This is a genomic window from Paenibacillus xinjiangensis (assembly GCF_059686975.1).
Genome location: NZ_JCAALS010000008.1, coordinates 1 through 57671, shown reverse-complemented (window position 1 = coordinate 57671; position 57671 = coordinate 1). Strand labels below are relative to the sequence as shown.

Annotated in this window: 58 protein-coding genes and 1 rRNA gene; 50 read left to right on the top strand and 9 right to left on the bottom strand. The window is 47.9% G+C overall.

Annotated features, from left to right (window positions below):
- Positions 1-148 precede the first annotated feature (148 nt).
- Both AC6ESP_RS10080 and AC6ESP_RS10075 read left to right on the top strand, forming a co-directional pair.
- Positions 149-1165: a LacI family DNA-binding transcriptional regulator gene (locus tag AC6ESP_RS10080; protein ID WP_497096588.1), complete on the top strand. Its 1017-nt coding sequence runs from the start codon at positions 149-151 to the stop codon at positions 1163-1165.
- A 23-nt stretch (positions 1166-1188) separates the two neighbouring features.
- Positions 1189-3378 (top strand): alpha-galactosidase, encoded by a 2190-nt coding sequence (locus AC6ESP_RS10075; RefSeq protein ID WP_497096587.1) that lies wholly within the window; start codon positions 1189-1191, stop codon positions 3376-3378.
- 69 nt (positions 3379-3447) lie between these two features.
- Here the strand turns inward: AC6ESP_RS10075 and AC6ESP_RS10070 are convergent, their stop codons facing one another.
- Both AC6ESP_RS10070 and AC6ESP_RS10065 read right to left on the bottom strand, forming a co-directional pair.
- Positions 3448-4425 (bottom strand): aldo/keto reductase, encoded by a 978-nt coding sequence (locus AC6ESP_RS10070; protein ID WP_497096586.1) that lies wholly within the window; start codon positions 4423-4425, stop codon positions 3448-3450.
- 120 nt (positions 4426-4545) lie between these two features.
- Entirely contained in the window at positions 4546-5325 is a 780-nt protein-coding gene (locus AC6ESP_RS10065) for an AraC family transcriptional regulator (protein ID WP_497096585.1), read from the bottom strand.
- 119 nt (positions 5326-5444) lie between these two features.
- Here AC6ESP_RS10065 and pyk point away from each other — a divergent pair, with 119 nt between their 5' ends.
- Entirely contained in the window at positions 5445-6866 is a 1422-nt protein-coding gene (pyk, locus tag AC6ESP_RS10060; RefSeq protein WP_497096584.1) for a pyruvate kinase, read from the top strand.
- A gap of 69 nt (positions 6867-6935) precedes the next feature.
- Entirely contained in the window at positions 6936-7478 is a 543-nt protein-coding gene (locus tag AC6ESP_RS10055) for a type 1 glutamine amidotransferase domain-containing protein (RefSeq protein WP_497096583.1), read from the top strand.
- A 209-nt stretch (positions 7479-7687) separates the two neighbouring features.
- Here AC6ESP_RS10055 and AC6ESP_RS10050 read toward each other — a convergent pair whose 3' ends face one another.
- Positions 7688-8518, bottom strand: coding sequence for an alpha/beta fold hydrolase (locus AC6ESP_RS10050; RefSeq protein WP_497096582.1), 831 nt, complete (start codon positions 8516-8518; stop codon positions 7688-7690).
- Between the two features lie 94 nt (positions 8519-8612).
- A complete protein-coding gene (locus AC6ESP_RS10045) occupies positions 8613-9251 on the bottom strand; it encodes a YqaA family protein (RefSeq protein ID WP_497096581.1) in 639 nt (212 codons plus the stop codon).
- Positions 9252-9531: 280 nt separating this feature from the next.
- Here AC6ESP_RS10045 and AC6ESP_RS10040 point away from each other — a divergent pair, with 280 nt between their 5' ends.
- The 10 genes from AC6ESP_RS10040 to abc-f all read left to right on the top strand — a co-directional run bounded on the left by AC6ESP_RS10040 (position 9532) and on the right by abc-f (position 21721).
- Complete coding sequence (locus AC6ESP_RS10040; RefSeq protein WP_497096718.1) at positions 9532-10017, top strand: cation:proton antiporter regulatory subunit; 486 nt, start codon at positions 9532-9534, stop codon at positions 10015-10017.
- Between the two features lie 173 nt (positions 10018-10190).
- On the top strand, positions 10191-10613 hold the full coding sequence (locus tag AC6ESP_RS10035) for a hypothetical protein (RefSeq protein ID WP_497096580.1): 423 nt from the start codon (positions 10191-10193) through the stop codon (positions 10611-10613).
- A gap of 25 nt (positions 10614-10638) precedes the next feature.
- Positions 10639-15576, top strand: coding sequence for a DUF4132 domain-containing protein (locus AC6ESP_RS10030; protein ID WP_497096579.1), 4938 nt, complete (start codon positions 10639-10641; stop codon positions 15574-15576).
- Between the two features lie 133 nt (positions 15577-15709).
- Positions 15710-16546: a PPK2 family polyphosphate kinase gene (locus tag AC6ESP_RS10025; RefSeq protein WP_497096578.1), complete on the top strand. Its 837-nt coding sequence runs from the start codon at positions 15710-15712 to the stop codon at positions 16544-16546.
- Positions 16547-16587: 41 nt separating this feature from the next.
- Positions 16588-17262 carry a M50 family metallopeptidase gene (locus AC6ESP_RS10020; protein WP_497096577.1) on the top strand — a complete coding sequence of 225 codons (675 nt, stop codon included), beginning with the start codon at positions 16588-16590 and terminating at the stop codon, positions 17260-17262.
- A gap of 167 nt (positions 17263-17429) precedes the next feature.
- Positions 17430-17813 carry a MarR family winged helix-turn-helix transcriptional regulator gene (locus tag AC6ESP_RS10015; protein WP_497096576.1) on the top strand — a complete coding sequence of 128 codons (384 nt, stop codon included), beginning with the start codon at positions 17430-17432 and terminating at the stop codon, positions 17811-17813.
- 36 nt (positions 17814-17849) lie between these two features.
- Positions 17850-18146 (top strand): putative quinol monooxygenase, encoded by a 297-nt coding sequence (locus tag AC6ESP_RS10010; RefSeq protein ID WP_497096575.1) that lies wholly within the window; start codon positions 17850-17852, stop codon positions 18144-18146.
- A gap of 130 nt (positions 18147-18276) precedes the next feature.
- Positions 18277-19434, top strand: a complete 1158-nt coding sequence (locus AC6ESP_RS10005; protein ID WP_497096574.1) for a glycerate kinase — start codon at positions 18277-18279, stop codon at positions 19432-19434.
- A 118-nt stretch (positions 19435-19552) separates the two neighbouring features.
- Positions 19553-19696: an RAxF-45 family protein gene (locus AC6ESP_RS10000; protein ID WP_497096573.1), complete on the top strand. Its 144-nt coding sequence runs from the start codon at positions 19553-19555 to the stop codon at positions 19694-19696.
- A gap of 123 nt (positions 19697-19819) precedes the next feature.
- Complete coding sequence (abc-f, locus tag AC6ESP_RS09995; protein WP_497096572.1) at positions 19820-21721, top strand: ribosomal protection-like ABC-F family protein; 1902 nt, start codon at positions 19820-19822, stop codon at positions 21719-21721.
- Positions 21722-21777: 56 nt separating this feature from the next.
- On the opposite strand, the gene AC6ESP_RS09990 is transcribed toward abc-f, so the two are convergent.
- Positions 21778-22983 carry an MFS transporter gene (locus AC6ESP_RS09990; protein ID WP_497096571.1) on the bottom strand — a complete coding sequence of 402 codons (1206 nt, stop codon included), beginning with the start codon at positions 22981-22983 and terminating at the stop codon, positions 21778-21780.
- A gap of 127 nt (positions 22984-23110) precedes the next feature.
- On the opposite strand from AC6ESP_RS09990, the gene AC6ESP_RS09985 reads away from it, so the two are divergent.
- Positions 23111-23908: a helix-turn-helix domain-containing protein gene (locus AC6ESP_RS09985; RefSeq protein ID WP_497096570.1), complete on the top strand. Its 798-nt coding sequence runs from the start codon at positions 23111-23113 to the stop codon at positions 23906-23908.
- A gap of 81 nt (positions 23909-23989) precedes the next feature.
- Here AC6ESP_RS09985 and AC6ESP_RS09980 read toward each other — a convergent pair whose 3' ends face one another.
- From AC6ESP_RS09980 to AC6ESP_RS09970, 3 genes are all read right to left on the bottom strand, one after another.
- On the bottom strand, positions 23990-24658 hold the full coding sequence (locus tag AC6ESP_RS09980) for a PspA/IM30 family protein (RefSeq protein ID WP_497096569.1): 669 nt from the start codon (positions 24656-24658) through the stop codon (positions 23990-23992).
- Between the two features lie 37 nt (positions 24659-24695).
- Positions 24696-24911: a PspC domain-containing protein gene (locus AC6ESP_RS09975; protein ID WP_497096568.1), complete on the bottom strand. Its 216-nt coding sequence runs from the start codon at positions 24909-24911 to the stop codon at positions 24696-24698.
- A gap of 212 nt (positions 24912-25123) precedes the next feature.
- On the bottom strand, positions 25124-26368 hold the full coding sequence (locus AC6ESP_RS09970; protein WP_497096567.1) for an MFS transporter: 1245 nt from the start codon (positions 26366-26368) through the stop codon (positions 25124-25126).
- A 475-nt stretch (positions 26369-26843) separates the two neighbouring features.
- Here AC6ESP_RS09970 and AC6ESP_RS09965 point away from each other — a divergent pair, with 475 nt between their 5' ends.
- The 33 genes from AC6ESP_RS09965 to AC6ESP_RS09805 all read left to right on the top strand — a co-directional run bounded on the left by AC6ESP_RS09965 (position 26844) and on the right by AC6ESP_RS09805 (position 55637).
- Positions 26844-27500, top strand: coding sequence for a TetR/AcrR family transcriptional regulator (locus AC6ESP_RS09965; protein ID WP_497096566.1), 657 nt, complete (start codon positions 26844-26846; stop codon positions 27498-27500).
- Entirely contained in the window at positions 27500-28006 is a 507-nt protein-coding gene (locus AC6ESP_RS09960; protein ID WP_497096565.1) for a DUF4188 domain-containing protein, read from the top strand. Before AC6ESP_RS09965 ends, AC6ESP_RS09960 begins: the two co-directional genes overlap by 1 nt.
- Before the next feature lie 159 nt (positions 28007-28165).
- A complete protein-coding gene (locus AC6ESP_RS09955) occupies positions 28166-28687 on the top strand; it encodes a GreA/GreB family elongation factor (protein ID WP_497096564.1) in 522 nt (173 codons plus the stop codon).
- Positions 28684-29829, top strand: a complete 1146-nt coding sequence (locus AC6ESP_RS09950) for a family 43 glycosylhydrolase (protein WP_497096563.1) — start codon at positions 28684-28686, stop codon at positions 29827-29829. The genes AC6ESP_RS09955 and AC6ESP_RS09950 overlap by 4 nt, the downstream gene beginning before the upstream one ends.
- A gap of 287 nt (positions 29830-30116) precedes the next feature.
- The gene (locus AC6ESP_RS09945) at positions 30117-31337 is read left to right on the top strand and encodes an outer membrane lipoprotein-sorting protein (RefSeq protein WP_497096562.1); all 1221 of its coding nucleotides are present in this window, start codon (positions 30117-30119) and stop codon (positions 31335-31337) included.
- A gap of 139 nt (positions 31338-31476) precedes the next feature.
- On the top strand, positions 31477-32661 hold the full coding sequence (alr, locus tag AC6ESP_RS09940; protein WP_497096561.1) for an alanine racemase: 1185 nt from the start codon (positions 31477-31479) through the stop codon (positions 32659-32661).
- Positions 32662-32886: 225 nt separating this feature from the next.
- Positions 32887-33168, top strand: a complete 282-nt coding sequence (locus AC6ESP_RS09935; RefSeq protein ID WP_497096560.1) for a CopG family ribbon-helix-helix protein — start codon at positions 32887-32889, stop codon at positions 33166-33168.
- 3 nt (positions 33169-33171) lie between these two features.
- Complete coding sequence (locus AC6ESP_RS09930) at positions 33172-33522, top strand: type II toxin-antitoxin system PemK/MazF family toxin (protein WP_028609438.1); 351 nt, start codon at positions 33172-33174, stop codon at positions 33520-33522.
- 278 nt (positions 33523-33800) lie between these two features.
- Positions 33801-34523 (top strand): SAF domain-containing protein, encoded by a 723-nt coding sequence (locus AC6ESP_RS09925; RefSeq protein WP_497096559.1) that lies wholly within the window; start codon positions 33801-33803, stop codon positions 34521-34523.
- Positions 34520-35368, top strand: a complete 849-nt coding sequence (locus AC6ESP_RS09920; protein WP_497096558.1) for a CpaE/TadZ family protein — start codon at positions 34520-34522, stop codon at positions 35366-35368. The genes AC6ESP_RS09925 and AC6ESP_RS09920 overlap by 4 nt, the downstream gene beginning before the upstream one ends.
- Positions 35368-36735: an ATPase, T2SS/T4P/T4SS family gene (locus AC6ESP_RS09915; protein ID WP_497096557.1), complete on the top strand. Its 1368-nt coding sequence runs from the start codon at positions 35368-35370 to the stop codon at positions 36733-36735. The genes AC6ESP_RS09920 and AC6ESP_RS09915 overlap by 1 nt, the downstream gene beginning before the upstream one ends.
- Positions 36728-37663 carry a type II secretion system F family protein gene (locus AC6ESP_RS09910; RefSeq protein WP_497096556.1) on the top strand — a complete coding sequence of 312 codons (936 nt, stop codon included), beginning with the start codon at positions 36728-36730 and terminating at the stop codon, positions 37661-37663. Before AC6ESP_RS09915 ends, AC6ESP_RS09910 begins: the two co-directional genes overlap by 8 nt.
- Before the next feature lie 33 nt (positions 37664-37696).
- On the top strand, positions 37697-38581 hold the full coding sequence (locus AC6ESP_RS09905) for a hypothetical protein (RefSeq protein WP_497096555.1): 885 nt from the start codon (positions 37697-37699) through the stop codon (positions 38579-38581).
- 29 nt (positions 38582-38610) lie between these two features.
- A complete protein-coding gene (locus tag AC6ESP_RS09900; RefSeq protein ID WP_497096554.1) occupies positions 38611-38763 on the top strand; it encodes a hypothetical protein in 153 nt (50 codons plus the stop codon).
- 17 nt (positions 38764-38780) lie between these two features.
- Positions 38781-38927, top strand: a complete 147-nt coding sequence (locus AC6ESP_RS09895) for a hypothetical protein (protein ID WP_497096553.1) — start codon at positions 38781-38783, stop codon at positions 38925-38927.
- A complete protein-coding gene (locus tag AC6ESP_RS09890) occupies positions 38924-39349 on the top strand; it encodes a hypothetical protein (protein WP_497096552.1) in 426 nt (141 codons plus the stop codon). Before AC6ESP_RS09895 ends, AC6ESP_RS09890 begins: the two co-directional genes overlap by 4 nt.
- A 36-nt stretch (positions 39350-39385) precedes the next feature.
- Positions 39386-39877 (top strand): hypothetical protein, encoded by a 492-nt coding sequence (locus AC6ESP_RS09885; protein ID WP_497096551.1) that lies wholly within the window; start codon positions 39386-39388, stop codon positions 39875-39877.
- A gap of 86 nt (positions 39878-39963) precedes the next feature.
- Positions 39964-41187: a M24 family metallopeptidase gene (locus AC6ESP_RS09880; protein WP_497096717.1), complete on the top strand. Its 1224-nt coding sequence runs from the start codon at positions 39964-39966 to the stop codon at positions 41185-41187.
- A gap of 12 nt (positions 41188-41199) precedes the next feature.
- Entirely contained in the window at positions 41200-41679 is a 480-nt protein-coding gene (locus AC6ESP_RS09875; protein WP_497096550.1) for a PH domain-containing protein, read from the top strand.
- On the top strand, positions 41672-43153 hold the full coding sequence (locus tag AC6ESP_RS09870) for a PH domain-containing protein (protein WP_497096549.1): 1482 nt from the start codon (positions 41672-41674) through the stop codon (positions 43151-43153). Before AC6ESP_RS09875 ends, AC6ESP_RS09870 begins: the two co-directional genes overlap by 8 nt.
- Positions 43154-43286: 133 nt before the next feature.
- Positions 43287-43676: a GntR family transcriptional regulator gene (locus AC6ESP_RS09865; protein WP_497096548.1), complete on the top strand. Its 390-nt coding sequence runs from the start codon at positions 43287-43289 to the stop codon at positions 43674-43676.
- A 14-nt stretch (positions 43677-43690) separates the two neighbouring features.
- Complete coding sequence (locus AC6ESP_RS09860) at positions 43691-44797, top strand: DUF1648 domain-containing protein (protein ID WP_497096547.1); 1107 nt, start codon at positions 43691-43693, stop codon at positions 44795-44797.
- 16 nt (positions 44798-44813) lie between these two features.
- The gene (locus AC6ESP_RS09855) at positions 44814-45011 is read left to right on the top strand and encodes a PLD nuclease N-terminal domain-containing protein (RefSeq protein WP_497096546.1); all 198 of its coding nucleotides are present in this window, start codon (positions 44814-44816) and stop codon (positions 45009-45011) included.
- A complete protein-coding gene (locus AC6ESP_RS09850; protein WP_497096545.1) occupies positions 45011-45928 on the top strand; it encodes an ABC transporter ATP-binding protein in 918 nt (305 codons plus the stop codon). The genes AC6ESP_RS09855 and AC6ESP_RS09850 overlap by 1 nt, the downstream gene beginning before the upstream one ends.
- Positions 45925-46698: an ABC transporter permease gene (locus AC6ESP_RS09845; RefSeq protein ID WP_497096544.1), complete on the top strand. Its 774-nt coding sequence runs from the start codon at positions 45925-45927 to the stop codon at positions 46696-46698. The genes AC6ESP_RS09850 and AC6ESP_RS09845 overlap by 4 nt, the downstream gene beginning before the upstream one ends.
- An 85-nt stretch (positions 46699-46783) precedes the next feature.
- The gene (locus AC6ESP_RS09840; protein WP_497096543.1) at positions 46784-47164 is read left to right on the top strand and encodes an ATPase; all 381 of its coding nucleotides are present in this window, start codon (positions 46784-46786) and stop codon (positions 47162-47164) included.
- A 133-nt stretch (positions 47165-47297) separates the two neighbouring features.
- The gene (gene gatC, locus AC6ESP_RS09835) at positions 47298-47585 is read left to right on the top strand and encodes an Asp-tRNA(Asn)/Glu-tRNA(Gln) amidotransferase subunit GatC (protein WP_497096542.1); all 288 of its coding nucleotides are present in this window, start codon (positions 47298-47300) and stop codon (positions 47583-47585) included.
- Between the two features lie 34 nt (positions 47586-47619).
- Positions 47620-49086: an Asp-tRNA(Asn)/Glu-tRNA(Gln) amidotransferase subunit GatA gene (gene gatA, locus AC6ESP_RS09830; protein ID WP_497096541.1), complete on the top strand. Its 1467-nt coding sequence runs from the start codon at positions 47620-47622 to the stop codon at positions 49084-49086.
- 3 nt (positions 49087-49089) lie between these two features.
- Positions 49090-50529, top strand: coding sequence for an Asp-tRNA(Asn)/Glu-tRNA(Gln) amidotransferase subunit GatB (gene gatB, locus AC6ESP_RS09825; protein WP_497096540.1), 1440 nt, complete (start codon positions 49090-49092; stop codon positions 50527-50529).
- A 149-nt stretch (positions 50530-50678) separates the two neighbouring features.
- Complete coding sequence (locus tag AC6ESP_RS09820) at positions 50679-51386, top strand: MgtC/SapB family protein (RefSeq protein ID WP_497096539.1); 708 nt, start codon at positions 50679-50681, stop codon at positions 51384-51386.
- Entirely contained in the window at positions 51368-53248 is a 1881-nt protein-coding gene (locus AC6ESP_RS09815) for a DUF4097 family beta strand repeat-containing protein (protein WP_497096538.1), read from the top strand. The genes AC6ESP_RS09820 and AC6ESP_RS09815 overlap by 19 nt, the downstream gene beginning before the upstream one ends.
- A gap of 79 nt (positions 53249-53327) precedes the next feature.
- A complete protein-coding gene (gene perR, locus AC6ESP_RS09810) occupies positions 53328-53777 on the top strand; it encodes a peroxide-responsive transcriptional repressor PerR (RefSeq protein ID WP_497096537.1) in 450 nt (149 codons plus the stop codon).
- Between the two features lie 135 nt (positions 53778-53912).
- The gene (locus AC6ESP_RS09805; RefSeq protein ID WP_497096716.1) at positions 53913-55637 is read left to right on the top strand and encodes a glycosyl hydrolase family 18 protein; all 1725 of its coding nucleotides are present in this window, start codon (positions 53913-53915) and stop codon (positions 55635-55637) included.
- 72 nt (positions 55638-55709) lie between these two features.
- Here the strand turns inward: AC6ESP_RS09805 and AC6ESP_RS09800 are convergent, their stop codons facing one another.
- Positions 55710-56051, bottom strand: a complete 342-nt coding sequence (locus AC6ESP_RS09800) for a YgzB family protein (RefSeq protein ID WP_497096715.1) — start codon at positions 56049-56051, stop codon at positions 55710-55712.
- Positions 56052-56256: 205 nt separating this feature from the next.
- On the opposite strand from AC6ESP_RS09800, the gene AC6ESP_RS09795 reads away from it, so the two are divergent.
- Both AC6ESP_RS09795 and AC6ESP_RS09790 read left to right on the top strand, forming a co-directional pair.
- A complete protein-coding gene (locus tag AC6ESP_RS09795) occupies positions 56257-56907 on the top strand; it encodes a nucleotidyltransferase-like protein (RefSeq protein WP_497096536.1) in 651 nt (216 codons plus the stop codon).
- A 448-nt stretch (positions 56908-57355) separates the two neighbouring features.
- Positions 57356-57671, top strand: a 16S ribosomal RNA gene (locus AC6ESP_RS09790); the annotation flags it as partial.

Below are 57671 nucleotides of genomic sequence, written 5' to 3'. Positions count from 1 at the left end.
AGATTCGAATAGAACGCTAGCAACAAGCTGACATTAAAGATGAGTACTGAGAACGGCATAAAAATACAGTTGTAAGAAACAGATTCATTTGATAAAATATTCATTGAATTTAGTAAATTTATTAACTAAAACTAATGTGGTGAATGAAATGGCAACGATTAAACAATTAGCGGAGAAGGCTGGTGTGTCTTCTGCAACCGTATCGAGAGTGCTGAATAATGATCCGGGCTTGTCCGTAAGCACAGAAACAAGAGACCGTATATTCGCGATAGCCGAGGAGCTGCAATACAAGCCAGCCCGATTGAAGCGAATGAAGAAAGAAAATCAGCTATCCAGTCTCGAAATCGGTCTGCTGCTATGTTCATCGCAGGAGCAAGAGAGTGAAGATCCTTATTTTGCATCCATCCGAAGAGGGGTCGAGCGTCGATGTGAGGAGCTTGGCATAGCGATTGGGAAGGTGTGGAGAGAGAACAGCGGAATGGATATGCAGCCCCTGTCTCATCTCAGCGGCGTTATCGTCGTTGGATCAATTAGAGAACAGCAGCTCGTGCACTTGCTAGGAGATAAGGCCAATATCGTGCTTGTAGACCACAGCACCAGATTCCGTCATTATGATTCGATTAATTTGAACTTCAAGCAGGCCGTTCAGGATGTAATGGATCATCTGATCTCGCTTGGGCATAGCCGGATTGGCTATATCGGAGGGATTGCTGAGGATGGGGTCAATGAGCAGAGGATGGCTTATTTCAAGCAAATAGCTGAGCATACTGGACTAACGTCCCCAGAGTGGATGCTGACTGGAGAATGGACGACCAACAATGGCTATGAGCTGATGAAGCGGATGCTCGAGCTGAGTGAATGGCCGTCTGCTTGCTTCGTTGGAAGTGATCCGATGGCGATAGGAGCGCTTCGCGCCTTGCATGAGAGAGGTGTCAGAGTGCCGGAAGATATGGCTGTAATCGGGTTCGATGATATTGAGGTTTCTGAATTCGTCAGTCCGCCGCTCACGTCAGTTAAAGTGTATTCGGAGCAGATGGGCAGAACAGCTGTGCAGCTGCTGCTTGAGCGAATTGAAGGCAGGGAAGTGCCCCTGCATGTCATTATTGACACAACCTTAATGATTCGGGAAAGCTGTGGCGGCCAAGCCAATGAAACAACAACATAGATAATTATATGGAGGTTATAACGATGGGAATTGCGTTCGATGGACAAGTATTTCACTTGCAATCACTGGATACAAGCTATGTTATTAAAATAGTAGAGGGTGGATATCCCGCTCACGTCTATTGGGGACGCAAGGTTCGTGGCAGTCAGCTGGATCGTTTGCTGCAATTGCAGGAGCGCTGCTCCTTCAGTCCTTCGACTGATTTGGATAATCGCAGCATATCACTGGACACGATGCCGCATGAATATCCAGCTTACGGCAACTCGGATTTCCGTACTCCTGCTTATCAAGCGCTTCTTCCGGATGGCACGACAGTGACTGATCTGCGTTATGAATCGCATGAAATTTGCCAGGGCAAGCCTGCGCTTGAAGGATTGCCTTCCGTATATACCGAGAGCGATAATGAGGCTTCTACTCTTGAACTGACGCTGAAGGACGCTTACTCCGGCCTTACAGTTGTTCTGACTTATACAGTGTTCGAGCAGCACAATGCAATCACTAGATCGGCAAGACTTATTAACAACGGAACTGGAACGCTTCAATTACTGCGTGCGCTCAGTATGAGTCTAGACTTCACTAATGATGACTATGACATGCTGCAGCTGTCAGGGTCTTGGACACGCGAGCGTCATATCCATAAGCGCCGTTTGGAGCCAGGCATGCAGTCAGTTGAGAGTCGTCGCGGCTCCAGCAGCCACGTGCAGAATCCATTCATCGCGCTCCTGGAAGATGGTGCGGATGAGGATCATGGCGAAGTATATGGAGTGAACCTTGTCTATAGCGGTAACTTTATCGCTGGGGTTGAGGTGGATCAATATCATTCCCCTAGACTTCAAATAGGGATTAACCCGTTTAACTTCAATTGGAAGTTGGATCCAGGCGAGCAATTCCAGACACCAGAAGCGGTGCTCGTTCACTCATCGCAGGGTCTTGGAGGCATGTCCCGCAGCTATCACGACCTGTATCGTACACGACTGATCCGTGGTGCATTCCGCGATCAGAGCAGACCGATCCTGATCAATAACTGGGAAGCGACTTATTTCAATTTCACAGCAGACAAGATTGAGTCCATTGCCAAAGTCGGTCAAGAGCTGGGCATCGAGCTCTTCGTTCTTGATGATGGCTGGTTCGGGAAGCGGGATAATGACAAAACCTCGCTTGGTGACTGGTTCGTTGATAGGAACAAGCTGCCTAACGGACTTGAGGATTTGGTAGACCGTGTTCGTAAGCTGGATATGAAGTTCGGACTATGGTTCGAGCCGGAGATGATCTCGCCGGAGAGCGATCTGTATCGTGCTCATCCTGATTGGTGTCTGCATGTGGAAGGCCGCAGACGTACAACGGCCCGTGATCAGCTTATTCTAGATATGTCACGTGCGGATGTTCAGGATTATATTGTACAGACTGTATCGGATATTCTGGCCAGCGCTCCGATTACGTACGTGAAATGGGATATGAACCGCAATATGACGGAGATTGGCTCTGCGCTGCTGCCTGCTGATCGTCAACGTGAGACAGCTCACCGCTACATGCTGGGCTTATACAACGTGATGGAGCGGATTACGTCTGCATTCCCAGAGGTTCTGTTCGAGAGCTGCTCAGGCGGCGGCGGACGATTCGACCCTGGTATGCTCTACTACATGCCGCAGACATGGACAAGCGATAATACAGATGCTGTATCCCGTCTGAAGATTCAATACGGTACGAGCATCGTGTACCCGATCAGCTCTATGGGTTCACATGTATCTGATGTGCCTAACCATCAAGTGGGACGTATCACACCGCTTGAGACTCGGGGGAACGTCGCTTTGTCCGGTAACTTTGGTTATGAGCTTGATCTGACCAAATTTACAGAGGAAGAGAAAGAAGAAGTGAAGGATCAGGTTGCACTGTACAAGGATGTTCGTAATCTCGTTCAATTCGGAGACTTCTATCGTCTTAAGAGTCCATTCGAAGGAAATGAAGCGTCGTGGATGTATGTGTCCAAGGATAAGACAGAGGCGTTCGCTGTCTATGTGTCCGTCCTTCAGGAACCGAATCCTCCGCTGGGCAGATTCCGTCTCAAAGGATTAGATCCTGCGCTGGATTATGTATATGAAGAGAATGGCGCAGTTTATGGCGGCGACGAGCTTCTATACGCAGGGCTTCCAGCTCCATTGTTCCACGGTGATTATGCAAGCAAGATCTACCGCTTCAAAGCGGTTCAACGTTAACAATAGCTCCTGAATAAAGCCCAGTCCAATGCGGCAATACCGCGCTGGACTGGGCTTTTCCTGTGCGGCTTAAGGCAGATTGCTCTCACGTGAGGTCGCGTATAGTCTGTACCATTCTTTACGAGTGAGACGCAGCGTATTCGCATCCTTGCAAGCCCGAATACGGCCAGGATTAATGGTTCCAATAACCGGCTGTATGCCAGCAGGGTGAGTCATCAGCCAAGCAAGCACAATAGCTTCTGGAGTTGTACTCTTCTCTTCGGCCATCTGCTGGACGAGGCTGGCCGTCTTGATGATCGCTTCGTTCTTTCCTTCAAGGGATGCTCCCGAGAACAAGCCCTGGGCAAGAGGGCCCCAGGATTGCAGCTGAATATTTTCCAAACGGCAGAACTCGAGCGTTCCTTCTGGGAATACGTTGCTGCGTGCTGCTTCTTGATTGACGTGAAGTCCAGTATCAACGAAGCCATGCTTCAGCAGACTTAGCTCAAGTTGATTAATGATAAACGGCTCATCCGTATAAGCTTGCAGCAGCTTGATTTGTCCTTGGCTCATGTTGGACACACCGAAATGGCGAACCTTGCCTGATTTCTTGAGCGTATGGATGGCGCTTGCGACTTCCTCTGGCTCAACAAGAGCATCTGGTCGATGCAGCAGCAGGAAATCGATGTATTCTGTACCAAGACGCTGTAGGATGCCGTCAACGCTATCTAGAATGTGGGATTCCGAGAAGTCGAATCGATGGGGCTCATCAGCCCCATTAGCGAGATGAATACCGCATTTGGATTGGAGGAGGATCTGTTCGCGGAGCTCAGGACGGTCCTTCAGGACTTGTCCGAATACACGCTCTGCTTTTCCTCTTGTATAAATATCGGCATGATCGAACATATTGACGCCAATCTCAAGTGCCGCTTCGACAGCTTCATGGCCTTCACGATAGTGCTCAGCAGTAATTGGGTTCTTGTCATCCCAATCGCCGCCTAAGCGCATGCAGCCTAATACAATTTGACTGGCGGGAATATCCCGTTGTTGCAATGGGAACGGTTTCATTAATGATAACCTCCAATGAGTTCGAATAGTGGCTTCACTAGTATTATAACGCTATCTAGAGTGCATATTAAAGTGCAGAAAGTATGACCGCACAATAAACCTCACTGGAATTATAAAGGCTTATGGGATGGGACGCTCCTTCATGTAATCAGTAGGGGTTTTGCCGGTTTCACGCCTGAAGATCCGCTGGAAGTAGGAGACGTCGCGGTAACCGACAAACTCTGCTATCTCTCCCACCGTGAGAGTAGAATCAACGAGCAGATAGACTGCTCTTTTCATCCTTGCTGTATGCACGAATTCACTGATGGTTTGTCCGGTTATCCGTCGGAACAGGGTTGCCGCATAGTTTGGGCTTTTTTGAATATAGTCGCCCAGCTCCTCCTTCGTTATTTTCTCCCGATAATGGTTAGAGATATAGCTCTTCATTCGGTCGACATGCTGATGGATCTCGGGAGAGTAAGGGCCTTCGTCCAGCTCTCGGTTCCAGAGGGCTAGCCATTCCACTAAGATCGCTTGTCCGATGATATCGGCGTATACCGATTTCTCTGTCCATTCCGAATAGAGAGTCTTGAACCGGCTGAGGCATAAGTCATATTTGCCAATCTTAGATTTAATCCATTGGCTTCTATGAATAATGGGCAGGCTGGAAAGGCTGTCTGCTCCGCCGAAATCGATAACGTATTTCTCATGAAACACAGTGGGAATACATTTGCCGTAAAATCGCTCACAGGCGGGAATGAACAGCAGGTCTCCCTTCTCCAAAATGATTTTTTCATGCTCGATCCAGTACACGACTTTCCCATAGCTTACTAATACAAGCGTTGCTATACCGGCAGGCCTTGTACCATCATCGAACCAATCGACGCCTCTATCCTGACGGACATTCGATAGCTGCAGCATGCCCATTTCCCCCTTCGTAATATGTACTATAATACATATAGAGTACTATAATTCGTGGTGACTTGGGAAGAAACGAGCTACAATAGAACTATTAATGTTCATCAGGAGGAATCGACAATATGCGTAAGACGAAAATTGTGTGCACGATGGGACCAGCTTGTGATTCTGTGGAAGTATTGAAGGATATGGTTCATGCGGGCATGAACGTAGCAAGATTGAATATGGCTCATGGCGAGCTGGAGGATCACGCTGCACGAATTGAGCGTATTCGTAAGGCTTCCGCTGAAACGAATGCAATTGTTCCAATTCTGCTCGATATCAAAGGTCCGGAAGTGCGTATTGGCAAGCTGCAGGATGCTTCATACGAGCTGATTGCAGGGGAAACGTTGACATTAACAACAGAAGAAATTCTGGGTGATGGTCAGCGGATTCATGTGAACTACGGCGAGCTTCCGCTTGTTGTGAAGCCAGGCAATACGATTCTGCTCGATGATGGTCTGATTGAACTTGAGGTTGCAGAGATTACAGCAACTGAAATAGCATGTACGATCATTAACGGAGGCGTCATCAAGCCGAGAAAAGGCGTGAACCTGCCGGGAATTCGCACGACGCTGCCAGGCGTAACAGATCGTGATATTCGCCATATTTTGTTCGGTATCGAACAGAAAATCGATATTATTGCTCCTTCTTTCGTTAGAAGAGCTGAAGATATTTTGCAAATTCGTGAGCTGCTACTGGAAAGCGGAGCTGGACACATCCAGATTATTTCGAAGATTGAGAATGAAGAAGGCGTTCAGAATCTGGATGCCATCATTGAAGCTTCGGATGGTATTATGGTTGCCCGCGGAGATCTTGGCGTCGAAATTCCTGTTGAGGATGTGCCGATGATCCAACGTGAGATGATTAACAAATGTAATGCTGCAGGCAAGCCTGTCATCGTAGCTACGCATATGCTGGACTCCATGCAGGTTAATCCGCGTCCTTCCCGTGCGGAAGTGAGTGACGTTGCGAATGCGGTATTGCAAGGCACGGATGCAATCATGCTCTCCGGTGAGACGGCTGCGGGTAAATATCCGGTTCAATCCGTTACGATCATGTCGTCCATTGCTGTCAAAGCGGAGTCGATGCTTGATTATCAAGACGGCTTCCGTCAGCGCAGATCTGCACAACCGACAACGACTACTGAAGTCATTAGCCAAGCGGTAGTAAGCTCATCTCTGGAGCTGGGTGCGAAGGCGATTCTTACTCCTACAGAGAGCGGCTTTACAGCTCGTATGGTATCCAAATATCGTCCAGAGGCACCGGTAATCGCGATAACTTCTGACGATAATGTACTTCAGCGTCTAGCTCTGCTATGGGGAGTTGTTCCGGTGAAGGGAAGCAAGACGGGTACGACAGATGAAATTTTCCAATCAGCTATCACGAGTGGTGGAAGCACAGGCTTGTTGGAAAAAGGCGATTATGTTGTGATTACAGCGGGTTCACTGAGCGGCCGAGCTGGCGCAACGAACCTGATCAAGATCGAGCAGTACGGCGTTTAATGCTTCGGAAGTCTTCTTCTTGGGTATAGTAGTAAGGAATAGCTATTACCGGAAGAGGAGTGCATAGACATGACGAAAGAAATGACCAAGGCGAAAAAAGTAGCTTTTTTGCTAGCGGACGGCTTTGAAGATTCGGAGATGCAGAATCCCTTTGACGAAATGGTCAAGAATGGCCATGAGACAGTCATTATAAGCTTGAAAGAGAATGATGAGCTTACAGGCAAGAAGGGAACCGTTGCTTACAAATCTCATCTCGCCATTCAAGATGCAAGAGCGGATGATTATGACGCTATCATCATTCCCGGAGGTAAGTCTCCCTCTCATCTGAAGGATAATGCGGATGTTCAGTCCTTTGTGAAGCAGGCGGATCAGGCTGGCATTACGATTTCTGCTATTTGTCACGGTCCGCAGATTCTAGCGGAAGCGGGATTGCTCAAGGGGCGGACATTAACATCCTATCCGGGCATTGCAGATGAAATCGAGCAGGCGGGCGGCCATTTCGTAGATAAGGAAGTGGTCGTTGACCGGAATCTGGTAACCTCCAGAACCCCGGCGGACGAGCCAGCTTTTATTCAGGAAACGATTGATAAGCTTGGCGTGAATGCTTGGTAGAATATAAAAGAAGGCGGTGCAGGAGATCCTGCACCGCCTTTTATATTTCTTTTTTTAGATAGATAGTATTAAACGATAACGGAGCAGATGAATGATTCTGTAGAAGCGTCAGCGCTCGCCTTTGTTTCCGGATTGCCCCCTTGGGCAATTGTTCAAGCAATCCGGAAACAACAGCGATCGTAAGAACATTCATCTGCGAAGTGCCTGGTTTATCTATCATTTTCCAAGAAACTCAGCAGCTCCCGATTGAACTTATCCTGCTCATCGAACATGAGACCATGCCCACTCTGCTTGAAGGATACGAGCTTCGTATCGGTAATGCCCTGCTCCAGCAGCTCGGCGAACACAGGTGGACAGATCTGATCAAGCGCTCCTTGGAAAATAGCCGTTGGCACATTGATCCGGGACAAGTCGCTGCGAAGATCTTCATCGCGAAGCGTCTCGAACGTATGGACGGTGCCCCATGCAGATGCTTGAAGGCCAAGCAGATAGAGCCAATCATTGAATGCTTCACTTGTCGGGTTTAATTTGTCTGCGTTCGGAGCCAGGAATAGCTTGCCGAAATCTCGGAGCATGATCGGCCGATCGGTTTGTATCGCTTTAATCTGTGCGTTAGCATCTGCGATGCTCATCCCATAGGGATGATCGTCCTTGACGGTGAAGGAAGGTGCTGCTGCTCCGAGAAGTGCGAGCTTGTTAATACCGTAGCCTTCATGATTAGCCATGTAGCGAATAGAGATAGCACCACCGACGGAGAAGCCAACCAAGGTTGCGTTATCCAGCTTCAAATGATCAATGACAGCACGAAGGTCATCTGCAAGCCGGTCATAGCCATAGCCGCCGGCGGGTGCGTCGGATTTGCCGAAGCCCCGTTGATCGATACCAATACAGCGGTAGCCGTTCTCAGCGAGCAGCGTGAACTGATATTCGAACATGGTATGATTAAGCGGCCATCCGTGAATGAATATAACAGGCGGGCCCGATCCGATATCCTCCACAAATAGCTTGACGTTATTCTCAACTTCAATATATTGTCCCATTCTTTCATTCCCCTCTCTGTTGTACGCGGTTCTCTCTTATTACCCCGGTAGTTAGAGAATGAAAACCAGATACAAAAAAAGCGTAACTCCGCTCTCAAAGATGAGGAGTTACGCTTTTATCCGTTACCGGAGCTTCTTCTACCGCAGCTTCTTCCTTCGGAAGAGAAGCGGCACGTTTTTTGCGGATGACTTTACGAATGTACAGGAACAATACGATTATCGGTACTCCGATTGCGAATAAATAAATGGATACATCATGAACCATGCTCTCTGCTGCTTGACCGTAGAAATAGATCAATCCGCCTATTAGATAGAACTTGGCTGCTCTCCCAATGGCTGCGTAGATGATCAGACGCCATAGCGGAAAGTTTAGAGCACCGGATAATATCGTGAATACTTTGAAGGGAATAGGTGTGAAAGAGCCGATTAATATAGCAGCTTCCCCATTTTTCTGGAACATCCGGGTTGCGGAGTCAATCCAGCTTTTTTTTAGAATTTTGTACAGAACGGAATGTCCGAGTAGCTTGCCAATCATGAAGCCGACCGGTGTACCAAGCAAACAGCCGATAAATCCGACGGTTGCGAGGATCAAGGCCGAGGAGGGATCCATAAAGCTGAGCGGAATTTGAAGGAAAAGGGCGGGAATTGGAAATATAATCGCATCTATAAAAGCATGGAAAAATAGGCCCCACGGACCAAACCTCATTAGAAAATCCAGAAAATCTTGTAGCATGGAACAGGCACACACCTCTCTTGGCACAAAAATCCGCATGTTATTATACGAACGCGAGCAGCAATGGTTTCATTATATAGTAAAAACAAATGTAGTACTTAAGTCTGTGAAATAAGCGAGGGTTAGCTTCGGTATTCGACAAGCTGTCTGAATGTAGCATAAAGTTCCAAGCACTTATGCTAGACTTATATTTTTAGTTTGATAAGATAAGGGTAAGATCAGATCGCCCGAATGTTCAGCAGCATACGGACAGAGATGAATATGAAAAAGAGGAGAATTAATCTTGAATCTTAGAGAAACTAACCTTCCTGGCATCGGTCAAAAATATGAGCTGAAAACAAGAGGAGGTGACCATCCTGTTGTGGTAATCCATAATGATGGCCGTCGCGAGCTGTTTCATATCGATCCACAAGATCCGGAAGATGTATTGTCGTCTGTCATATTGGATGATGATGAGGCGAGGGCGGTAGCTGCTATTCTTGCAGGAATTACGTATAAGCCGAAATTTATAGAAGAACAAGAAATGATGCTGGACGGCCTGATGATCGAGTGGCTGCGTCTAGAGCCGGGATCCCAATGCTTAGGCAAGACGATCGGACAGCTCCATATTCGTCGTGAGACTGGAGCAACTATATTGGCCGTTGTAGAGAAGAGCAAGGTCAAGCATATTAATCCGGAGCCGGAATTCGTGTTCACCGCGGGAGCCACACTCGTAGTTGCGGGAGAACGCCAGCAGCTGAAGGAATTGAAGCAGCTTCTTAGTTAACGATCATTCATTAGAATAAGGACAAGAGCTTTGACTGATAACAGTCAGAGCTCTTTTAAATTATATCGCAATGATACTAACGGTTCATTTTTATAGGACTGCTGTTTGAGGACGCTATTTCCTGAATATGGTACGATATTCATAAATATAGGTAACATATTAGAGGTGAAGCTGTGATAAAGGTATACATAACGGTTAAAAGCATAGGGAAAAAGAAAAATCATTTGGATCGCAAAGAATGGGAGCTGTCTGAAGCTCCGCACACCTTAAGAGCTCTGCTTACCGATGTAGTCGCGATGAATGTGAAGCGATTCAATGAACGGCAGACGGAGATACCGCTTGTGCCCTTTTTGACGCAGAGTGAGGTAGAGCTGCAGGGGGCTGTCGGCAAGGTTGGCTTCGGCTCGCTCTACAACGAGAATAAAGCCAATGCCGACGAAGCGGTCTGCACAGCTATTCTTGCGTTCGAGGATGGGCTGTATCGGGTGTTTATCAACGATAATGAAGTGGAGCAATTAGAGGCGCCGTTAACCTTGCAGGAGGGTGATGATATCGCATTCATCCGACTAACTATGCTGGCAGGGAGAATGTGGTAAGGGATATGCGAAGGAGGCTAACAGGATGGAAATAGAAGGGAAGAAGCTTTTTTTTCAGAAAATGAAGGAGAGATCAGTTGCTCTTACAGATACAGAGCGCAGCTTGGCGCTTAAGCTTGTCGACATGAGCGAGATCGGGTATGTAGACAATAATGAGGCTATTGATCTGCTGAATGGATTAGCAGAAGGGCAGGATGAACGCCTGTTCGAGCCTCTTCTCACCGTTATTGACGAGCTTCTCGATGAACCGTATGCGCTGGCTTTCAGGCATATGGCTGAACATGCTGTCGAATATCCCTATAGTAACGGCTATATGCGCAGGCCTTTCCGTACAGCAGAGAAGCGTGTCCATCTCCCTGCCTTGCTAGGCCGATTGATATCTTTATTTTATATGAATTGCGCTGGCTTCAGGGTAATCGATTATTTGACGAAACCGAATTATATTGCAGATAACAACTTTCAATACCAGCTTAAGGCTGTTCCTTATCTTATCGCATATGAGATTGATAATGGTAATGAAGAGGTGCTTGCAGCTCTCACAGAAATTATATATGGAGACAACAATACGGCGCTGCTGTCTCGTCATATGCTGAGCGGGATGTTCCTCAGCCACAGCGAGGAAGTATACCGAATGGCCGGTGAGCTGCTCGTAGCAGCAAGGCTGCAGGAGGGGCTGCGGCAGAGCATTGTGGAGTCGATGGATGAGGGGACGATTAAGGCCATGCAGCACATGCTGCAGGTTATTATCGAGCATGATCTTATTCGCTACAGCTCTGTCGTTCGTGCACTGGATGTATGGACGGGACTTGGTCTGGAAGCCGCTCATGCTAGAGTTGCCAAGCAGGTTATCCAGTATGCTGCAAGCTGCCTGACGGATCAGTCTGTACGAGAAGAATGGCTGAAGAGCGACAACGTGAACCAGCTCTATATGAGCTTATGGGCGTATGCGGTTCATGAGGAGCAACAGCTGTATGAGCACATCGGCTCCTTAATGGCGAGTACAGAGGATTATCGTAAAATTACTGCTCAATATATGCTTGCTCAGAGTCAGAATGATGATGTTCGCTTCTCTATTGCCAAGGATTATCTTCATGAGCCTAATCAGGAACTGCAATATTGGATTGTAACGAATTACACCTATGATTATTCTCACAGCTGGGAGAGCGTAGATGGGGATTATAAGACGAATCTAGTTGTGAATAGAACCCCGTTGCTAGAAGATAAAGCGGTTAGAAGAAGGCAGTTCGAGCAGTTCGGACAGCTGCTGGCAGCTAAGCCGCAGAAGGAGCAGACGATCCGCTCACAGGTGTTTGATTGGCTTAGTGTGACTTATACGTCCGACATTCTCGTGAGAAAAATGCTGTATTTGGCTTCCTATGATAGGGATGAACAGTGGATCGCAGAGCTTATTGCCATCAAGGATTCGCTCAGTCCTGATCTTCGGGGGGAGCTGCTCAAGCATTTCTTGAATGAGGCAGCAAGCCGTGAGCAGAGAAGCTTCATCATTGCGAGCCTATCGGATAAGAGCATGAGCAACCGCGAGCTTGCTGCCCGGAAGGCGATGGAGCTTGATTTGCATGAAGAGGAGCTGGAGCATGTAGTGGCTATGCTTAAGCTCAAGACAGGTTCTCTAAGACAAAGTGCAATTGGTCTAATTCTCAAGCAGTCCGCACACCATCTGGAAGCGGTTCTGGGACTGCTGCTGCGGAGCCGCAACGAGCTGCAGCGTCTTGCAGCGCTGGAGCTGTTGACCGAGATGAAGGAGCAGCCCTCGCAGGTCGAGCTGTTTACCGCATTGAAGGATGAGGTTGATACGTTTGATGCTCCTACAGATAAGGAGCGGCTGCTCATCGCGAAGCTTAAACAGCGCGAATCCTATTCAGCGAGCAATGGCTTCGGCTTGTTTGATCCTGCACTTGGTGCGCCTGAGCTTACGGCAAGAGAGAAGCTGCCGCTATCCGCTCTGGAGGAGGGGAAGCGTTGCTTCAACTTATCGGTACAGCAAGTAAAGGACTTTATCTATGGTCTATCAGACTTGATACATGAGCATCGTGAATACGAATACGAGATTCAGGATTATTCAGGAGCGAAGCAGTCGCTGCTTCTTGGTGCGAGATTGTCTACATTCAACTGGAGCTATTATTCAGAGGAAGAGAAGACACCGCCTCTGGAGCGATATCCGCTAACGGATGTGTGGAAGGAATATTTGGAGAAAAGCGGCTTCGGAGAGGCAGAACTGCTGCAAATCGACTTTTATAAGAATATGAAAACAATCTATGGTTATTATTCAGGTACTCTTGAGCGCTGGAGAATGAATGACTTTAAGCCGGCAGAAGGCTGGAGAGCAGAGCTGCTGGAGAATTTGCACCCCATGGACAATATTCGGGAAGTGCTTGAGCTCATTAAGCAAGTCCCTTACGAACAGCAAGTGAATGAGCTGCTTGAGGCATATGCCGAGCAGAGCGGCAAGGAGGATAAATTCCAGATTGCGTATCACGTTCTGAATTTAATGATTCAATGCTTTCCTGAAGATCGACTGGAAGAGGAGAGCGAGCTGCTTAACCTGTTTGCAAGCTACTGGAGCAGATGCCTCCGTGACAGTGTGCATGATGATGAATCATTTGCTGACGGATTCCGAACGTCATATAAGATATACGACATGAACCGATATCAGCAATTCAATCCGTCATTAGAGGACCTGGGCAGAGCATACCGACAGGGGATTATTGATGATAATCTGTTGTATGAGGAGCTGCTCGTTCGAGACAGGAGCAATGTCCATCATATCAGACAGCTTACAAGTCCGAATAACAAGCTGCTAGAGAAGTACCCGGAGCTTATCCCGCTCAAGGAGCAAACCATTCAGCGTATTATGGAAATGGAACTCAATCGCGGTGATCTGGCTACGGAAGTGTCGAACCTCGCAACCAGTATCCAACAGATTGAAGGAATGAATTATTTTCTAGCTATACTTGGAGGGCTGGATAAGGAAGCGTTCGTGCGAGGGTACATTTATGGATATGGCAAGGATATTACGAAGAAAGAAACGTTCAGCCATTTGTTGAAGGTGTGCCATCCCAAGCCAGACGAATCCGCAGAGCTGCTGCGTGAGCTGCTTCAGGTGAGGGGGATATCCGATCTAAGATTGCTTGAGGCTGCCATGTATGCGCCGCAATGGGTGGAGCTGATATCCGAGTATTTGGGCTGGAATGGGCTTAGGAGTGCTGCGTGGTATTTCCATGCACACATTAATGAATCCTTCTCAGCGGAGAAAGAGACGATTGTTGCTCACTATTCGCCCATATCTCCAGCAGACTTCAATGATGGCGCCTTTGATATTCATTGGTTCCGCGAGGCCTATGCTGAGCTTGGTGAAGAGAGATTCAAGCTCTTGTATCAATGTGCCAAGTATATATCTGCGGGAGCCAATCACAGGCGTTCCCAGCTGTTCGCGGATGCAGTCCTTGGTCAATTGAATGCGAAGGAGCTGAGAGAATCTGTTGCAGAGAAGCGGAACAAGGATCATCTGCTCAGCTATAGCCTAGTTCCACTTGCTGAGGGACCAGAGCGTGATCATGATGTACTGGAGCGATATACGTTCATCCAGCGCTTCCTGAAGGAGAGTAAAACCTTCGGAGCACAGCGCAGAGCTAGCGAAGGGAAGACGGCAAGCATAGCGCTGGACAATCTCGCGAGAAATGCCGGCTATGCGGATGTGATCCGCTTGACCTGGGATATGGAAGGGAAGAAGCTGGATGAGCTGCTTCCTTACTTCGAGCCCTTCCAGCTCGAGGATGAGCTGACGGCACAGCTTGTGATTGGGGAGGATGGACATTCGGCTATTGCCTTATATCGTAAAGGCAAGGAGCTTAAATCTGTTCCAGCAGCATACAAGAAGCATGACTATATCAATGCGCTCAAGGAAACGAAGTCTGAGCTGACTGATCAGTATAGGAGAGCTAAGGCAGAGCTTGAGCGATCGATGCAAGCGGGAAGTGCCTTCACGGTACCAGAGGTCAGCAAGCTGATGAATAACCCGATTATTGCTCCTTTGGTTAGAATTCTCGTATTTAAGGCGAATGAGCATCTTGGTTACTTCGAGGACGGCTTGCTTATTGCTGCTGATGGGCAGCGTTATGCAGTAGGAGATGAGGAGCAGCTGCTTATCGCGCATCCTCTTCACTTGTATGCGAGTGGTCAATGGAGCTTGTATCAGCAGGATTTGTTCGACAGACAGCTGAAGCAGCCGTTCAAGCAGGTGTTCAGAGAGCTTTACTTGCCGAACGCCGATGAGCTGGCAAGCGGCTCGATATCCCGCAGATATGCAGGCCATCAGATTCAGCCGCGCAAAACGGTCAGTCTGCTCAAAGGAAGAGGCTGGACAGTTAGCTACGAGGAAGGCTTGCAGAAAGTGTTCTATAAGGAGAATGTCATAGCCAGCATCTATGCGCTTGCCGACTGGTTCTCTCCGTCGGAGGTAGAGAGTCCGACGATAGAGGCTGTTCGATTCTATGATCGCAACACATACGAAGGGTTGGAGGTAGCTGATGTGCCCGGCTTGATTTTCTCGGAGGTCATGCGGGATGTTGATCTGATTGTCAGCGTAGCTCATGTTGGCGGTGTTGATCCAGAGGCGAGCTTGACGACTATTGGTATTCGTACGTCTATCGTTCGTGAGTCACTGCGTCTGCTGCGAATCGATAATGTCAGGCTTGAGGGCAATCATGCCCTTATTGCCGGCAAGCTGGGCGAGTACAGCGTTCATCTTGGCAGTGCGGTTGTTCACAAGCAAGCTAGAGGAGCACTGTCCATCATTCCGGTTCACTCGCAGCATCGAGGCAAGATATTCCTGCCGTTCATGGATGAGGATCCGAAGACAGCAGAGATCGTATCGAAGATCATACTGCTCGCACAGGATACGAAGCTGAAGGACCCGCAAATTTTAGCGCAGCTTCAAAGCTAGTTGCAACGTATAATAGAGGGAGTCTGCAACTGTGCAGGCTCCCTCGCTTCCTTAGGAGGCACAGGCAAGCACCAAATAGACCTTCAGCATTTGAGCCATACTACTAATAATATGATGATAAGGAGGCAGGAAGATGCCTAATCGCTACCAATTGCCACGCCAGAAAAAGGTGGATCTACAAGAAATCGATACGAAGGATACAGGGAAGCATCACGGTAAAGAAGAGGTTGAAGAGGAGATGCTGGAGCTGAGGGAGGAACTGCAAAAGCTGCAGGAGAAGCTCGCTGCTGGCAGAGAACAGGCTTTACTCGTTATTTTTCAAGGGATGGACTGCAGTGGCAAGGATGGGGTAATCAAGCGTGTGTTCTCAGGTCTTAACCCGCAAGGCATATCAGCCCACAGCTTCAAGACTCCGACAGAAGAGGAGAGTAAGCATGACTTCCTATGGCGATCGCATCGGCATGTACCGGCTCTGGGGCAAATCTCCGTATTCAACCGTTCCTATTACGAGGAAGTGCTTATAACTAGAGTTCACGGTTCGATTAAAGATCAAGAAGCGAAGCGGAGATTCAAGTCTATTAACCATTTCGAGTCGCTGCTTGAAGGCAGTCAGGTGAAGGTTGTCAAAATCTTTTTACACATATCGAAGGACTTCCAGCTTGAGAAAATAAAAATCCGTATGGAAGACCCGAGCAAGAATTGGAAGTTCGATCCGAGTGATCTGGCCGAACGTGAGCACTGGGATGCATACACCAAGTATTATGAGAAAGCGATGGAGAAATGCAGCAGTGCTGCCCCATGGCATGTCGTTCCGTCTGACCACCGCTGGTATCGTGACTATGCCGTTCTCCGAATTGTGGTGGAAGCGATGCGTTCCATGGAGCTGAAGAACCCGGAGCCTAATCCTGCCGTTATGTCGTACTGGAAGCAGCTTGAGGTCTCAGCTGTTGAAGCGCCTAAGGAAGGATAAGCGGGAAGAAAGAGGGGATTACAATCGGGTCTTGGTTCAAAATGGCTGTATTTATGCTCATCACAATATTCCTAACCAGGTTCATTCCATTCTCGGAGTTCTTCCGCAATGTGAATACGCTTGTTCATGAGCTGGGACATGCTGCTGTTACGCTGCTGCTTAAGGGTGATGTCATGCATATTTATTTGTATGCGGACCAGAGCGGGGTGACGTATACCATGTACTCCGATCCTTGGATGGCGATACCGATCTCCTTGGCTGGATATACAATGGCTTCATTATTTGCACTGCTGCTGATCGTTCTGCACGCTAACGCTAGAGAAAGGCTCGGCCTTGTCATCATTGCTGTTCTAACGGTAGTAGGGCTGGCACTATTCGTCCGGAATGGGTATGGAGCAGCATGGTGCGCAGGCTTCACTCTATTGACGATTCTAGTCTGCTATGCGCCACCTTGGCTGCGTAATGGCTATTATATGCTTATCGCTTTTATCTGCTTAGTGGAGTCCGTTGTCAGCTCCCTAGTCGTTGTGATGCTTGCCGTGAATAAGCCAAGCTCTGCTGGTGATGCAGCTAATCTTAGTCAGGTGACGGCTGTTCCTGCACTGGCGTGGGCTATTCTCTTCGCTGTTTTCTCTTTATGGTGTGCCAAAATATCGGTTTCCATCCTATTCAAGCATGGTTTCGGTAAAAGAAAGTCTCGTACAGCTCAGTATTGAAGACTGAAGACTACGCTAGTATTGTGCCAAATTCCAACAGTACTTGATTTACGAACAATCCTCCTATATGATTGACCTATCAAACATTGATGTATCAACGAATAGGTGCTAGGAGGTTTACTTTGACCGACTTAAATGGAGATGAAGGTTATTTATTTGAAAGAATAATGCATCTGAACAAACAGATGGGTCTTACATTTGAGCGCTGCACAGGTATTAGTCCATCGCGCCTGCGTCTTTTGTGCCACCTTCATCAAGTTCAAGAAATCAGTCAATCCGCTCTTCAAAAAGAGGTTAACATAGATGGTGCTGCTATTACCCGCCATCTTAAGCAGTTAGAGGCAAGCGGAATGGTCCTAAGGCGTAATAACCCCGAGGACAACAGAGTTTCACTCGTCCAGCTGTCGGATCTAGGACGTGAACAGCTCGTGACTCTAGAAGAAGAGAAGCAGAAATTTATCTCTCAGCTTCTCGCTGGCTTCGATGAGCAGGAGCGAACCGTTCTTACGAAGATGGTTAATCGTATGCTGGACAATATTAATATGTACTAAACGGATTACAAACAACATCTGGAGGATGATGACATCATGATTATTATTCACGCTAAGCTGGCCGTTAACCCTGACAAACAAGAGCGATTCCTGGAGGAAGTTAAATCTCTAGTTGCAGCATCCCAAGCAGAGGAAGGCAATGTGTCTTACAACCTAATGAAAGATACAGAACAAGACAATTTGTTTGTAATGGTTGAAGTGTGGAAGGATCAAGCAGCTGTTGCAAGTCATAATGCAAGCAGCCATTTCTTAGGATTCGTAGGACAAGCCAAAAGCCTCTTAGCAGCTCCGCTTGATGTGACTGCTTTTGAAGGCCAGGCTTTGCCGCTTTAATATAGGGTTGAAACTTAAGCATAGAGGGAGCCTTCGGGCTTCCTCTATTGTCGTATATAGGAAAAGGCTATAATAGGTACAACGAATGTTTGCAGCAAGCTGGTGAAGGGAGCGTGTTAAGGATATGCCTATGAAGGTCGTTATTGCTATTGATTCGTTCAAGGGAAGTGTGACCTCAACAGAAGCAGCTCATGAGATTGCTGAAGGGGTGCGTGAGGTATACCCGGATGCTGACATTGTTGCTCTGCCTATCGCGGACGGCGGTGAAGGCATGGTTGAAGCACTTGTCCATGCGACTGATGGTGTATATAGGAGAATGACCGTTCAAGGGCCGCTTGTGGAGCAGCAAGTAGAAGCTGTCTACGGCATACTCGGTGATGGGGAGACAGCTGCGATAGAGGTCGCTGCTGCCTGTGGTCTGCCTCTCGTTCCACTACAAGATCGTAATCCCCTTCTTACGACAACCTATGGTGTAGGAGAGTTAATTAAGGATGCGATTAATCAGGGTATTCGTAAATTTATAATAGGGCTGGGTGGCAGTGCAACTAATGATGTAGGGGTTGGCATGCTGCAAGCGCTAGGCATCCGGTTCACCAATGAGGCTGGAGAGGCGGTTGGGTTCGGCGGGCAATATTTGAGAGAGATAGCCACAATAGATGCTGCCAAGAGTTGTCCCGAGCTTGTAGACTGCGAATTCCGCATTGCATGTGATGTCCGTAATCCACTCTATGGGAAAGACGGGGCAGCATTCGTGTTCGCGCCACAAAAAGGTGCTGATGACAAGATGGTCCGTGCACTAGATGAAGGGCTAGTTCATTTCGCCGAGCAGCTCAGTCAGCAGCTGGGTAAGGATATCCGCGATATACCGGGTGCGGGAGCAGCAGGCGGTCTTGGAGGCGCATTCGCTGGACTTCTGAATGGCCAGCTGCTTCCAGGCACCCAGCTAGTTCTGAGTACCATCGGTATGGATGAGAAGCTAAAGGATGCCGATCTGGTTATTACAGGAGAGGGCAGGCTGGATGGACAGACCTCGATGGGAAAGGTGCCGCTAGGAGTAGCGCAGCTTGCGCAGAGGTATGATATTCCAGTGATTGCGTTAGCAGGTAATGTGGAGAGTGAGGCGGAAAAGGCTTTGTATAAGCATGGAATTACCGCTTGCTTTTCTATTATTAGCGGTCCTATGGAGCTTGAGGTTGCGATGCAGCCTGAGGTGACCAAATACAACCTGCGCAATACGACAGAGCAGATCTTTCGTACATGGCAGGCGGCAGCCGCTAGGTTAAAATAATAAAATTAACAATGGGATTAGCCCCAAACACTTTATCATTCTGGAGCTGCTAATAGATTTGAAATTGGCTGTTAATTGTGTTATTTTTAGAGGAATGAATCAGAAGGGGGTGAGGTAGGTGAATCACGAAATGGTCAATAACCGTATTAGCCAGCTGCCAATAGCTATGGCTGGCATCGTTCATACTTTTCACGTCAACGGGAGAGGTCTGTCCATTTATGCTAATACGGTTGAACCATTCGCGAGAAGACGCCTACCTTAACCACTACGGATAGCTATTGTATCTGAAGGGTCGCGGGTCTGTTGCCGCGGCTCTTTTTTGTTATTTTATAATGGGTAATCGTACCTGGTAAGAGGGTCTTCCGCCATTAGGAGGATCTTAACGATGATAATTGTGAACATACAGGATATTAGAAAATATAACGCAGACCGGCTGGTTTTGGACGGTGTAACGCTGCAAATTCAGGCTCATGAAAAAGTTGGATTAATTGGTCGTAATGGATGTGGGAAGTCGACCTTGCTCCAGCTAATAGCAGGCTTCGAGCAAGTAGATGATGGATTGCTGACCGTTAAAAAAGAGATGGCTGTAGGGTATCTCCCCCAAATTCCTGCCGAGTTCGAGCAGATGACAGTCTATGAGGTGCTCGCTCATAGCTATAGGGAGCTGCTTGCAGACCAGCAGGAAATGCGAGTGCTCGAGCAGCAGATGTCGGCCACAGGTACGGTGGATATCGAGCGGCTCCTGAATAAATATGCAATGCTTCAAGAGCGCTTCGAGCGTGGAGGCGGCTACGAAATCAATGTCAGCATGGATCAGGTTGCGAGTGGCTTGCAGATCGACAGTTCTTGGTACGATAGAAGCTTCGATAAGCTCTCTGGCGGAGAGAAGACACGGGTTGTTCTAGCCTCGCAGCTGATTGGCAGCCCGGAATTACTGCTGCTTGATGAGCCGACGAATCATCTGGATCTCAAGGGTATCGAATGGCTCGAGCAATTCTTGCAGAACTACCAGGGTGCTTGCCTGATTGTATCGCATGATCGTCATTTCCTAGACGTAGTGAGCAGAACAATCATTGAGCTTGAGGATGGTGAGGCTTACACGTATCACACCAATTACACCGGCTACATGAAGGAGAAGGAAGAGCGGCTTCTTCAGCAGTTCGCACACTATCAGGAACAGCAGAAGATGATCAAAAAGATGAATGAAACGATCCGCAGGCTTGAGGACTGGGGACGAATGGGTGATAATGAGAAGTTCTTCAAGCGTGCAGCCTCAATGCGCCGAGCGCTTGAGCGTATGGAGAAAGTGAAGCGGCCAATGATGGAGCAGAAGACAGCTGGCTTCGAGCTAAGTCCTCTAGATCGATCAGGCCAAAGAGTCATTACGTTCGATGAGCTCTATAAGAAGTATGACAGGAGCTCTATATTGTCAGGGGCACAAGGCAGCTTACTATACGGAGAGAAAGTTGTACTGCTAGGTGACAATGGCTCTGGGAAAACAACGCTCCTCAAGCTGCTGGTTGGAGAAGAGGCGGCTGACAGCGGCTCAATTGTACGAGGCTCTAGGGTAGAGATTGGCGTACTTGCACAGCAGGAGCCAGTCAAGGATGGACGGCAGACCATTCTGGATTATTTCTGTAAGGAAGGCATGATCGAAGAAGGGGAAGCCAGGCATCTATTGGCCCAATATTTATTCTATGGCGCAGATGTATTCAAGCGAGTAGGGAGTCTCTCCGGAGGGGAGTGGTCCAGATTACGACTGGCTGTGCTGGTGAGGAAGAAGCCGAATCTGCTGCTGCTCGATGAGCCGACGAATCATTTGGATATCGCTTCACGCGAGGCGTTGGAGGAAGCGCTGACCGATTTTCCAGGGACGGTGCTGGCTATATCCCATGATCGCTATTTCATTAATCGGCTGGCGAAGCGGGTGTGGGTGCTGAGACAGGGCAAGCTGGCTCATTATTTAGGGAATTATGATGATTACAGGGAGGAATGGCAACGGCAGCAGGCTGATTCACCGACCATGCCAGCAGATAAGAAGAAGCAAACAGTATTAAAGACTGATGCACGGCAATCCTCTATTAATAGAGTCTCTGAACGGCGGCTTCAGCAGCTGGAGAGTGATATTGCAGCGCTAGAAGCGTCTTTGAATGAGCTGGATGAACAATTGCAGCAGCTTAATGCAAGTGGCGATACCGAGCGATTGGAAGTCTGCTGGCTTGAACGGGAGAGGCAGCAGGCTGAGCTTGATCATTGGCTGGAGCAGTGGATGGAGCTATCTCAATAGCAGGATGAGGCAAGAGACAGTCGAGGTGATGGGGCTGTCTCTTGCTGTAAGGTGCGTTATTTCTGCATAATGGTGGAGTCTTTAGGGAGCAGCAATGCGAACAAGCCAAGCAGCGGAAGGAAAGAACAAACCTTAATGATTAGCTCTACTCCGTAGGAATCGATCATCGCGCCCATTATTACAGAGCCTAATCCGCCAAGCCCGAATGATACGCCAAAGAACAAACCGGCGATCGTCCCGACATGGCCGGGGAGCAATTCTTGTGCATATACGAGAATGACAGAGAAGCCGGACATCAGGATGAGGCCGATGGCCATGCATAGCAGGACTGCACCAGTTGGACTTGCGTAAGGCAATAAGAGCGAGAATGGTGCTGTACCTAGAATGGAGAACCAAATAATTTTCTGGCGACCAAAGCGGTCAGCCAGCGGCCCGCCTAAGAAGGTTCCAGCCATGCCCGCGAATTGGAGGGCAAACAAGCACATTTGGGCGCTTTTGAGCGATAGGTCATATTTCTCCATATAATAGAATGAATAGTAGCCGCTCATGCCTGCTAGATATACGAATTTGGAGAAGAGCATGAGAACTAGGATAGCTAGCACGTATACGATAAATGCTGTGCTGAATCTGGATTTAGGGGCAGTCTTGCTGGTCGTCTTTGCGACTGTCGGTTTTACTTGAGCTCGATACCATTTGCTGATACGTGCTTGCAGAGCAATTCCGATGATGGCAAGCAAGGTGAACCAGAGAAACCCATATTGGCCTTGCGGGCTTATAATATAGGCGACCATTAGCGGTGCCAGCGCTTGCCCTGTATTCCCGCCTACCTGGAAGATCGATTGGGCGAAGCCTTTGCTCTTGCCGGCTGCAAGATGTGCGACTCGTGACGATTCAGGGTGGAGGACGGAGGAGCCGATGCCGATGAATATAGATGCAAGCAGCAAGTATCCAAGTGACGGAGCGAAGGCTAGCCCAATCATCCCGAGCAGTGTAAATAGCATTCCAAGCGGTAATAGACTTGGCATCGGCCTTTTATCCGTGTAATATCCGATTAGAGGCTGCAGCACAGAGGCTGTGATGTTCAAGGTAAAAGCAACCCAGCCTATTTGTGCGAAGCTCAAATCCAGCTTTTGCTGGAATAATGGAAATACGGCCGGTACGACAGATTGCATCGCATCGTTTAATAGATGAGCCACGCTTACACCCAGCAGAATGGTAAAAGCGGTGTTGTTGACGGTAGCGACCGCCGCTCTTTGTGACATAGTGATAACTTCCTTCCTAATCGAATGTTGCTCTAATGCTACTACATAGCGATCGAATGCGTCGTCGTGAAAGTTGCTGGTCATTTGAGCAAGATTAGCTATAACGAAAGAAACAGGTGATACAAAAGTGCAAATCCAATTAACGCTGCCACAGGTCGAAATTGTTCAAATTGTTAACCGATTCGAGAATATCCCTCATGTGCATGACGGGCATTTCCAAATGACAATTCCGACGCACGGAACCTGCTATTTCATGCATGATCATAAACAGATCGAGCTCTCCGCTGGAGACGCGCTGCTGCTTCATCCCAGTGATAGGCATTGCTTTCATATGGGAGATGATTCCGGTGTTATTATTGCAATCGCGAAAGGGCTTCAGGTCGGTGGTCCTATGCACAGGGATGAATCAACGCTAAGAAAGTGGATTGAGCCAGGAGTCATCAAAGCACATTTTCGCAAATGGATGGAGTCAGCCTTCGAATATCCGTTCGGGGAAGCGCTGGCTGCACAAGAATCGGAGGCTCGCATTCTAGATGATCTGCGGCAGCTCCTGTGGGGGGCGAATGAGGCGAGGCAGGAAGAGACGCCGCTAGTCCGGCAGGGCTTCGCGGATCTGCATTTGTCGAGGGCGATGGAGTATATCCGCTCACATTACAAGGAGTCGATCAAGATCGACGATGTAGCTGCAATTGCGCTTCAGAGCAGGTTCCATTTCATTCGTTCGTTTAAATCCGCAACTGGCTATACGCCTTATCAATTTGTGTTACATCTGCGAATGGAGGAAGCCAAGTATTTGCTCAAAAAAACGGCTTATACGGTGACAGAAATCAGCTTGAAGCTGGGCTTCTCTACCCCAAGCCAGTTCTACCGTGCATTCGAGAAAACGGTCAGAACAACACCCGAGCAATACCGGAGCAGGGCGTGATATGCGAAAAGGTACCCACACGCTGTACACTTACGATAAGTGTCCAGGGCATGGGTACCTTTTTTAATTTATTTTCATAGACTAGCTGTTAGATTTTTTGTTCAGAAGCCGCTGCAGCTCTTCATCCACACGTGCATTACGCTGCTCATTCTGCTGATTCACGCTGGAGTAGCTGGTGTCTGCTCCGGAGCGGCCTCTAGCCAGCTCATTAAAGGCTTCTTTCTCCATCAGCTTTTGCTCGATCCTCTCGAACCCTCTGGATGCATCACTTCCATGCAGTGAGCTCGCGGAGGAATAGCCAGAATGGCTATCTGTTTGCCGAACGCGAGTAAGCAGCTCAGTACGCTTGCCTTGAAGCCTCGTCTTGTCTTCTTTCAATAGCTCTACTCTTAGGCTGAGCTCAGTGACGGCCTGCCCCGCGAATTCCTTCAGCTTCAAGGTCTCCTCCACTTGTTCCGCATACAGAAGCTTCGCTTCAAGTGCCATCCGTGCATCCGCTTCGCGATCCTCAATGGCCGCTTGCTCCGCTTTATTCTCGTAGTAGCTGACTTGCTCGCTTAGTTCATTGTGTTTGGCCTGCAGCATTCTCTCTTGCGCTTGCTGCTGAACCAGTGTGCGCTCTGTGCTTGCGATTTCGTCGTCCAGATCCCGCAGGTAATGATTAAGCATCATAACCGGATTTTCCATTTTGTCTAACATTTCGTTAGCGGCTGCCTTCGTAATATTAACTACACGTTGTAAAATTCCCATTTGAATATCTCTCCTTTAGAATCGTTTTCGTTATGGATTAATAATGATCGGCATATGTGAAGGTGCTGCTGCTTGCTTTTGGTACGAATATCGTTGCGATGAAGTAGGCGAGAATAACGCCTCCGAAGCTGAAGAATGCAGCAATGACGACTAGAAGCCTGATGATGGTGGAATCAATGCCTAGCCACTGACCGATACCTCCGCAAAGGCCGGTTAGCTTACTATCCGTTGTGGAGCGAAATAATTTTCTCATTAATGAAATCATCCTTTCCTGCGGTTCATCTTATGTCCTTATTGTAGAGCTTTCCTGCTGCTCTCGTAACGGTCCTCAGTCTGTTTAGGGTACTGGTCTTTAGGCGGGGATCGCCTGCGACGGATGACGGGGAGAGGCTAGGACTGCTTGTTGCGCACAAAAAAACCGGGATGTCCGCATCTAGGCGGAATCCCGGTTGTGTGGCGTAACATCTATTTGCTTAGAACGGTTGAAGTTGTTGCTGTTGTGTTGGTAGGGAAGGCCGAGGTTGTCCCATGCTTCGTGAACATAAACAGTATGCCTCCGATCAGCAGTAGAACTCCTGATAAGTAGAAGCCAATTTCGATATTACCCATACGATCTGCTAAGTAGCCGGTAATGTACGGGGCGAATATGGATGATAGCATGCCTGCGAAGTTGAAGAAGCTGAATGCTCTTGAGTACATATGGTCAGGCGTAATTTCGGCGATGAATGAGATGAGAATCGGGTCAAGAGCCAGCTTGCCCACAAGACCATAAATGACTAGCCCTACAATCATCAGGGAGTAGCTTTCTGCGTAAGGAATAACGAATTGGCAGATGGAGCCGAGCAGGACGAGAATTAGGATGAGCGGCTTTTTGTTTTTCATCCGATCGGACAAGTAGCCGAACAAGATAGCTCCAGGAATAGATGCCCAAGGTACGAGTGAGGAAATAATACCTGTCTCAGAACCTTCTAGACCACGTGAGCTTTGCAAGTAATAAGGAAGCCATGTCAGCATGCCGAAAAATCCGTACAGCGAGCAGAAAATGAGGATGTAGGTGAAAATGTGGTTTTTCGTGAACAGCAGCTTCATGCTGCCTCGCTCTGTTTTAACCATTGCAGCTTGGCGTTGTTCCTTCGTGCGATCGTCTTTTACGAATATGGCAATCAGTATAGCGACTACCACTGTGAGAGAGCCGAATAAATAGAAGGTGAACTGCCAGCTTAATTCTAATGTATAGGTGAAGTAACTGGAGGCGATGAATCCAAGGGAAATACCAATGGCCATACCACTGTTGATGAAGGCAGATGACAGCCCTCTATATTTCTTAGGAATGGAGCCCGATGTGATGCCGTATACGGGACCGTAGTAAGTTCCTTCACCTAGTCCAGTTAGAGCTCTAATAGCCAAGAAGATGACAAACCCTGGGGCGAAACCGCTAAGTATCGTTCCAATTCCGAATAGGATGTATCCGATAACCAGTACCTTGACCCTGCCGAAGCGGTCGGCCAATATACCAGCGGGTATTTGCATAGCAGCATATGTAATGAAGAATACGGTAGACATTAGACCCAAATCTGTTGTTGATAGACCCCAATCTTCTCCAATTACGCTCATTACAGGAGATAGAATGTTGCGATCGGCATACATAAAGGTCCAACCAAGCGCGAATAAAACGATTAGAAGAATAGGATTGTTTGTTTTGTTGTTCATCTTGTTAGCCTCCGACAGTGTTATGTAATGTGACTTGAAAAGCAATGTTCTGTTTCAACATCCTAAGCTCGGGTCGACTCCTGCGATAGGGATGAATAAAACAATCTCATTCGAACGATGTGTAACTTAAGTATCTCTGCATGTAAGTATTACTAACATGTCGACAATATATCACGTCACTTAACATGACGTCAATTCTAAATTATCAAAAAGAAAGTTTTTTTTATTATTAGCGACTAAATCGAATGAAATAATGATATGGACTGTATGATTTATCGATTAATCGGGATTGTGGCTTGCGGAATGATAATAAAAGGGTGGGGTGCAATGCGAAATGTAGTCCAATAGTAGGAGTGATGTGCTTAGGTGAACAGGAATGCCACAATGCTATTTCTTTAGTTTGACAAAGTAAGTTAACTCATGTTAACTGATGTTAGATGCGACTTTTCAATTATCTCTAAGGAAGTGACAAATCTTGAATTTCTCATCCGAATATTCGCTGAGGGAGCTGAACAAGGCCCACTCCAAAATAGCATTCTACAAAGCAGCTCTATCCTTAATCGAGAACCATATGTTCAGTGAATTGAAGCTGAATGATATATGTGACCAAGCAGGGTTCTCCCGCGTTACTTTCTTCAAATTGTTCAGGCAAAAAGAAGATTTGCTCGTCTATTTCATGCGAATATGGCTGACGGAACGAGTGATTGAAATCTCCATGGACAGCCTGCGAGGCTTCGCTGCAGTCAGGCATCTTCTAGGTAAAGTAGCTGAACAGACCTGCTCGAACAAAGGATTGATGCCCAGCCTAATTTCTTTCCTTGCGGGAAAAAACATGCATCCTGATATGCCAGAGCTGTCTCCCGCGGAAATAAGCCTGCTCTTCCCCGAGTATCAGGAGATGGCGTCGGAATCGCCCGATATGTATGTGCTTTTTCACCAATGCATGACAGAGGCTGAGCAGGATGGACGGCTTAAGCCATCGTTAACGGTGGAGGCTAGCGTCCAGCTTTTGTTCACTATTTTTTACGGTGCATTTTTGACTGCACAGCTGTATGGTACGACTAATATTGCAGCGGTTTATGAGACACATTTGCTAGTGCTAGAACAATCGGAATTAGTGGAGGCGGAATGATGAGCAGAGTAGTTGCAGGAAGATATACCGCGCAGATGGAAGGGTCTTTCGTTGTGTTTGTGATTGGTATGAGAATTAATAAATTAAGGAAGGTCCACAAATGGCTTCCCACCGTAATGGCCATGAACCCCATGATGAATGAGCTGTATCGCAATAAGGAATTGGGCTTCTTGAGCGCGAGTTTTCACTTCTCTTGGCGAGGCATATCGATTATTCAATATTGGAGATCCTTCGAGCAGCTGGAGCGTTATGCCAGAACAGCAGACCACCATATGAAGGCGTGGCGTGCATTCAACAAAAGTATCGGGACGAGCGGTGATGTAGGCATCTATCATGAATCTTATCTAATTGAGGAGGGGCGTTACGAGTGTGTGTACAACAACATGCCCGTCTATGGACTGGCTAGTGCGGGTGCCCATGTTCCTGCTACTGGAAATAAAGAAACAGCCAGCAGAAGGCTCGGCCGTCATAATGAGCCGGCCGTTCCGACTCCTCCGAAGTCGTAATAACGAATTATTAGCTGGACATATCTATTACGTTTGATAAGCTTGGTATAAGGTCTCTATTGCGGAGGCCTTATATTAGTTTAGGAGGAGAAAATATGAGAAAAGCAGTAGATTGCAGCTGTGAAATTAGTAATGTCCGTATGGGGGGAGAGGTTTACTATGAACCTTAGTATCAATTTGTCTCTTGCAAGAGAGCAGCTAGTCGCACAGCTTGTCCTGTTAGGTGAAGAGAAGAAACGTTTTCTCGATAACTATTACATGATGCCTGGAAAAGAACGAGTGGCGATGAGCGACTTCCTTGCCTTGTATACGGAGACGCTGCAAAAGCTTCTATCCACCGCAACAACGCCAGAGAAGCATTATTCAGACACGCTTGCGGATGAGGAGCTTCGTACTGTAGTACTTATTGGCAGTCATGTTACCATCAAGTACCCTGACTATGATACACAGGATTCCTTCACGATTGTCCTCCCCGAGCACGCTGATGCGAACGAAAACCTCATTTCGTTTTTGTCACCCGTAGGAAGCCAATTGCTTCTCGCCCGTGTGGGAGAGATGATCTCTGTTGATACGCCATCGGGGGCGTATCGTGTTCTTATCGCCGCAGCCTCGTTTTCGACAGGCAGTACCTCCGTCATTGGAGAAATGGCAAGCGGAGCTAAGAGACAATTAAGGAGATGAAGCAGTTGTCCACCTCTTCAACTATAGAAATACACGTATCCACCACCATAGGCAAACACCCTGTCCTTCCTGCAACTATCGACACAGGCGATGGCAGCAAGACAGCCGTTAGCTGGGAGCCAATCAAGCCTGGGGAATACGGGGTATCAGGCACATTCGCGGTACACGGAGTACTGGCCGGAAGTGGAAGTGAGTTTCCGAACCCGCTTATTTTGAACCGGGCTGATCCCTATATTCTCAAGCATACAGACGGTTATTACTACTTCACCGGCACCGTGCCTGAATATGACCGGATTGTACTGCGCAGATCGCAAACGCTTATAGGTCTAGCTACAGCAACAGAATCGGTCTTATGGACCAAGCATGCATTTGGAGAGATGGGCAACCATATTTGGGCACCGGAGCTGCATCATATAGATGGGAAGTGGTACATCTATTTTGCGGCCGGAACAGCGGAGGATAAGTGGGCGATTCGCCAGTATGTACTGGAAAGCGGAGCGGAAGATCCCTGCAAGGGAGATTGGCACGAAAAAGGGAAAATCATCATGAACTTCGAGAGCTTCACGCTCGACGCGACTACCTTTGAAGTAAACGGAATCCGATATTTGGCCTGGGCCCAGATCGATGAGGTTTCCAATCTCTATATCACACGAATGAGTAATCCTTGGACAATAGAAGGCGCGCAAGTATGCATCGCCTCCCCGATGCTGGAATGGGAACAGCATGGTCATAAAGTCAATGAAGGCCCTTCTGTGCTTGTCCGGAACGGCCGCGTGTTCATGACTTATTCGGCAAGTGCAACCGATGACCGATATTGTATGGGGTTGCTAACCGCTTCAGTGTCCAGTGACCTGCTCAACCCAGTATCTTGGACCAAATCGCTGAAGCCGATATTCAGGAGCAATCCGGCAGCCAGTGAGTTCGGTCCAGGGCATAACAGCTTTACACGTGATGAAGAGGATATTTCGGATATACTCGTCTATCATGCGCGCTCTTATAAGGAAATCGTAGGTGAGCCGCTGTATGATCCTAATCGGCATGTACGTATCCAACGCATGGACTGGAATGAAGATGGAACGCCCAAGCTCGGCTTTCCTGGACATCATACAGGGCAGGCAGTATGTATGGTTACAGTTGAATAAATCTTCCGATACTTCGGAGGATGATGAGCGGGGTATATAAAGTGCTTATTGACAGGGGGAGCCTCCAATGGGGGCTCCCTCTCTTATTGACCAGCTTGCTTCGTATCAATTATCTAGAAGCCCGCCTTAGTTATGAATATTCCCGCGCAGGACGCGGTCTCTCGGTTCTCAGGGATTCTCACTCCGAATTAAAATTAAGCCAAGCATTGCCAGTCCGCATAAATGTCCAAGTTCCCTCATAGACATGTTACCAGTTGGAAAAACATTGTGAAGAGGGGATGATTTACATGCGTCGCATTACATGGGCCGCGGCATTACTGTTAGTGTTCTCAATTGTTTTGTCCGCTTGCGGGACGAAGGACGCCGAGTCCGTGGTCAAGGAGCTCGACAAAGTAGTTAATGGTATGGAAAGCTATCAAGGAACCGGGACGATGACTCTGCACACCGGGCAACAGCCGCTGACATACGATGTCGAGGTTTCTTATCAGAAGCCGCAATATTATCGGATTAAGCTGACTAACGCAGAGAAGGATATTACACAAATTGTGCTTCGTAACGATGATGGCGTATTCGTGCTTACTCCCCGCTTGAACAAAGTGTTCCGGTTCCAGAGCGACTGGCCGCAAAATCAAGGGCAAGTGTATTTATACCAGACGTTAGTACAGAGCATCATTCTTGATGGATCACGGCAATTCGCAGTAGACGAGAATGCTTATGTATTCGATGTGATGGCTAATTACAACAATGGTTCACTTGCTCGTCAGAAGATTTGGCTGAATAAGTCAGATTATAAGCCTGTACATGTTGAGGTTAGCGACTCTAACGCAGCAGTAATGGTAGAGGTGGATTTCAAAACCTTCGAATTCGGACCGAAATTCGATAAGAGCGCCTTCGAGACAGAAGCGAATATGAAGTCTTCACCATCCAGCGGTGGAACAGGGGATCAGGCAACGATCGCTGAGCCAGATGACAATGCGACGAACAATGGCAGCAACGGCAGTGACAATGCTGCTGCGACGAACGAAGAGCCGGATAACGCATCAGGCAACACAGAGACAGATGTCGACACAGATCCAGATGCGGGCGGCAGCAACAATGGCAGCAATAATGTTGTTAACGAGGAAGAGGATGAGGAAACGAGTGTACAGCCAGATGATGCCCCAGCGGATGCTTTGCAGGCGATGGCTCCAACGTATCTTCCAGACGGAGTCGTATGGCTCGACAGCACGGACATTGTATTCGGCGGCAACCCAGGCATGCTGACTCGTTATTCTGGCACCTTCGATTACTCGCTCATTCAGACACAGCCGCATGACCAGGCTGCTTCATACAGCAGCGGACTTTTTCTTGATCTTGGCTTCACGATTGGTGAGCTGAGCTCAGGTGAGGAGCAGCAGACGCTGACTTGGACCTACGAAGGGCACCAGTTCCGTCTAACAAGCGCGACACTGCCTGAGTCCGAAATGATCAAAATTGCACAGTCCGTCCAAGCGGATATGGATAAATAGCTGTAACAGAATTACCAAGAGGTACTAGCCGAATCTGGCCGCCATTTCATTGACAGTCTAAGCAGGAGCGTATAACATTATTGCTATTGATGTTGAGATGCTCGGATTGTAATGGCCGCCAGATGAGGAAGGTGAAGACTTGGATTCGTATTACCGCCCAACACGGGTAGAAATTTCTCTAGATGCACTGAACCGCAACCTGCGCGCTTTTCGCGGCGCTATGCCGGAAGGGGTTCGCCTAATGGCCACCGTGAAAGCCAATGCTTATGGGCATGGAGCCGTGGGAATCGCCCGTGAAGCAGAGCGGTTCGGTGTAGATTATTTAGGTGTTGCTTTTCTAGATGAAGCACTGCAGCTGCGTGAAGCGGGCATTAGAACGCCAATTCTGGTGCTCGGCTATGTTAGTGCGGATGCCCTTGCTATTGCTCGTGAGCATGATGTAACGATTGCGCTGTTCAGAGAGGATATTAGGCAAGCTGCGGCTTTGCTCCCTGCAAGACAGGACGGCAAGCTGCTGAAGGTGCATGTGAAGGTTGATACCGGTATGGGACGACTCGGGATTGTTGGCTATGAGGCTGCTATCTCCTTCTTAGAGAAAGCGCTGAATACAGCCCAGATTGAGGTAGAGGGACTATTTACCCATTACGCAAGAGCAGATGAAATGGACAAAGCTTATACGAAGCTTCAATATGAGCGGTTCAACGAAATCGCTCGTCATGTGAAGCAGCAACAATGGCCTATTCCGATCATTCATGCAGCTAATAGTGCAGCAGGAATGGATACGCCTGAATGGGGCGGCGATATGGTAAGGCTCGGTATTAGCATGTATGGCTTGTATCCTTCGGATGAAGTGAATCATGAACGGATTGATCTGGAGCCCGTTATGACACTTAAGACGGAAGTCGTCATGGTCAAGACAGCGCCTCCAGGCTGGGGAATTAGTTATGGTACACGTTATTTTACGCAAGGCGAGGAACGTATCGGCACACTGCCAATCGGTTATGCTGACGGTTTCAGTCGTATGCTGACAGGTAAAGCCAATGCTCTTGTAAGGGGAATTAAGGTTCCTGTTCTTGGTACGATATGCATGGATCAGTGTATGATCGCGCTTGATTCCGCATCTGCATCCGGCAGCCAGGTGATGGCTGGAGAAGAGGTTGTGCTCATCGGAAGGCAAGGGGACGAGATCATTACAGTGGATGAAGTCGCTGCGCAGCTAGGTACGATTAACTATGAGGTAACTTGTATGATGGCCGCCCGTACCCCCCGAGTATTTATCCGAGATGGCCAAATAATCGATGTAACCAATGCTATTTTGGAATAAAAGATCGTGCTGGAATAAATTACAAATGACATTTTTACGCAAAAGAAGAGGATTTTCACCAATTGGCTCGAATAATAACTTTAATTGGGAAGTCGGATATTTTGCGTACCCGCATGCAGCATAAATGATATACGCTCAACATAGATATGTTGAAGTATAGTGACGGCTTATTAATGTTATAATGTATACTAAAGGTTTTGGAAAAGTTTTGGGGGTGCTAGTTCGGTGGCCAATATGCAGAACACCAAGAGAATCATGATCAGCTTGCCGGATCATTTATTGGAGGAAGTCGACGGTATCGTCGCGAAGGAAAACTCCAATCGGAGTGAGTTTATTCGGCAAGCCATGAAGCTGTATCTTGTGGAAAGAAAAAAACGGCAAATCCGCGAGTCTATGCAGCGGGGGTATCTGGAGATGGCGAAGATCAACTTGAACATGGCCTCGGAAGCTTTTCAAGCGGAGGAAGAAGCCGATCATACGCTAGGCCGTCTCGTAAGCGGGGTGTAGAGCTTGATCGTAAAACGTGGAGATGTGTTTTTTGCAGATTTGTCGCCGGTCGTCGGATCGGAACAGGGCGGAGTCCGGCCAGTTCTTGTCATTCAGAATGATATTGGCAACCGCTTCAGTCCGACGGTCATTGTCGCGGCCATTACGGCGCAAATTCAGAAGGCCAAACTGCCCACCCACGTTGAAATGGACGCGGCGGCACATGGTTTCGACAGAGATTCTGTCGTTTTGTTGGAACAGATTCGGACGATTGATAAACAGCGTTTAACCGACAAAATCACTCATTTGGACGATGAAACGATGCGTAAAGTAGACGATGCACTGCTTATCAGCGTAGGATTAATTGATTTTTAACATCAAATGTGCAACTTGTTCATTGGTACGATCATGAGCCTCATTATTTGCCTGTGCGGAGACAGGCGATTAATGGGGTTTTTGTTGTTATAATTTAATTATGGCGCAATTCAAAAAAAGTATAGACAAATGAAAGGTGTATTTGCTATTATATGGGTAATTAGTTGATGGATTTCTATATATGAGAGTATTGCTATGCGAAGAACGCTAGTAGTTAAGCCTTAGGGCTGCTGCTGCGTTCTTTTTTTGTTGTCTAGCGGACTCGGGGAGGAGAGGCTATGAACAGAAGAAGGAATATGGTGATAAGCTTGGTGGCTGCTGTATTGTCAGCATTGTTGGTCTATGGCTTGTTCCAGCTTCAGAGGCTGCAGATGGAGCAGGAGGAGACGATTGCAGTCGTTGTGCCGAAGTATTTCATCGAACCTGGCAAGAGACTGGAAGCGGAGGATCTGGCTTATAAGCTAGTGCCGCGTCAGGGGTTTGTGGAGGGCATGATTCAGGATTTGAAGCAAGCAGAAGGGATGGAGGCCATTATTCCACTTGGGACGAATGAACCGATTCTGGATTGGAAGATCGACCGTTATCATCTGCTGCCGACAAATCTGGAGTCGACCTTCCAGATTCCTAGGGAGTATATTCGCTCAATATCTAATGGCATACGGGCAGGAGATAAAGTCGCTCTCTATTTGTCAGGAGATGTGGAACCTTCGATGCGAATATTCGAGGATGTTATAACAGTAGCTTCGGTCAAATCCTCCAGCAATGTAGAGATCGATAATATGCAGGATCCTAATCTATTGTCACTTGCTGAGGGAGATCGAGAGCGTATGTACGCCTCAAGGCGTGATGCGAACGGGATGATTGATTATATTAACTTGAACCTGACGGAAGAGCAGTGGCTTCAGATCGACAGCTATTGCAAAGGTGGAGTTCGTAAGCTCGTTATTGCATTCAGTCCAGAATCGCTTAACTTGGCGACCCAGGAGGAAGAGGCATCATGAACGAAGCAGCCTCACCATTAATCGCTTTTGTAGGTACGACACCTAACATCGGTACGACTTCAGCGGCTTTTGCGTTAGCTTATCGTATAGCAGAGGCAAGCGGCAGGCAAGTATGCTATTTATGCCTTCATCTCAAGAGCGCCAAGGTTCATCGTTATGTCGGCATTGATGAGCCTGCGATGACGCTAGATAAGCTTAGGCCAGAGCTGAAGTCTACCTCACTCACTATTGATAAACTGCTGAGAGCTGTTCACTCCGTAAAGGGAATGCCGAATCTGAATATTCTGTTCGGCAACATGGTAAGAGATCAAGCTGAGTTTTTCACTCCAGAGGAAGCAGAGCATCTAATTAGTGTTGCAGAGCAGACATTCCCCGTCGTCATTCTCGATGTTGGCGCGTATTGGGATAATGCTGCAACGGTCTGTGCGCTTAGGAGAGCGAGTACTCGCATAGTCGTAACGACAGATGCACTCACTCATTTTCAAGAGGACGGTAAGCGTTGGATTGGTCAAATCTCTCCGCTGTTCGGCGTTCCTTCTGATCAGTATGATACGGTTGTCATTTATTCGCCATGGAGCACTGGAGGGTATCGGATGAAAGAGATTTGTAAAGAGATGGGCACGACGAAGCTAGGAGAGCTTTGGTTATCCAATTCATTCTTCTCACAGCTGGATAGCGGTCGATATGGGCAATGGCTTCAGGAGGACCCGGCTGGGCAGCAAGCGATGCGGGAGACAGCTGAGCAGCTCATGGACAGACATGGTATTCGCCGTGCGATGTCGGTGAATAAGCTGCAGCCCTGGTATCGCAAGCTGCTTGCCCATCGCAATGGAGTTGGCTCCTGATGGTGGATACAAGCCGCTTCTCTCCTTCTGATTATTCTGCTCAGCTGCGCCTTGACACAGCAAGAGCTGGTGAGACGGATGAGAGATGGCTGACTACTGGCAGCGGTGCGGATTTCGGACGGTTAGCACAGGATATTAGAACCTTTTTGGCATCCCCACACGGTCTCACAGAAGAAGAAAGAAGACATTATAATGAGACGTTGAACCGGGCGGTACTCGGATTCGCATCGGAGCGCGAGCAGATTATGGCGATTATAACGGACCGCTTAATTCGGCTTCGTATCCATCAGCTGGACGGCTATAATCACCCTTATCAGTCATTGGCAGAAGCCTTGTTCGCGGAGGTAATTGGTCTGAATGTGCTGGAGCTCATTCTTAGATATAAGGAAGGGCTGGAGGAAATTCAAGTTGTGGGGACTCGTATTTATGAGGTGAGGAATGGTCAGGCTGCGGCATCCAAGCACGGCTTCGAGCATGAACGGGATGTCGAGCGAATTCAGCAAAACCTGGTGCTGTACAACAATGACCGCATTAACCCTCGTAAGCGGTGGGCGGAGGTCATGCTGCGGGATGGCTCCCGTGTGACGATGACAGGCTTCGGATTTACCTCTAAGCCAACGCTAACGATTCGATTCTTCACCGTTAGAAGCTTTAAGCTGCAGACGCTTTGCGAGCCTGCCTACGCTACGATGAATGACCGTATCATGCGGATGCTGCAGCAGGTGCTGCAAGCGCGATTTAATCTTGTTATTATCGGACCAACTAATTCGGGGAAGACGCATCTGATGAAGGCATTAATCGCTGAGCTTCCTGATGAGGAACGCATTATTACAATAGAAGGCCGCTTCGAGATGATGCTCGGTCGGGATTTCCCAAGCAAGAATACAGTTGAATATGAAACGGACGAGGATGATCCACAGCATCATGGCGTACAAGCCTTTAAGCTTGCTCTGCGTCAATCACCACAAAGAATTGTCCACGCTGAGATCCGCGATATGGATGCCAATATTTATGTGCGTGCCTGTACCCGTGGGCATTCAGGCAGTATGACGACGGTGCATGCTAATACACTTGAGGATGTGCCAGAGGCTATTACGGATATGTGTATGCAGGACGGGCGAAGCATGAGTCCAGAGCGGTTGATGAAGCGAATCGCACAGTATGTTACCCAGATTGGGATCGAGATGCGTAATAGGAATGGAAGAAGAGTTATTGTTCGAATAAGTGAAATTGGGTGGATGAATGACCAGGTGCTAGTTCGTGACTGGGCTGTATTCGATGAATCGACAGGGGAATGGCGGTACCCTAACTTACCTTCAGAGGCTGCTGCAATCCGTCTGAAGCAAGGAGAGTGCAGCATTGATTAATCTGTCGATCGTTGCAGGAATTATTTTATTGTTCTGCTTATTGTTTATAGGCTCGACAAGCCTGCTCTTTGCGTGGACGGATAGTCAGGAACGAAGGGGGAGACTTTCCTTTCGCAAGCAGGCAAGCTTAAGCTCACGATTGACAGAACGTCTGAGGCGTCTAGGCAGACTGTATCATCACTTATCAGATTTATTGGAGACGATGCAGCTGAAATGGACTCCTGCTGGACTAGTTGTCTGCTCGATTCTATTGCTGCTTGGCGGGATTACGGTTGGAGGGCTGTTCTTCCAGAGTGTCAAGGGTATTCTGTTACTTGGGCTGGTAGCATTCCTCATGCCATATGCTGCTCTGCGGACTATTCTTGTACAGCGGCAAATGCAGATGCAGATGGATTTTCTTCCATCCATCGAGCTGTTCTATCAATGTTATTTGGTCACGGGAGGAAGTCAGGTCAGAGTTGCTCTACAGCGTACGGTGGAGGAGCAGCGTCTTCTTGGACCGATGCAGTCTGTATTCGAGCAGCTGTACCGTAATCTATCCGTTCGGGGTGATGATGAAGCGAGTCTGCGTATTTTCTCTGCATCCTTAGGTCATGTATGGAGTGATTACTTCGCTAATATTATTAGAGTCGCTTTGGCGGAGGGTAACCCCGTTGCTGAGAGCTTGAGGGAGCTTCTGACGGATATGCGCAAGGCGAGGAGGGCTAATGAACAGGAGCGGAACAAGCTTCTTGAAATTCGTGTAGCGAACTTTACGCCGATTCTATTCCTAGCCATATTCATTGGTATTAATATGCATTACAACAAGAGTAACTCGTACCACTATTATATTGTTGATCCGCTGGGCAGAGATATGCTGCTGAATGCGGTCGTGCTTATCTTTGCTTCCTTTTTAATGGGATTATGGCTGTCTCGAAGAAAAATGTAATCTTAATTTTTTATAGGCTAAGGGGGAGCGGGTGTGGATCTCTGGATAGAGACGGTAATAAGGACGGGCTTGCTTATCGGACAATTCATATTCGGCTTCATCGGGGTAATTATGCTGCTCCTTCTGCTGCCACGCCGCAAGCCGAGGTGGCTTCATATATCGGCCATGCAGTGGCGGACCAAGCCGGTACCTGACCGATGGCTTCGTATTCTTCGATTGAACAGGCAGCATCCATCATTCAAAGAACGTGAGCTGCTTCTCGCAAGCTGTGGATTTACTGCAGATGCCGGTTGGTACGCAGCGGTTCGCAGATCATTGCTGCTGATGCTCATAAGCATAGTGATCATCCTGCTGCTGGTGCCGTTGCAGCAGGATGGGGGGATTTGGCTTATCTATGCTGTAGTGCTAGCTTCTTATGGGACGTTGTACTGGGATGTGCCATGGCTAAGATCCGTAGGGAAGCTTCGTGCTTATCGGATAACGAAGGAAATCTATATTATGAGCAATCAACTGCTATATTTGGCGCAATCCTCGCTTCACATTCATACGAAGCTGATGCGATGTGTTCCTTTTACACGTACATTGCGGGGAGACTTGGAACGGATGCTTGCGGAGTGGTACCACGACTCGGAACAAGCGCTCCGAAGGTTCAAGCAGCGAATAGGGACAGATGACGGTATGAGCTTCGTGGAGACGATTGATTCGTTAAGATTGCACGAGAGTGAGGCCTATTACGGCCTGCTGCGTGAACGAATTCAGGATTATAAGGATAAGCTGGAACTTGCCAAGGAGAGCCGCAAGGAATCTACCTCGTACTTTTTGTTTATTTTAGCTGGGGTACCCATTCTATACACCTTTCAAATATTCATATATCCATGGGTAATGGAGGGGCAGAAGCTATTCGACTCTTTAGGATAGGGATAATTGTAAGGAGAGGAGGTGATGGCATGCGCAATATACTAATGACTGTCATGATGCTTGTTGTCGTTATTTTGTTGTTCAACGGTATTATCGCTCAGGATTCTACGGGAACTAGCGACCGGATTGAGACACAAGGGAACGCGGCAAACACACGAATTGGACAGCTTCTTAGCAACTAATAGAAAGGGGATTGACCGTGAGAAGCTTGCTAATAACCGTACTGCTGCTCATTACGGTCGTTATTCTGTACAACAGCATTGCTGAAGGCGATGGCGGGATGAAGCAGCAGATTACTCGTTCCGGCGATGCCGTTGGCTCTTACGTAAGGCAGATGAGCCCATGAAAAATATACTTGTATTCGTCCTGTTCGCAGCGATATTATGCTGGCTGATGTTCTCTCCTATCTATAAGCATGTTCTGATTGTTCGGCAAGCCGTTCTTCAGCAGGAGGTTGATTATTTATTAGAGATAGGAGCGAGCGGCAGCTACGGATACATTGACGCTGCTATGCTGGAGCAATCTCGGCAAAGATTGAGTGGATTTGGCATGGAGCCAGATGCTGTTGCGTTCGAGATCACTACGGAGAGCGGATTGCCTGCTGGCAATCCATCAGCTCCCGTGCCTCGCGGTGTCGGAATGAAGATTACAGTCAGTTATCCTTATGAGAACTTGTTTCAGATCGACCGATTGATCGGCCTGGCTCCTCCGGCTCCGGATAAGCGGCTGCGGGCATTCGGAATGAAAATGAGTGAATATGTGCCATAAGCTTATATTAGATCATCACATAAGGAGAAACCGGGAATGTACAAGCTGACTCTGATTGTATTGATGATGACGATATGGATGTCTCTTCATGTGATGCAGACGGATGAGGAGCTGGCTATGAAGCTGCTCGTTCAGAGCAAGCATGCGCTCAATCGCGCGACACATGCTGCCGCCCAGCAGCTGGATTCTGCTGCTCTATCCGAAGGGATAATCCGTATTGATCCAGATGCAGCAGAGCGAGCAGCATGGGCCTATCTCAGCAGTAATCTGCTGCTGGACTCCGAGGGTAAGCCATTGCCTAACTCACCAGTACGGGAGCCGGTTGAGATGCTCGTATTTGAAGTTATTAATGAAGATGATATATTCCCTTATCACTACCGCAATGATGCTTATGAATATGAGGTAACGCTTCGTAAGCCTGGTGTCATTATGATCGCTAGGATCAAGTATCCGCGTGCTTTTCAGGTGCTCGAACCGATTGAATGGTACATAAGAGGAGTGTCGGAGCTTGTGCTTACTTTTGGATGAAGAGGGGGAGATAGTTGACGTGAGATCATATAATTGTTGTAATAAAAGGGGGTTATTTCTGGATTCGGGAGTTGGGCTTGCACATGATGATGATTAAACAAGAAGTTCCTACAGAGATTATTAGGGAACGAATAGAACGGCTTCAGACAACGATCAGTGGGACACAGACGGATGCCGTTCTCCTAACACAAAATGTAGATTTATATTATTTCACTGGCTCCATGCAGAATGGATATGCCTTCATACCTGCGGAAGGCGAGCCAGCTTTCTTCGTCAAACGGAGTGTGGAGCGGGCGAAGCTGGAGAGTGGGATACCGGTCTATGAATTAGGCGCTTTTCGCCAGCTTCGCCAGACGCTTGAGCGGCATTTCCCAGTGCTGTTCGCAGGTAACCGGAGCTCGAAGATCGCAGCTGACCTAGATGTCCTGCCTGCTCAAACCTACTTGAAGCTATCTGAGATAATTGGAGGAACGGCTGGGAATAGCCAGATTGTAGATGGCTCTGCTATGATTCGCAGCTTAAGGATGGTCAAATCTGATTGGGAGATTAGTCGGATCGAAGGGGCGGCAAGAGTAGTTGATGAGGCGCTTACTGAGGCACTGAATGATCTGCGTGAAGGAATCACAGAGGCTGCTTGGATGTCCCGTATTGAATATGAGCTGCGGCTGCGCGGCCATATCGGGTTGATGAGAATGCGCGGCTATAACCAAGAAATTACGACAGGAATGCTTATTTCGGGAGCTGCTGCGGCTATCCCTACCTATTTCGATGGCCCTGCAGGAGGACTAGGGCTGGGTGCAGCCTCTCCGCAAAGTGTCAGCAATCTCGTAATCAAACGTAATGAACCGATTCTTATTGATATCGGCTGTTGTATTGACGGCTATGTGATCGACCAGACACGGACCGCCGTTATAGGTGAGCTGCCTGAGCCGCTTGCTGCTGCTTATTCTGTATCTGAAGCGATTATACGCGAAGCGGAAGCTCATCTAGTTGCAGGAACACCATGCTCGCAGCTGTATGCGCAAGCGCTGAAGCATGCAGATTCAGCAGGTTTAGCTGCTCATTTCATGGGCTATGGGGCTGATCAAGCCAAGTTCCTTGGTCACGGGATTGGTCTGGAGATTGATGAATGGCCGGTGCTTGCCAAAGGATTCGATCTGCCCTTGGAGCCAGGTATGGTCATAGCTGTTGAACCGAAGTTTACATTCCCGAGTCAAGGTGTAGTCGGTATCGAGAATAGTTATTTGATTACGAATGAGGCGCCAAGACCACTTACGCGCACGATAGAGCAATTGATTGTTTTGCCATAAGGGGGCCAAGGAATGGATCGTCCGTTAACCAAAAGACTAGATCGAGATTACATTGTCGTATACAGGATAAGCTCACTAATTACGCATACCATAATATATTTGATCGTATTAGCCTATCTCATTATTGGTGAATCGAAGGGCTGGACCTTAACGCCAGGGTGGATTGCTCTTGCTGCTGCTACCTTGTCGGCATTACTGTTTGTGTGGTTAATTCCGAAGTGGAAGTATGAACGGTTCCAATATGAGCTGTTCGAGGAAGAATTAGAAATTCAATCTGGTTTTATTTTCATTAAGAATGTACTGGTCCCGATGGTGCGCGTACAGCATGTCGAGCTTGAGAGCGGGCCGCTCATGCGCAAATATGATCTTGCCAGCCTTGAAGTTGTGACTGCTGCGACAACTCACCGTATTAGCGGCTTGAAGCAGTTGCAGGCTCAGCAGCTGAAACGCCGTATTGGCCTGCTCGCGAAAGTGGATGATCAGGATGAATGAGCGCCGTAGGCTTCATCCGGTATATGTCTCGTTCGCGCTGCTGCAGACGGTGAAGGGTCTCATTCCCATATTGCTCATTACCCTGTTAAGAGGAGTTCATTGGTCAGAGCTGGGCTGGTATTGGTATGCTGGCATTACGGCAGGCGTAGCAGCGCTGCTTGCATATGGTTTCTTCGATTGGCATAGGTTTTCTTATGCGGTAGAGGAGGATCGAATCGTTATTCGGAGGGGCGTATTGTTCCTAGATGAGAAAACGATATATTTCGGCCGTATTCATTCGGTTAATGTGGAGCAGCCTTTTATCCCGCGCTTATTCGGAGTTGCCCAATTGAAGATCGAAACTCCAGGGGGGAATAAGAAGGCTGACGGCATACTTCCTGCAATGGCGGTTAAGGATGCTGAACAGCTGCGGAAGCTGCTGCTGCAAAGACGCGGAGCAAGTGCTCCCGAGGCTGATGTGGGGTCATCTGCAGAGCCGGAGCAGTCCGGTGTTGCTGCAAGAGCTGTTGTAGCGTCTGCCGTACCAGATAAGGAAGGACCGTCTATCAGACTAGGCGTAGGAGGTCTTATCCTTGCTGCTGCCACCTCCCTTAATTTTGGACTGGTAGCTGCTTTTGTTGCGGGACTTGTCTCATTCGCAGATGATGTAGTTAGACTGCTTGCTCCAGAGCATTTTTTGGAGAACCTCTATAATGAGTCTACAAGCATGCTGCCAGGGTACTTGGCTATCGTTATATTCGGGTTAGGCGCAGTAGTCATTGCATGGCTGCTATCCATCATCTTGTATGTGCTGAAATACAGTGGATTTGCAGTTCAGAAGGATGGCAAGCAAATAGCGGTATCTTATGGGCTTCTTGATAAGAAGACGTATGTTTTCGATCCGAAAAAGGTTCAGGCTGTCATCATTCAAGAAGGAATTGTCCGGCAGTGGATAGGGTATGCACAGCTTCAGCTTCAGGTTGTTTCCTCGGACAAAAAAGAACAGCTTATGCTGCATCCTTGTCTGCCAAGGAGGGAGCTCCAGCAGGTTATTCATGAATTCATTCCGCAGATGCAGATTGCAGAGGTGTGTGAGACTGCCCCGAGGCGGGCACTCCTCTACTATGTAAGAATAGAACTAATGATTACAATGATAGCTTGTGCAGTGTTAATCGGATTTTTTAATAAGGACGGGTTATGGTCGCTGCTGCTGCTGCCGATAGTGGCATGGTGGCGGTGGTCCTGCTACAAAGCTGCAGGAATGAAGCTAGAGAATGGACAGCTCACGCTGCGGGGGCGCAATCTAGCGAGGGTGACCTATCTTGTTCGCAGGCCGCAGATTGTTGCTATGAAGGTGAAGAGAACACGGGGACAGCAGCGTAAAGATCTGCGTACGATATCCGTTCATGTAATGGGCAGCGCACTGGATTATCGTGTAGCTTGCCTGGAGCGTGACGATGTGGAGCGAGTATGGAACTGGTATAGAAGGACATAGGCTTGGATGAACAAGGCAGCCCGAGGATATACAACCTCGACTGCCTTTTTTGGTGAATAACATTGCATTATTGTTTTATCTGTTATAGTATTAATATAACAGATAAAACAATAATGCAAAGAAGGTAGTTCATATGATCATTGAATTGGATTTACAGTCGGACATCCCAATCTATACACAGCTGATGGATCAGATTATTGAGGGCATAGCGAGTGGGAAGCTCCAGCCGGGGCAATCACTGCCTTCAGTGCGCAGCCTGGCTTCTGATATTGGCATTAATCTGCACACGGTCAACAAGGCCTATACGCTTCTTAAGCAGGACGGTTTTATCCAGGTTCATCGCAAGAAAGGTGTCATTGTGCAGAATGAACAGCTGCCTCAGGTTACCGATGCTTATCGTAACAAGCTTCAGCAGCAGCTTAGACCGATTATTGCAGAATCTATTTGTAGAGGCTTGCCTAAGGAAGAGATGCAGGACATCATTGCTCGTCTATATAACAGCATCAGACAAACAGAAGAATAAAGGAGTGGATTCGCATGTTGGAAATGATTGTTTTCTTAATGATCTGCTATATACCACTAAGCCTAATTAGCGTGATTTCACCTTTTTTAGCTAAAAAATCGATATTTTTTGGAGTAGCTATACCTGTATCACGCATACAGGATGAACGAATCTTAGCAACGAAAAGAAGCTATTTAACAATATCTGTAGCACTGTCGGTAGTAGGACTGCTGCTATTTATCGCTTTTCAACCGTGGTTGAATGAAGCACGCTTAATGGCTGCTATATTAACCGCTGTAGCTTTCAGTATTGTGATACACGGTGCGATGTATTTAGTGTTTTATACGTGGGTCAAGAGGATGAAGCAGGAGCAGGGCTGGCAGCATGAGCTGGCAGGTCCACAGAAGGTAAGCATTGATATCTCCTTTCATAGTCGCAAAAAAGTGTACTCGAATGCTTGGTTCCTTATCCACTTGGCGATTGTTATAGCTACTGCAGCTTATCTTGTGTCTATTTATGACTCCATCCCAGATGTGCTGGCTACCCATTATGACCTTCAAGGACATGCAGATGCCTTCTCCACCAAAAGCTTCATGACTGTATTTGATCTAACTTTCATGCAGCTGTTCATGATCGGATTGTTCATGCTCTGCAACTGGTTGACCGATAAATCCAAGCAGCAGACGGACCCGCTGCAGCCGGAGCGCTCTTTGGTGAATACGATTAAGTTTCGCAAGCTATCCTCACTCTTTTTGTTAGTGCTGGGCTTTCTGATTGTAAGCTTCTTCTCCGTATTGAAGGTCGGCAGTGTAACTGAGGCGAATGCCAGCTTCACAGGAGTCAGCGCCATCTCTTTCCTAGTTATCCTTATTGCTGTATGTACGTTCTTTATAGCGAGGATGATTAGTGTCAAAAGGACACCATACTCGGAAGAAACGACAATCCTTCCGATGGATGCGGATCAATATTGGAAGCTAGGCAGTATTTACTATAATCCAACAGATGCTGCACTATTTGTCGAGAAGCGACATGGTATCGGCTACACCATCAATATGGCGAGACCACTGAGCTGGGTTGTTATTCTCATTCCATTCGTGCTCATTGCGATTATTATTCTGCTCGTAGGGTACGCAAGCAAATGAAGGAGGAACACTGACTATGCAAGAATTACAATCCATAATTCCCTTTATTGCTCCTGTCCTAGTTGTACAGCTGATTCTAATGGTTACTGCTCTAATCGCTTGTGCAAAGGCTGATCGCATGAACGGGCCGAAGTGGCTATGGGTGCTAATTATTTTATTTGTCGGTATTATTGGGCCAGTCTTGTTCTTTGTTATCGGAAGGAGGAATGACTGATGACCCATCCATTACTGCAAGTTGATGAACTAAAAAAACAATTTGGTGGGGCGTCTGCGGTCGCGGGAATTAGCTTCTCAATAGAAGCTGGACGATGTACGGCTCTGCTAGGTCCGAATGGAGCAGGGAAAACGACGACCATTAGGATGTTAACCGGATTGCTGAAGCCGACCTCTGGCAGCTTGTCCTATAACGGAGTGAGACATAGAGAAAGCTCTCGCGAGCTGCTTGGTTATTTGCCGCAATCTCCTACCTTCCACGGCTGGATGACAGGTCGCGAATTTACCATCTATGCTGGCAGATTATGCGGGCTGAGCGGAGGAGATGCGAGACGTCAGGCGGATAATCTGTTAGAGAGGGTTGGTCTTGCCGCTGCTGCGGGACGCAGAATATCAGGGTATTCAGGTGGCATGAAGCAGCGTCTAGGTCTGGCGCAGGCACTTGTTCACAAACCGAAGCTCCTCATATTAGACGAGCCCGTCTCTGCGCTTGATCCACTCGGAAGAAGAGAGGTGCTGGAGCTGCTGCGGGATCTGAAGAAGGAGACGACGGTCTTATTCTCCACACATGTCCTGCATGACGCGGAGGAGCTGTGTGACGATGTGCTGATTATGCGGGACGGAACGATCGCGCTTCAGGGCTCTATCGAACAAATTCGTGAGGATTACCGCAAGCCTGTCATCACCTTGCACACGGAGCAGGATGAGCGTTCTCTCCTATGGCGCACTGGCTATGCAGGACAGCATGCACAGCAAGTTAAGCAAGTGGATAACGGCATACAAATTACCGTCGATGATATGGAACTAGCGAGGCAAGAGCTGCTGGCACAATTGGCGGCTGATCGAATTCCGGTTACGCGGCTTGAGTTCGGTTATTCCACGCTAGAGGAGCTGTTTATGAAGGTGGTGTCAGAATGAATGCATATATGGTGTTATGTCGCAAGGAGCTGCTCGAGCTTATTCGCAGCTATAAGCTTATATGGATGCCGCTCGTATTCCTATTGTTAGGAATAAGCCAGCCTGTCACCAGTTATTTTCTGCCGGATTTGTTGGCTGCAGCAGGAAGCCTACCTACCGGAAGTGTATTAGAGATTCCCCTGCCTGAAGGAAAAGAAGTGCTGGCTCAGACGCTGCAGCAGTTCGGAACCGTTGGCGCTTTAATAATAGCATTAGCATTCATGGGAATGGTATCCGGAGAGAGAAACTCTGGCGTTGCTTCTATGATTCTTGTGAAGCCTGTGCCTTACAACGCTTATATAGCTTCCAAATGGACAGCTATGCTGTTAATCGTGTGGGGATCCTTAGCGCTTGGTTACTGTGGAGCTTGGTATTATACGGCTTTGCTATTTGGAGAGGTAGATGCTTCAACCGCATGGAATGGCTTAATCATCTATGGGTTATGGCTGTCTCTTGTTGGCATCTTCACCATCGTCTTCAGTACCTGGCTGCGCAGTCCGGCCGCTGCGGCATTCAGCGCGCTGGGCGTAATCATGCTGCTGGCATTGACAGCATCCCTGCTCCCTAATGTATTGCCTTGGAGCCCGGGTCAGCTGTCAACTATATCCATCAATATCATCATGGCTGGAGACTACACAGGGCTTGGTGGAGTGGTTACAGCGGCTTTTATCACGATGGCCTTAAGTGCTGCGACCACCCTATATAGAATTAAAAGGATAGAGCTCTTATAAACTTGCACTCTCTATTGGACACCGCTATTATTTTTTAGTAGGATAATAGTAGTTAGTAGCGGCTGATAGACAGGAGTGAAGACACATGCTGAGCTTAGGGGCAAAGGTCGTCATAATCGCCGACCATTTCGAACAAAATCTCCCCATTGGGGAGTATGGTTATATAATTGCTTACGATCGCAATGCGGACAACGTATTCGATTATGTGCTGCGGGTTCCCGCCGCCAACCGGAATTATTTGATACCTGATGAGGATGTCGAGCTTGAGGAAGTGCTGATTCAGGAAGAGGTTGACAGAGTTGAGCGGGAGGCGCTTATCGATTATGCGCTATCGACTTATAATGAGGAATTGTTCAACTGGATTATGAAGGGCAAGGAAGAACCGGTAGAAGCAGAGCTCGTCAGCAATGATGTACAGACCAAGGAAGATTTCATAAGACAGGTCAACTTAAAGGCTTGGATTTAAGGGAATGCATGGCAGGGCCGATTCCGATCATTCGGGAGCGGCCCTTTCTGCCCTTAATAGACTTTGTCAAATTGCGATTCTGAGCTATAATGGGAAGAATGAATGAAGGTTGGAAAGGGAGGACGAAGCATCCATGAGCATTACACTAAAAGATGTAGAGCATGTTGCTAACCTAGCAAGGCTGGAGCTTTCTAATGAAGAAAAGGAACAATTTACTGGACAGCTTAACGCCATCTTGAAATATGCGGAGAAGCTGAATAGTCTGAATACGGATGATGTAGAGCCGACGAGCCATGTGCTGCCGATTACGAATGTCATGCGGGAAGATGTAACGCGCGAGTCGCTGCCTATTGAGAAAGTGCTGCTTAACGCGCCTGATGAAGAAGACGGTCACTTTAAAGTGCCGGCAGTATTAGAATAATATCAACTTAGGGTATTTGAAGGGAGGACTTGTGTTGTCACTGTTTGACTTACGCTTGCAGGATGTACATAACAAGCTGAATAGTAAAGAACTAACGGTATCTGAATTGGTAGATGCCTCTTATAATCGAATTGCGAAGACAGAGCCAGCGATTAAGGCCTTTATTTCGCTTAATGAAGACAACGCACGTGAGCAAGCTGCTGGAATGGACAAGCAGCTTCAGGAAGGTGCTGAGCGCGGACTATTGTTCGGCCTGCCAGCCGGCATTAAGGACAATATCGTAACGGAAGGTCTGCTCACAACTTGTGGAAGCCAATTCCTTAGCAATTTTAATCCCGTCTATAATGCGACTACTGTATCTAAGCTTCATGCAGCTCAATCGATTACGATTGGTAAGCTGAATATGGATGAGTTCGCAATGGGCGGCTCCAACGAGAACTCGAGCTTCTATCCGACTCGCAACCCATGGAATACGGAATATGTGCCAGGCGGCTCGAGCGGCGGTTCTGCTGCATCCGTTGCAGCTGGACAAGTGTATTTCTCACTTGGTTCCGATACGGGCGGTTCTATTCGTCAGCCAGCAGCTTACTGCGGTATCGTAGGGCTGAAGCCGACATACGGACTAGTATCTAGATACGGTCTCGTAGCTTTTGCATCTTCACTTGATCAGATCGGTCCATTGACTAAGAATGTTGAAGACTCCGCATACGTACTGCAAGCAATTGCAGGCTATGATGAGAAGGATTCCACATCAGCTAAGGTCGACGTTCCCGATTATGCGAGTGCGCTCACTGGTGATGTGAAAGGTTTGCGCATTGGCGTGCCGAAGGAGTATCTCGGCCAAGGTATTGATCCGCAAGTTAAAGAAGCAGTGTTGAATGCACTCAAAGTATATGAGAGCATGGGCGCGACGTGGGAAGAGGTTTCACTTCCGCATACAGAGTATGCGATTGCGACTTATTATTTGCTGGCATCCTCAGAGGCCTCCTCTAACCTGGCTCGATTTGACGGCGTTCGTTATGGCGTTCGTGCGGATAACCCGGACAACCTAATCGATCTGTATCGCAAATCCAGAAGCCAAGGCTTCGGCTCTGAAGTGAAACGCCGCATTATGCTAGGTACGTATGCCCTTAGCTCCGGCTACTACGATGCTTATTACCTGAAGGCACAGAAAGTACGCACACTGATTAAACAGGATTTCGATCAAGTATTTGAGAAATTTGATGTCATCGTAGGACCAACTGCACCTACTCCGGCCTTCAAGCTAGGGGAGCAAGTTGGCGATCCGCTTACGATGTATCTGAATGATATTTGTACCATCCCGGTCAGTCTTGCAGGCGTTCCTGCAATCAGCGTTCCATGCGGATCTTCGAACGGCTTGCCAATTGGTCTGCAAATCATCGGCAAAGCGTTCGATGAAGCGACGGTGCTGCGAGCGGCCCATGCGTTCGAGCAGCAAACCGAATATCACAAACAGCGTCCGCAGCTGGGAGAGGAATAAACCATGTCAGAATCGACTAAATACGAAACGGTAGTCGGGCTTGAGGTACACGTTGAGCTGCATACGAATAGTAAAATCTTCTGTGGCTGCTCAACGGCCTTCGGAGCTCCGGCGAATACTCATACTTGTCCTGTCTGCTTAGGTCATCCCGGCGTGCTGCCGGTGCTTAATAAGCAGGCTGTTGAATTTGCAATGAAAGCAGCAATGGCAATCAACTGCGAGATTGCTGACGTTAGTAAGTTCGACCGTAAGAACTATTTCTATCCGGATTCACCGAAAGCCTATCAAATTTCGCAATTCGACCAGCCGATCGGACAGAATGGCTGGATTGATATTGAAGTGAACGGTGTAACGAAGCGAATCGGCATCACGCGCCTTCATCTAGAAGAAGATGCAGGTAAGCTGACTCACGTAGATGGTGGCTTCGCCTCATTGGTTGACTTCAACCGTGTCGGCACACCGCTTGTTGAGATCGTATCGGAGCCGGATATTCGCACGCCAGAGGAAGCCAAGGCATATCTGGAGAAGCTTAAAGCGATTATGCTCTACTGTGAAGTTTCTGATGTCAAAATGGAGGAAGGCAGCCTTCGCTGTGATGCGAATATCAGTCTTCGTCCATATGGTCAAGAGAAGCTCGGTACACGTGCAGAGCTTAAGAACATGAACTCCTTCCGTGGTGTTCAGCGCGGACTAGAATATGAGCAGCTTCGTCAAGCAGAGGTTCTGAACAGTGGAGCGCTAGTGGTACAAGAGACTCGCCGCTGGGATGAAGCGCAAGGCAAGACGATTTCTATGCGGGGCAAGGAAGAATCGCATGACTATCGTTATTTCCCAGACCCGGATCTCGTTCGCCTTCACATTGACCAGGACTGGAAGGATCGTGTACAAGCATCTATCCCAGAGCTTCCGGATGCGCGTAAAGCTCGCTATACGAGTGAATATGATCTGCCATCATACGATGCAGAGGTTATTACCTCATCTAAGAAGCTGGCTGATCTATTCGAAGAGAGCTTGAGCTATACGAAGGACTCAAAAGCTGTATCCAACTGGATTATGGGTGATCTGCTCGGTTATCTGAATGCGAATAGCCTTGAGCTTGCTGATGTGAAAATTACAGGCCAAGGTCTTGGCGAGATGATTGGCTTGCTGGAAAAAGGAACGATCAGCAGTAAAATCGCCAAAACCGTGTTCAAAGCGATGCTGGAGTCAGGCAAGCGTCCACAGCAAATCGTTGAAGAGCAGGGTCTCGTTCAGATTAGTGATGAAGGTGCAATTCTGGCTATCGTTGATCAGATTATTGCAGCTAACCCGCAGTCTGTTGAAGATTTCAAAGCAGGCAAGGACAAAGCGATTGGTTTCCTCGTTGGCCAAATTATGAAAGAGACCAAGGGCAAGGCTAATCCAGCACTTGTGAACAAGCTTCTGCTTGAGCGTCTGAAATAAGCAACGATTGCCTTTGAAGGTGCACTGCTTGGTCTAACTATGACCAGCTGGGCACCTTTTTCGCATATATAGAAGAGATACATGCTTTGGGAATTCAGCTGCATATAATTATGATACAATGATGCTATTGAAGAAGGGTCGGGCTGCCTATGGGACATACACTTGCTAATCCTTGGTACATTAATGAATTGCATATTTCACTTAGGCTGCTGCTTGCTCTGCTGCTAGGAGGCCTTGTAGGCTTCGAACGGGAACAATCGAATCACGCAGCGGGATTCAGGACGAATATCCTGGTATGCGTAGGCTCTTGTCTGCTCATGCTTCTATCGATTTATGGCTTTGCAGATTTCGTCAACGAGCCGAACGTTCGGGTTGATCCAGCACGGCTTGCGGCTGCTGTTATTACTGGTGTTGGTTTTCTTGGAGCCGGGACGATTCTTTTCACAGGCAAATCAATAACGGGGCTAACAACGGCAGCCTCCTTATGGGTTGTCGCGGCTATTGGACTTGCAGTCGGAGCGGGGTTTTATTTTGCAGCCTCGGTATCCACCAGCATGGTTCTGATTACGCTATGGGCATTCAATAAGCTGGAGAAAAGATATATTAGGGCCAAGCGGGAGCATGCGCTTACCGTGCAGGCTGATGAGCATTCTACGATTGTGATGACGCTTAATGCATTGTTATCGGAACGGCATATCATTATTCGGAAAATAAAGCTCGAAGAAGATGAAGAAGTAAACGGCACTAAGCAGCTTATCCTTCATCTTTATGTGACCTTGCCAAAGGCCGAATCCTTGTTGGCTTTAATCGAGCAAATTAAGCATATGGAGGGCGTTCATTGGGTGAGCTCGGAATAAATCGGCCGAAAAGCCGAATTCTTACAGCAATATTCGCTTTTTTACTACCAGGGGCAGGACATTTGTACACGGGGCATTATCAGCGGGGATTAATGCTTATGGCTGGTCTATTGTTAGATGGGGCAGCCATCATCCGCTTGGCAGATGCGAACGGTGCTAGACATTTATTGTTCATCGTCTATCTCGGAATTGCATTGCCAGTGTTCTATTTCATAAGCGTATACGACGCTCTTCAGAGTACGGAACGAACGGCCGAAGAGTCATCCTCAGGGTTATCTGTTTCTAGCGGAATACTGATTATGGCTTCTGGTATGCTGCTGCTGCTCCTCATTAAGCCGCCTGCTGCACTTCTGCCATGGATGAATGAATTAGCGGATTTTGCCGTTGGTCCTATTTTGATGGCAGTAGCCATACTGCTGTTAATAGGACAGGTGAGGGGAGCGGACAACATGTTCAAGCTAGGCCGAATGACATCAGCAGTATTCATTATCGGTGTTGGCGGCTTGCTGCTCTGGGATCAGATCCAGGGCAGGAATGATATCGCCATTCTCGGTCAATGGTGGCCGGTCGTGTTCATATTGCTCGGTGCCGAAATCATTGCCTATAGTGTAATTGTACGCAATAAGAGAGGGAGCAAGCTTCTGCGTCTTGATTTTGCAGGTGGAATGATTGCGATCGTTATTGCGGCCTCTGCTTATGTCGTTACTCAATATGCCGAGCTGCCTTTCCGCTGGCTGGATCAATACGTCGATATTAATGGGGCTGCAGACTACGCCGAAGAAAAGGGCTATCATTATACAAAAGAACAAATAGTCGTTCCTCTCGAGGAGACGACCTCCGCCATGAAGATTACGAACCCGAATGGGCAAGTGGTCGTCCGTTCCACAGATGCGAATCAGATTACTATTAAGACAGAGGTATGGGTTGATGTTGACAGCCAAGAGGAAGCCGATCGCATTGCGGACAAGACCTATGCTGAGGCTAATACCGATGGCGACAAGCAATTAATCTCAGCGGTTGGCGAGCCTTATGGTACGAACGGAACGCGTAAGCCACGAATAAATATGATTATAACGATTCCGAAGCTGGCTATAGAACCGATCATAACAGATGAGACAAATGTGCAGGCTCCAGATGAACAGGGAGATGCTGAGGACGAAGGGGTCGAATCCAATGAGCCTCCAATCGCGACGGAATCGGATACTTCTACGGATTTAGAGATCGAGGAAAAGGAAATGATCCCTACTGCACCTCAGCTGTCCTTAACGATCGATGTAAGTAATGGTGCGATAGAGGCCAGCGGCTTGGTTGTTCCAGGAGGACTTGCACTTAAGGGCTCCAGCGGTGACATCATTGTTGAAGACATCGTTGGGCGGGTAGAGGTGAGAGGCAATAATGGCGGTATCACGGTTAACCAAATTACGGGAAGTGCGGATGTCTCCACGAAAAATGGTACAATTAAAGTATCCGATATTTCAGGGGATATGCTGGCCTCAACGATCAACGGAAGCTTAGAGCTCAATGAAGTGACTGGCAGCATCGAAGCCGAGACTAAGAATGGTAAAATACGGATCGTCGGCGCAGGCTCATCGGTTAACGCGGATACGTTAAATGGGGGTATCGAGCTGATCAGCCCGGTCGTCGGCGGTGATTGGGATGTAGATAGCTCAGTGGGCGAGATCAAGCTGCAAGTACCGGAGAATGGCGATTTCTCTGTCTATGGCTCTGTTACCTTCGGATCAATTACGACGGACCTTCCCCTATCTATTAGTAAAAAAACGATAAGAGGCAGTGTTGGTGAAGGAACGTACCGCATTCAGGTTAATGCGACGAATAGCATATTCATCGAGCGTTATGAATAAGCATTATGAGCGCTTTCATTGACAAAACATTTTAAATGAACGTACAATAGTTCTAACTACTCAGAAGGGCGTGAGGGGAATGGGAGCAGTCAGCGTTAACCAGGCACTGGAACAGTTAAAGATGAATGGCGTCCGTATGACCCCGCAACGTCACGCCATATTAGGCCACTTGATGAATTCCCTGTCTCATCCGACAGCTGACGAAATTTACAAGGCGCTGTTTCCTACTTTTCCAAGTATGAGCGTGGCGACCATATATAATAACTTAAGGTTATTCGTAGAAGCGGGTCTCGTTCGTGAATTAACTTATGGCGATGGATCAAGTCGGTTCGACGCCGATTTGTCAGATCATTATCATGCGATCTGCAAAGATTGCGGGCAAATTGTTGACTTTGATTATCCTCCCCTGCTTGAAGTGGAACGTGCAGCTTCGAGCAAGACAGGATTTGTTGTTGAAGGACATCGCATGGAAATCTATGGGGTGTGCTCCAGCTGTGTTGACAAGAAGCATGAAGCAAGCTTGAAGTAGTGTTCGTATGACGTGCGTGCAAGGATGCGGTAACTCGCGGATATGCACGCTTTTTTTTTAGACAACAACAATAATGGATAAGGCCTACCTATGCAGGGGCTTATCCTTCTATAGGAGTGTGAGAGATTGGAGACGATGTACACCCGGGCGCCGCGCCGCCGAAGAGGTGGTGGAGTAAGGAATGTGCTGTTGTTCTTCCTGTTTGTCGGCATGGTGCTTGGCGGATGGTTGTTCTATCTAAAATATATTCCTAATAATGACATAGTTGTCCCTTCATATGAGGTCCAGTATCCGATTACTGTAGATGGGAAAGTGATGGAGCAAGGCGCTGTTATCGAGAATGATGAAGTGAAGCTGCCGCTTACGGTATTGCAGCAGGTTCTTGGAGAGGACGGGCCTATCCATTATGAACAAGCCTCCGGCTCCATTGTACTGACCACGACGGACAAGGTGCTGCGGCTTAAGACGGATTCATTAACGGCTGTTGTTAATCAGCAGCCTTATGAGCTGCGCATCGGCGCAGAAGTGAAGGAAGATACCGTTTATATTCCTGTAACCCCTTTAGAGGAGCTATATGGTCTAAAAGCAGAATATAAGTCGGACTCGGGGATCGTTCTGCTGATGCAGGCAGGAGAAGCTATTCAATTGGCTGAAGCACAGCCTAGCAAAGGGGCAGCGATTCGCTCCGAGCCAACGATTCGTGCGCCAATTGTAGAGAAAGTCCCTCAAGGGGATACCATTCGTGTCTGGGGTGAGGAAGGCGGTTGGCTTCTTGTCCAGGGACCGCAGGGACAACCAGGCTATATGAGCAAAGCAAGCGGAACATTAACGAGTATAGAGAAGGTGCCAGAGCCCGAACGCGAGCCAGCTTTTGTCGCATGGAAGGTACTGGGCAAGAAGATTAATATGACATGGGAAGCGGTGTATGAGCGCAATCCTGATCCTACGGCAATCGGCAGCATGCAGGGTGTTAATGTAGTAAGCCCGACATGGTTTGAGCTGCAGGATGGCAAAGGGACTATAAAAGGCAAGGCTGACCCTGCTTATGTTCGCTGGGCTCAAAAGCAAGGCATGCAGGTGTGGGCGCTGTTCAGCAATGGATTCGACCCTGACCGGACAACGGAGGCACTCGGATCCGTGGATACACGGTTTTTGATGATCCAGCAGCTTCTCGCTTTTGCAGAGTTATATAATTTGCAGGGCATCAACATTGATTTTGAGAATGTAAGGACAGCCGACAAGGAGAATCTGGTTCAGTTCGTTAGAGAGCTTACTCCTCTTTTGCATGAGCAGGGGCTTGTCGTCTCCATTGATGTGACACCCAAGTCTAACAGCGAGCTGTGGTCCCTATTCCTGGACCGGGCTTCACTTGGTCGTATTGTCGACTATATGATGGTTATGGCTTACGATGAGCACTGGGCTTCCAGTCCGAAGGCAGGCTCGGTTGCATCACTGCCATGGGTTGAGAATTCCATTACTCGTATTCTTGAGGAGGATGGGGTTCCAGCAAGCAAGCTCATTCTAAGTATGCCGCTATATACCCGTATATGGACGGAGAAGACCGACGATAGTGGCGGGGTGAAGGTAACTTCTAAGGCGGTAGGGATGGACCGTGTGAAGGAAATTGTATCAAGCAAGAAGCTGACGGCTGAATTCGATGAGCAGACGGGGCAGAATTATGTAGAATATAAGGAAGACGGAGCTCTGAATCGCATTTGGATTGAGGATGATGTTTCGATCCAATCAAGGGTTGCGCTCGTACGCAAGTATGATCTTGCTGGTGTAGCTACTTGGCAAAGATCATTCCAGACACAAGCGATATGGAAGACGATTGATGAAGCATTGAACCTACGGCCATAATAATCCATCTACTTGATAAAATAGCAAGAAGCCCCCTGCTCGAACTCAAGCAGGGGGCTTCTTGTGTGATAATTACTCTGCCGGGGCGTGAGTAGCCTGCGCCGGATCTAGTGTTAGAATTGTTTTGCAATACATACAGCGATCCGTCTTGCCCAGCATTTTCGTTGGACGATTACATTCCGGACATTCGAGCATTGTTGCGCTAGTGGACATCATACCCGCCCAGAAATACACGACAACGCTGATTAACAACGAAATCATTCCGAGAACCATGAAGATAGCGGCGAATATTTTACCAGCTTGTCCCCACCAGATGATTCCTCCCGTTCCGAGAATCATAACTCCCATGCCAACCAAGGTAAATACAAGACCCCACAGACGAAACTCATTGATTTTAGCTGATTTGAAAAAGATCTTATTCACTTTCCCATTCCTCTCTGTAAAGATTTAACTTTATGAGAATAAGGCGGTTTTCTTATTCGTATAGCAGGAAACCGTACCTAGTTTGTCGAAAAAGGATAAACCGTAGCTATTATTATAGCTTAATTGGTATTGATTAGCTATAAATGTCTGGCCAATGTATTATAATTCGAAAGATAAATTCTGACTGTTTCAACCAGTGGCATCAGCTGGAGTGGACGAGAGTATTATCCAATGGATTATTCGGGGGGAGATTTTATTGGATCGCAGCAGTTACTTGTCTAATATGCGCGAACGTTTAATGTTATTTCCGGATGACATGAAAGAACAAAGACGTTTTTCTGAGTTTTCCGGTTTTTTGAACAGCTATCTGATGGCGAAGCATGATTTGGAGAATCATAATGTATTGGATGCAAATAGTCATATTCTCAAGGCTCTGCATCATTGGGCTCACATTGTTCTAATAGAAGAAGGCTACCAGCCTGAGCAAGCAGTATGGCGGCAGATCCGACTCGTTCATCCGGGCGTCTACAAACTTTATGAGGAGCTGGCAGCGAGTCCTGAGACTTTGGAACAGCGGGTTCAGCTTGTCATGCTTGCATGCGAATTTACGGTTATGAACAAAATGAAGGAGAGCTGCTCTCTTTTATTTCATATATTAAAAAGCCGGCAGGAGCCATGGAGTATCCGGGAGCTGCAAGAGCATCCTTCTATTGAGGTGCTTCAGTTGGATTTACTAGTGGTTGTTCAAAACCTAGTCAAGCGTTCCTACATTAGAGAAATTGCTGCAATACCGGCGAACGGGGATTCGGAAGCTATAGAGCTTCGCTATATGTCCATAGCGGTATAAGCTAAATGAGTAAGATATGGATGAAATGCCTGATCTGCGCATTGGTGCAGCAGGCATTTTTTCTTTCCTTCATCCTTATAACCTCGTCGGTAACTCGGTTTATAAGGGTAGTTCAGAATAAATTGCAGTGAGAATAAACTTTTTTGAAAATACGCTTGACTTAGAAATAGCCTCCGTGATATATTAACTCTCGCCGCTTTTGACGCAGGCATTGAAAGTTAAAAAGACGGATTGAAAAAAATGTCGAATAACTTAAAAATAATGCTTGCAATCACCTAGGCAACTATGATATATTATAAAAGTCGCCGCTGAGAAAAACGCCGGTTGACGAGAAACAAAATGAACGAGAAATTGTTCTTTGAAAACTGAACAACGAGCGAAACTGCCCCATAGATTCCACGGAATTTATGGAGAAGCAATAAACAAGTGATGAGCAAGTCGAACTACCTAAATGGAGAGTTTGATCCTGGCTCAGGACGAACGCTGGCGGCGTGCCTAATACATGCAAGTCGAGCGGACTTGATGGAGTGCTTGCACTCCTGATAGTTAGCGGCGGACGGGTGAGTAACACGTGGGTAACCTGCCCATAAGACTGGGATAACATTCGGAAACGAATGCTAATACCGGATACGCAATTTGGTCGCATGGCCGAATTGGGAAAGGCGGAGCAATCTGCCACTTATGGATGGACCTGCGGTGCATTAGCTAGTTGGTGGGGTAACGGCTCACCAAGGCGACGATGCATAGCCGACCTGAGAGGGTGA

Coding starts and splice junctions, on each gene's coding strand:
- AC6ESP_RS10080 (WP_497096588.1), top strand. CDS start 149: ATGGCAACGATTAAACAATTAGCGGAGAAGGCTGGTGTGTCTTCTGCA.
- AC6ESP_RS10075 (WP_497096587.1), top strand. CDS start 1,189: ATGGGAATTGCGTTCGATGGACAAGTATTTCACTTGCAATCACTGGAT.
- AC6ESP_RS10070 (WP_497096586.1), bottom strand. CDS start 4,425: ATGAAACCGTTCCCATTGCAACAACGGGATATTCCCGCCAGTCAAATT.
- AC6ESP_RS10065 (WP_497096585.1), bottom strand. CDS start 5,325: ATGCTGCAGCTATCGAATGTCCGTCAGGATAGAGGCGTCGATTGGTTC.
- pyk (WP_497096584.1), top strand. CDS start 5,445: ATGCGTAAGACGAAAATTGTGTGCACGATGGGACCAGCTTGTGATTCT.
- AC6ESP_RS10055 (WP_497096583.1), top strand. CDS start 6,936: ATGACGAAAGAAATGACCAAGGCGAAAAAAGTAGCTTTTTTGCTAGCG.
- AC6ESP_RS10050 (WP_497096582.1), bottom strand. CDS start 8,518: ATGGGACAATATATTGAAGTTGAGAATAACGTCAAGCTATTTGTGGAG.
- AC6ESP_RS10045 (WP_497096581.1), bottom strand. CDS start 9,251: ATGCTACAAGATTTTCTGGATTTTCTAATGAGGTTTGGTCCGTGGGGC.
- AC6ESP_RS10030 (WP_497096579.1), top strand. CDS start 10,639: ATGGAAATAGAAGGGAAGAAGCTTTTTTTTCAGAAAATGAAGGAGAGA.
- AC6ESP_RS10025 (WP_497096578.1), top strand. CDS start 15,710: ATGCCTAATCGCTACCAATTGCCACGCCAGAAAAAGGTGGATCTACAA.
- AC6ESP_RS10020 (WP_497096577.1), top strand. CDS start 16,588: ATGGCTGTATTTATGCTCATCACAATATTCCTAACCAGGTTCATTCCA.
- AC6ESP_RS10015 (WP_497096576.1), top strand. CDS start 17,430: ATGCATCTGAACAAACAGATGGGTCTTACATTTGAGCGCTGCACAGGT.
- AC6ESP_RS10010 (WP_497096575.1), top strand. CDS start 17,850: ATGATTATTATTCACGCTAAGCTGGCCGTTAACCCTGACAAACAAGAG.
- AC6ESP_RS10005 (WP_497096574.1), top strand. CDS start 18,277: ATGAAGGTCGTTATTGCTATTGATTCGTTCAAGGGAAGTGTGACCTCA.
- abc-f (WP_497096572.1), top strand. CDS start 19,820: ATGATAATTGTGAACATACAGGATATTAGAAAATATAACGCAGACCGG.
- AC6ESP_RS09990 (WP_497096571.1), bottom strand. CDS start 22,983: ATGTCACAAAGAGCGGCGGTCGCTACCGTCAACAACACCGCTTTTACC.
- AC6ESP_RS09980 (WP_497096569.1), bottom strand. CDS start 24,658: ATGGGAATTTTACAACGTGTAGTTAATATTACGAAGGCAGCCGCTAAC.
- AC6ESP_RS09975 (WP_497096568.1), bottom strand. CDS start 24,911: ATGAGAAAATTATTTCGCTCCACAACGGATAGTAAGCTAACCGGCCTT.
- AC6ESP_RS09970 (WP_497096567.1), bottom strand. CDS start 26,368: ATGAACAACAAAACAAACAATCCTATTCTTCTAATCGTTTTATTCGCG.
- AC6ESP_RS09960 (WP_497096565.1), top strand. CDS start 27,500: ATGAGCAGAGTAGTTGCAGGAAGATATACCGCGCAGATGGAAGGGTCT.
- AC6ESP_RS09955 (WP_497096564.1), top strand. CDS start 28,166: ATGAACCTTAGTATCAATTTGTCTCTTGCAAGAGAGCAGCTAGTCGCA.
- AC6ESP_RS09950 (WP_497096563.1), top strand. CDS start 28,684: ATGAAGCAGTTGTCCACCTCTTCAACTATAGAAATACACGTATCCACC.
- AC6ESP_RS09945 (WP_497096562.1), top strand. CDS start 30,117: ATGCGTCGCATTACATGGGCCGCGGCATTACTGTTAGTGTTCTCAATT.
- AC6ESP_RS09925 (WP_497096559.1), top strand. CDS start 33,801: ATGAACAGAAGAAGGAATATGGTGATAAGCTTGGTGGCTGCTGTATTG.
- AC6ESP_RS09920 (WP_497096558.1), top strand. CDS start 34,520: ATGAACGAAGCAGCCTCACCATTAATCGCTTTTGTAGGTACGACACCT.
- AC6ESP_RS09915 (WP_497096557.1), top strand. CDS start 35,368: ATGGTGGATACAAGCCGCTTCTCTCCTTCTGATTATTCTGCTCAGCTG.
- AC6ESP_RS09900 (WP_497096554.1), top strand. CDS start 38,611: ATGCGCAATATACTAATGACTGTCATGATGCTTGTTGTCGTTATTTTG.
- AC6ESP_RS09890 (WP_497096552.1), top strand. CDS start 38,924: ATGAAAAATATACTTGTATTCGTCCTGTTCGCAGCGATATTATGCTGG.
- AC6ESP_RS09885 (WP_497096551.1), top strand. CDS start 39,386: ATGTACAAGCTGACTCTGATTGTATTGATGATGACGATATGGATGTCT.
- AC6ESP_RS09880 (WP_497096717.1), top strand. CDS start 39,964: ATGATGATTAAACAAGAAGTTCCTACAGAGATTATTAGGGAACGAATA.
- AC6ESP_RS09875 (WP_497096550.1), top strand. CDS start 41,200: ATGGATCGTCCGTTAACCAAAAGACTAGATCGAGATTACATTGTCGTA.
- AC6ESP_RS09870 (WP_497096549.1), top strand. CDS start 41,672: ATGAATGAGCGCCGTAGGCTTCATCCGGTATATGTCTCGTTCGCGCTG.
- AC6ESP_RS09865 (WP_497096548.1), top strand. CDS start 43,287: ATGATCATTGAATTGGATTTACAGTCGGACATCCCAATCTATACACAG.
- AC6ESP_RS09860 (WP_497096547.1), top strand. CDS start 43,691: ATGTTGGAAATGATTGTTTTCTTAATGATCTGCTATATACCACTAAGC.
- AC6ESP_RS09855 (WP_497096546.1), top strand. CDS start 44,814: ATGCAAGAATTACAATCCATAATTCCCTTTATTGCTCCTGTCCTAGTT.
- AC6ESP_RS09850 (WP_497096545.1), top strand. CDS start 45,011: ATGACCCATCCATTACTGCAAGTTGATGAACTAAAAAAACAATTTGGT.
- AC6ESP_RS09845 (WP_497096544.1), top strand. CDS start 45,925: ATGAATGCATATATGGTGTTATGTCGCAAGGAGCTGCTCGAGCTTATT.
- AC6ESP_RS09840 (WP_497096543.1), top strand. CDS start 46,784: ATGCTGAGCTTAGGGGCAAAGGTCGTCATAATCGCCGACCATTTCGAA.
- gatC (WP_497096542.1), top strand. CDS start 47,298: ATGAGCATTACACTAAAAGATGTAGAGCATGTTGCTAACCTAGCAAGG.
- gatB (WP_497096540.1), top strand. CDS start 49,090: ATGTCAGAATCGACTAAATACGAAACGGTAGTCGGGCTTGAGGTACAC.
- AC6ESP_RS09820 (WP_497096539.1), top strand. CDS start 50,679: ATGGGACATACACTTGCTAATCCTTGGTACATTAATGAATTGCATATT.
- perR (WP_497096537.1), top strand. CDS start 53,328: ATGGGAGCAGTCAGCGTTAACCAGGCACTGGAACAGTTAAAGATGAAT.
- AC6ESP_RS09805 (WP_497096716.1), top strand. CDS start 53,913: ATGTACACCCGGGCGCCGCGCCGCCGAAGAGGTGGTGGAGTAAGGAAT.